58 protein-coding genes and 1 other RNA gene (2 of these 59 running past the window's edge) are annotated in these 57,671 nt (G+C 28.8%); 36 read left to right on the top strand and 23 right to left on the bottom strand.

Annotated features, from left to right (window positions below):
- Window positions 1–1,793, bottom strand: partial view of a nitrate reductase catalytic subunit NapA gene (gene napA / locus CRV03_RS05390; RefSeq protein WP_129084125.1) — the 5' portion only. 1,018 nt of this gene lie to the left of the window's left edge; the window shows 1,793 of its 2,811 coding nt (coding positions 1–1,793); it begins with the start codon at window positions 1,791–1,793; its stop codon lies beyond the left edge, outside the window.
- Window positions 1,794–2,146: 353 nt separating this feature from the next.
- Between napA and CRV03_RS05385 the strand changes: the two genes are divergently transcribed.
- Together CRV03_RS05385 and CRV03_RS05380 are read left to right on the top strand one after the other, a co-directional pair.
- Complete coding sequence (locus CRV03_RS05385) at window positions 2,147–2,809, top strand: Crp/Fnr family transcriptional regulator (RefSeq protein WP_129084124.1); 663 nt, start codon at window positions 2,147–2,149, stop codon at window positions 2,807–2,809.
- The gene (locus CRV03_RS05380) at window positions 2,810–3,787 is read left to right on the top strand and encodes a type IV pili methyl-accepting chemotaxis transducer N-terminal domain-containing protein (RefSeq protein WP_129084123.1); all 978 of its coding nucleotides are present in this window, start codon (window positions 2,810–2,812) and stop codon (window positions 3,785–3,787) included. It abuts the gene before it with no gap.
- A 7-nt stretch (window positions 3,788–3,794) separates the two neighbouring features.
- Here CRV03_RS05380 and CRV03_RS05375 read toward each other — a convergent pair whose 3' ends face one another.
- The gene (locus CRV03_RS05375; protein ID WP_129084122.1) at window positions 3,795–5,849 is read right to left on the bottom strand and encodes a PAS domain S-box protein; all 2,055 of its coding nucleotides are present in this window, start codon (window positions 5,847–5,849) and stop codon (window positions 3,795–3,797) included.
- A gap of 179 nt (window positions 5,850–6,028) precedes the next feature.
- Here CRV03_RS05375 and CRV03_RS05370 point away from each other — a divergent pair, with 179 nt between their 5' ends.
- Window positions 6,029–7,147, top strand: coding sequence for a metallophosphoesterase (locus tag CRV03_RS05370; RefSeq protein WP_129084121.1), 1,119 nt, complete (start codon window positions 6,029–6,031; stop codon window positions 7,145–7,147).
- On the opposite strand, the gene CRV03_RS05365 is transcribed toward CRV03_RS05370, so the two are convergent.
- On the bottom strand, window positions 7,144–7,779 hold the full coding sequence (locus CRV03_RS05365) for a Crp/Fnr family transcriptional regulator (protein WP_129084120.1): 636 nt from the start codon (window positions 7,777–7,779) through the stop codon (window positions 7,144–7,146). The two genes, CRV03_RS05370 and CRV03_RS05365, sit on opposite strands and share 4 nt — an antisense overlap.
- Before the next feature lie 74 nt (window positions 7,780–7,853).
- On the opposite strand from CRV03_RS05365, the gene CRV03_RS05360 reads away from it, so the two are divergent.
- The 4 genes from CRV03_RS05360 (at window position 7,854) to CRV03_RS05345 (ending at window position 11,668) form a co-directional block, all read left to right on the top strand.
- On the top strand, window positions 7,854–8,294 hold the full coding sequence (locus tag CRV03_RS05360) for a bacteriohemerythrin (protein ID WP_129084119.1): 441 nt from the start codon (window positions 7,854–7,856) through the stop codon (window positions 8,292–8,294).
- A gap of 5 nt (window positions 8,295–8,299) precedes the next feature.
- On the top strand, window positions 8,300–8,638 hold the full coding sequence (locus CRV03_RS05355) for a nitrous oxide-stimulated promoter family protein (RefSeq protein ID WP_129084118.1): 339 nt from the start codon (window positions 8,300–8,302) through the stop codon (window positions 8,636–8,638).
- A 355-nt stretch (window positions 8,639–8,993) separates the two neighbouring features.
- Entirely contained in the window at window positions 8,994–11,288 is a 2,295-nt protein-coding gene (locus CRV03_RS05350; RefSeq protein ID WP_129084117.1) for a cache domain-containing protein, read from the top strand.
- 14 nt (window positions 11,289–11,302) lie between these two features.
- Complete coding sequence (locus CRV03_RS05345; RefSeq protein ID WP_129084116.1) at window positions 11,303–11,668, top strand: response regulator; 366 nt, start codon at window positions 11,303–11,305, stop codon at window positions 11,666–11,668.
- 30 nt (window positions 11,669–11,698) lie between these two features.
- Here CRV03_RS05345 and CRV03_RS05340 read toward each other — a convergent pair whose 3' ends face one another.
- The gene (locus CRV03_RS05340; protein ID WP_129084115.1) at window positions 11,699–12,115 is read right to left on the bottom strand and encodes an Hsp20/alpha crystallin family protein; all 417 of its coding nucleotides are present in this window, start codon (window positions 12,113–12,115) and stop codon (window positions 11,699–11,701) included.
- A gap of 403 nt (window positions 12,116–12,518) precedes the next feature.
- On the bottom strand, window positions 12,519–14,339 hold the full coding sequence (gene typA / locus CRV03_RS05335) for a translational GTPase TypA (protein WP_129084114.1): 1,821 nt from the start codon (window positions 14,337–14,339) through the stop codon (window positions 12,519–12,521).
- A gap of 146 nt (window positions 14,340–14,485) precedes the next feature.
- On the opposite strand from typA, the gene CRV03_RS05330 reads away from it, so the two are divergent.
- The 8 genes from CRV03_RS05330 (at window position 14,486) to CRV03_RS05295 (ending at window position 21,383) form a co-directional block, all read left to right on the top strand.
- Window positions 14,486–15,403, top strand: a complete 918-nt coding sequence (locus CRV03_RS05330; protein ID WP_129084113.1) for a glutaminase — start codon at window positions 14,486–14,488, stop codon at window positions 15,401–15,403.
- Between the two features lie 87 nt (window positions 15,404–15,490).
- Complete coding sequence (locus CRV03_RS05325; RefSeq protein ID WP_258239013.1) at window positions 15,491–16,570, top strand: ABC transporter permease; 1,080 nt, start codon at window positions 15,491–15,493, stop codon at window positions 16,568–16,570.
- A complete protein-coding gene (locus tag CRV03_RS05320) occupies window positions 16,567–17,187 on the top strand; it encodes an ABC transporter ATP-binding protein (RefSeq protein ID WP_129084111.1) in 621 nt (206 codons plus the stop codon). Before CRV03_RS05325 ends, CRV03_RS05320 begins: the two co-directional genes overlap by 4 nt.
- Complete coding sequence (locus CRV03_RS05315; RefSeq protein ID WP_129084110.1) at window positions 17,174–18,736, top strand: hypothetical protein; 1,563 nt, start codon at window positions 17,174–17,176, stop codon at window positions 18,734–18,736. The genes CRV03_RS05320 and CRV03_RS05315 overlap by 14 nt, the downstream gene beginning before the upstream one ends.
- Complete coding sequence (locus CRV03_RS05310; protein WP_129084109.1) at window positions 18,724–19,698, top strand: hypothetical protein; 975 nt, start codon at window positions 18,724–18,726, stop codon at window positions 19,696–19,698. Before CRV03_RS05315 ends, CRV03_RS05310 begins: the two co-directional genes overlap by 13 nt.
- Entirely contained in the window at window positions 19,686–20,219 is a 534-nt protein-coding gene (locus CRV03_RS05305; RefSeq protein WP_129084108.1) for a YceI family protein, read from the top strand. The genes CRV03_RS05310 and CRV03_RS05305 overlap by 13 nt, the downstream gene beginning before the upstream one ends.
- Window positions 20,220–20,223: 4 nt before the next feature.
- A complete protein-coding gene (locus CRV03_RS05300) occupies window positions 20,224–20,673 on the top strand; it encodes a hypothetical protein (RefSeq protein ID WP_129084107.1) in 450 nt (149 codons plus the stop codon).
- Complete coding sequence (locus tag CRV03_RS05295; protein WP_129084106.1) at window positions 20,670–21,383, top strand: metallophosphoesterase; 714 nt, start codon at window positions 20,670–20,672, stop codon at window positions 21,381–21,383. Before CRV03_RS05300 ends, CRV03_RS05295 begins: the two co-directional genes overlap by 4 nt.
- Here the strand turns inward: CRV03_RS05295 and CRV03_RS05290 are convergent, their stop codons facing one another.
- On the bottom strand, window positions 21,384–22,352 hold the full coding sequence (locus tag CRV03_RS05290; protein WP_129084105.1) for a multidrug resistance efflux transporter family protein: 969 nt from the start codon (window positions 22,350–22,352) through the stop codon (window positions 21,384–21,386). It abuts the gene before it with no gap.
- 95 nt (window positions 22,353–22,447) lie between these two features.
- Here CRV03_RS05290 and CRV03_RS05285 point away from each other — a divergent pair, with 95 nt between their 5' ends.
- The 6 genes from CRV03_RS05285 (at window position 22,448) to CRV03_RS05260 (ending at window position 27,458) form a co-directional block, all read left to right on the top strand.
- Window positions 22,448–23,116, top strand: a complete 669-nt coding sequence (locus CRV03_RS05285) for a response regulator transcription factor (protein WP_129084104.1) — start codon at window positions 22,448–22,450, stop codon at window positions 23,114–23,116.
- Window positions 23,109–24,479, top strand: coding sequence for a cell wall metabolism sensor histidine kinase WalK (locus tag CRV03_RS05280; RefSeq protein ID WP_129084103.1), 1,371 nt, complete (start codon window positions 23,109–23,111; stop codon window positions 24,477–24,479). Before CRV03_RS05285 ends, CRV03_RS05280 begins: the two co-directional genes overlap by 8 nt.
- Window positions 24,480–24,482: 3 nt before the next feature.
- A complete protein-coding gene (locus tag CRV03_RS05275) occupies window positions 24,483–25,145 on the top strand; it encodes a cytochrome b/b6 domain-containing protein (protein ID WP_129084102.1) in 663 nt (220 codons plus the stop codon).
- Window positions 25,146–25,334: 189 nt separating this feature from the next.
- Window positions 25,335–26,531 (top strand): selenium metabolism membrane protein YedE/FdhT, encoded by a 1,197-nt coding sequence (gene yedE / locus CRV03_RS05270; protein WP_129084101.1) that lies wholly within the window; start codon window positions 25,335–25,337, stop codon window positions 26,529–26,531.
- Window positions 26,532–26,540: 9 nt separating this feature from the next.
- Window positions 26,541–26,780: a sulfurtransferase-like selenium metabolism protein YedF gene (gene yedF, locus CRV03_RS05265; RefSeq protein WP_114840391.1), complete on the top strand. Its 240-nt coding sequence runs from the start codon at window positions 26,541–26,543 to the stop codon at window positions 26,778–26,780.
- Window positions 26,781–26,852: 72 nt separating this feature from the next.
- Entirely contained in the window at window positions 26,853–27,458 is a 606-nt protein-coding gene (locus tag CRV03_RS05260) for a trimeric intracellular cation channel family protein (protein ID WP_129084100.1), read from the top strand.
- Here CRV03_RS05260 and CRV03_RS05255 read toward each other — a convergent pair.
- From CRV03_RS05255 to ruvC, 6 genes are read right to left on the bottom strand one after another with little or no spacing between them, the layout of a single operon-like run.
- The gene (locus tag CRV03_RS05255; RefSeq protein ID WP_129084099.1) at window positions 27,453–28,370 is read right to left on the bottom strand and encodes a diguanylate cyclase; all 918 of its coding nucleotides are present in this window, start codon (window positions 28,368–28,370) and stop codon (window positions 27,453–27,455) included. The genes CRV03_RS05260 and CRV03_RS05255 overlap by 6 nt on opposite strands.
- Before the next feature lies 1 nt (window position 28,371).
- A complete protein-coding gene (locus tag CRV03_RS05250) occupies window positions 28,372–28,992 on the bottom strand; it encodes a chemotaxis protein CheX (RefSeq protein ID WP_129084098.1) in 621 nt (206 codons plus the stop codon).
- Complete coding sequence (locus CRV03_RS05245) at window positions 28,985–29,356, bottom strand: response regulator (RefSeq protein WP_129084097.1); 372 nt, start codon at window positions 29,354–29,356, stop codon at window positions 28,985–28,987. The genes CRV03_RS05250 and CRV03_RS05245 overlap by 8 nt, the downstream gene beginning before the upstream one ends.
- A gap of 52 nt (window positions 29,357–29,408) precedes the next feature.
- Window positions 29,409–29,984 carry a phosphoribosylglycinamide formyltransferase gene (purN, locus tag CRV03_RS05240; RefSeq protein WP_129084096.1) on the bottom strand — a complete coding sequence of 192 codons (576 nt, stop codon included), beginning with the start codon at window positions 29,982–29,984 and terminating at the stop codon, window positions 29,409–29,411.
- A 33-nt stretch (window positions 29,985–30,017) separates the two neighbouring features.
- Window positions 30,018–30,896 carry a DMT family transporter gene (locus tag CRV03_RS05235; protein ID WP_129084095.1) on the bottom strand — a complete coding sequence of 293 codons (879 nt, stop codon included), beginning with the start codon at window positions 30,894–30,896 and terminating at the stop codon, window positions 30,018–30,020.
- 3 nt (window positions 30,897–30,899) lie between these two features.
- Window positions 30,900–31,367, bottom strand: a complete 468-nt coding sequence (gene ruvC / locus CRV03_RS05230; protein ID WP_129084094.1) for a crossover junction endodeoxyribonuclease RuvC — start codon at window positions 31,365–31,367, stop codon at window positions 30,900–30,902.
- Window positions 31,368–31,557: 190 nt separating this feature from the next.
- Here ruvC and dnaA point away from each other — a divergent pair, with 190 nt between their 5' ends.
- The 5 genes from dnaA to CRV03_RS05205 all read left to right on the top strand — a co-directional run bounded on the left by dnaA (window position 31,558) and on the right by CRV03_RS05205 (window position 37,496).
- Window positions 31,558–32,865: a chromosomal replication initiator protein DnaA gene (gene dnaA, locus CRV03_RS05225; RefSeq protein ID WP_129084093.1), complete on the top strand. Its 1,308-nt coding sequence runs from the start codon at window positions 31,558–31,560 to the stop codon at window positions 32,863–32,865.
- A gap of 166 nt (window positions 32,866–33,031) precedes the next feature.
- Window positions 33,032–34,102 (top strand): DNA polymerase III subunit beta, encoded by a 1,071-nt coding sequence (gene dnaN / locus CRV03_RS05220; protein WP_129084092.1) that lies wholly within the window; start codon window positions 33,032–33,034, stop codon window positions 34,100–34,102.
- Between the two features lie 20 nt (window positions 34,103–34,122).
- On the top strand, window positions 34,123–36,444 hold the full coding sequence (gene gyrB / locus CRV03_RS05215; protein WP_129084091.1) for a DNA topoisomerase (ATP-hydrolyzing) subunit B: 2,322 nt from the start codon (window positions 34,123–34,125) through the stop codon (window positions 36,442–36,444).
- 60 nt (window positions 36,445–36,504) lie between these two features.
- Window positions 36,505–37,038 (top strand): hypothetical protein, encoded by a 534-nt coding sequence (locus tag CRV03_RS05210; RefSeq protein WP_129084090.1) that lies wholly within the window; start codon window positions 36,505–36,507, stop codon window positions 37,036–37,038.
- 62 nt (window positions 37,039–37,100) lie between these two features.
- Window positions 37,101–37,496, top strand: coding sequence for a DUF3010 family protein (locus CRV03_RS05205; RefSeq protein WP_129084089.1), 396 nt, complete (start codon window positions 37,101–37,103; stop codon window positions 37,494–37,496).
- On the opposite strand, the gene zupT is transcribed toward CRV03_RS05205, so the two are convergent.
- From zupT to CRV03_RS05185, 4 genes are read right to left on the bottom strand one after another with little or no spacing between them, the layout of a single operon-like run.
- Window positions 37,493–38,332: a zinc transporter ZupT gene (gene zupT, locus CRV03_RS05200; protein ID WP_129084088.1), complete on the bottom strand. Its 840-nt coding sequence runs from the start codon at window positions 38,330–38,332 to the stop codon at window positions 37,493–37,495. The genes CRV03_RS05205 and zupT overlap by 4 nt on opposite strands.
- A gap of 2 nt (window positions 38,333–38,334) precedes the next feature.
- Window positions 38,335–39,186, bottom strand: coding sequence for an NAD(P)-dependent oxidoreductase (locus tag CRV03_RS05195; protein ID WP_129084087.1), 852 nt, complete (start codon window positions 39,184–39,186; stop codon window positions 38,335–38,337).
- A 38-nt stretch (window positions 39,187–39,224) separates the two neighbouring features.
- On the bottom strand, window positions 39,225–39,854 hold the full coding sequence (locus tag CRV03_RS05190; RefSeq protein ID WP_129084086.1) for a LysE family translocator: 630 nt from the start codon (window positions 39,852–39,854) through the stop codon (window positions 39,225–39,227).
- Between the two features lie 59 nt (window positions 39,855–39,913).
- Window positions 39,914–40,693, bottom strand: a complete 780-nt coding sequence (locus tag CRV03_RS05185; RefSeq protein WP_258239018.1) for an AraC family transcriptional regulator — start codon at window positions 40,691–40,693, stop codon at window positions 39,914–39,916.
- A 330-nt stretch (window positions 40,694–41,023) separates the two neighbouring features.
- On the opposite strand from CRV03_RS05185, the gene CRV03_RS05180 reads away from it, so the two are divergent.
- A complete protein-coding gene (locus CRV03_RS05180) occupies window positions 41,024–41,356 on the top strand; it encodes a hypothetical protein (protein WP_129084084.1) in 333 nt (110 codons plus the stop codon).
- A 134-nt stretch (window positions 41,357–41,490) separates the two neighbouring features.
- Window positions 41,491–41,820 carry a hypothetical protein gene (locus CRV03_RS05175; protein WP_129084083.1) on the top strand — a complete coding sequence of 110 codons (330 nt, stop codon included), beginning with the start codon at window positions 41,491–41,493 and terminating at the stop codon, window positions 41,818–41,820.
- Here the strand turns inward: CRV03_RS05175 and CRV03_RS05170 are convergent.
- Together CRV03_RS05170 and CRV03_RS05165 are read right to left on the bottom strand one after the other, a co-directional pair.
- On the bottom strand, window positions 41,809–42,672 hold the full coding sequence (locus CRV03_RS05170; RefSeq protein WP_129084082.1) for a DMT family transporter: 864 nt from the start codon (window positions 42,670–42,672) through the stop codon (window positions 41,809–41,811). The genes CRV03_RS05175 and CRV03_RS05170 overlap by 12 nt on opposite strands.
- Window positions 42,673–42,674: 2 nt before the next feature.
- Window positions 42,675–43,694, bottom strand: coding sequence for an NAD(P)-binding domain-containing protein (locus CRV03_RS05165; protein ID WP_129084081.1), 1,020 nt, complete (start codon window positions 43,692–43,694; stop codon window positions 42,675–42,677).
- A 151-nt stretch (window positions 43,695–43,845) separates the two neighbouring features.
- Here CRV03_RS05165 and queF point away from each other — a divergent pair, with 151 nt between their 5' ends.
- Window positions 43,846–44,223, top strand: a complete 378-nt coding sequence (gene queF, locus CRV03_RS05160; RefSeq protein ID WP_129084080.1) for a preQ(1) synthase — start codon at window positions 43,846–43,848, stop codon at window positions 44,221–44,223.
- 11 nt (window positions 44,224–44,234) lie between these two features.
- On the top strand, window positions 44,235–44,852 hold the full coding sequence (locus CRV03_RS05155) for a DNA-binding protein (RefSeq protein ID WP_129084079.1): 618 nt from the start codon (window positions 44,235–44,237) through the stop codon (window positions 44,850–44,852).
- A gap of 21 nt (window positions 44,853–44,873) precedes the next feature.
- Here CRV03_RS05155 and ffs read toward each other — a convergent pair.
- Window positions 44,874–44,970, bottom strand: an RNA gene (gene ffs / locus CRV03_RS05150) — signal recognition particle sRNA small type.
- A 155-nt stretch (window positions 44,971–45,125) separates the two neighbouring features.
- On the opposite strand from ffs, the gene CRV03_RS05145 reads away from it, so the two are divergent.
- A complete protein-coding gene (locus tag CRV03_RS05145; RefSeq protein ID WP_258239012.1) occupies window positions 45,126–46,028 on the top strand; it encodes a DMT family transporter in 903 nt (300 codons plus the stop codon).
- A complete protein-coding gene (locus CRV03_RS05140) occupies window positions 46,025–46,447 on the top strand; it encodes a YqaA family protein (protein WP_129084077.1) in 423 nt (140 codons plus the stop codon). The genes CRV03_RS05145 and CRV03_RS05140 overlap by 4 nt, the downstream gene beginning before the upstream one ends.
- Here the strand turns inward: CRV03_RS05140 and CRV03_RS05135 are convergent.
- Genes CRV03_RS05135 through CRV03_RS05120 form a run of 4 tightly spaced genes read right to left on the bottom strand, consistent with a single transcriptional unit; the run spans window position 46,440 to window position 52,448 of the window.
- Window positions 46,440–47,033: a TetR/AcrR family transcriptional regulator gene (locus CRV03_RS05135; RefSeq protein ID WP_129084076.1), complete on the bottom strand. Its 594-nt coding sequence runs from the start codon at window positions 47,031–47,033 to the stop codon at window positions 46,440–46,442. The two genes, CRV03_RS05140 and CRV03_RS05135, sit on opposite strands and share 8 nt — an antisense overlap.
- Window positions 47,030–50,140 (bottom strand): efflux RND transporter permease subunit, encoded by a 3,111-nt coding sequence (locus CRV03_RS05130; RefSeq protein WP_129084075.1) that lies wholly within the window; start codon window positions 50,138–50,140, stop codon window positions 47,030–47,032. Before CRV03_RS05130 ends, CRV03_RS05135 begins: the two co-directional genes overlap by 4 nt.
- A 2-nt stretch (window positions 50,141–50,142) precedes the next feature.
- Window positions 50,143–51,228 (bottom strand): efflux RND transporter periplasmic adaptor subunit, encoded by a 1,086-nt coding sequence (locus CRV03_RS05125; protein ID WP_129084074.1) that lies wholly within the window; start codon window positions 51,226–51,228, stop codon window positions 50,143–50,145.
- The gene (locus CRV03_RS05120; protein ID WP_129084073.1) at window positions 51,225–52,448 is read right to left on the bottom strand and encodes a TolC family protein; all 1,224 of its coding nucleotides are present in this window, start codon (window positions 52,446–52,448) and stop codon (window positions 51,225–51,227) included. The genes CRV03_RS05125 and CRV03_RS05120 overlap by 4 nt, the downstream gene beginning before the upstream one ends.
- 102 nt (window positions 52,449–52,550) lie before the next feature.
- On the opposite strand from CRV03_RS05120, the gene CRV03_RS05115 reads away from it, so the two are divergent.
- The 4 genes from CRV03_RS05115 to CRV03_RS05100 form a co-directional block, all read left to right on the top strand.
- Window positions 52,551–53,027 carry a MarR family winged helix-turn-helix transcriptional regulator gene (locus CRV03_RS05115; RefSeq protein WP_129084072.1) on the top strand — a complete coding sequence of 159 codons (477 nt, stop codon included), beginning with the start codon at window positions 52,551–52,553 and terminating at the stop codon, window positions 53,025–53,027.
- Window positions 53,028–53,133: 106 nt separating this feature from the next.
- Window positions 53,134–55,791 (top strand): transporter substrate-binding domain-containing protein, encoded by a 2,658-nt coding sequence (locus CRV03_RS05110; protein WP_129084071.1) that lies wholly within the window; start codon window positions 53,134–53,136, stop codon window positions 55,789–55,791.
- Window positions 55,792–55,864: 73 nt separating this feature from the next.
- Window positions 55,865–56,815 (top strand): substrate-binding domain-containing protein, encoded by a 951-nt coding sequence (locus CRV03_RS05105; protein ID WP_258239011.1) that lies wholly within the window; start codon window positions 55,865–55,867, stop codon window positions 56,813–56,815.
- On the top strand, window positions 56,802–57,671 hold the beginning of the coding sequence (locus tag CRV03_RS05100) for a PAS domain S-box protein (RefSeq protein ID WP_129084070.1). It continues 1,332 nt past the right edge of the window; only the first 870 of its 2,202 coding nucleotides appear in the window; its start codon is at window positions 56,802–56,804; the stop codon falls past the right edge of the window. Before CRV03_RS05105 ends, CRV03_RS05100 begins: the two co-directional genes overlap by 14 nt.

The raw sequence follows: 57,671 nt of genomic DNA, 5'->3' as shown, positions 1-57,671 counted from the left end.
TGTCTCCAGTGCTGAGTTCTTCTTTCAGCATTTCCATATGCTCCCCATTTTTCATAAATCATAGCAGACGGTAAAATAAGGTCAGAAACTTTTGCAGAGATACCAGGGTATCCATCAGAAGTTACAATGAAGTTATCCATTTGTCTTGCTGCTTTAATCCAGTGAGATGCACTTGCTGTATCTTGATAAGGATTACATACATTTACCCATGCAAATTTAACAACGCCATCTTCAATATCTCTATGGATTTTCATAATGTGTTGGTTTCCAACAGGGTTTAATGTATTAGCAGGAATTTTCCATTTGTTTTCAACAATTTTTCTATGTTTACCATTTTTTACCATCATATCAGCTGGTAATCTGTGAGTAAATGTTCCAACTTCTCTTGCAGTACCACAAGCAGATGGTTGACCTGTAAGTGAGAATGCACCAGAACCTGGTTTAGCTTGTTTATTTAATAAGAAGTGAACATTATATGCTAAAGTATTTACCCAAGTACCTCTTGTATGTTGGTTCATACCCATAGTCCAGAATGATACTACTTTTCTATTTTTTTCAATATATAAGTTTGCTAATTTTTGAAGTTTTTCTTTGAACTGCTCAATTGGCTCATCAGGATTACCTTTTGAGATTTTTGCTACATAATCTACATCATATGGCTCTAAGAATTTTTTATACTCTTCAAAAGAGATTTCCCAGTGTTTTAAACCAGCTGGTTTATTAACCATTTTGTCTCCAGCTTTATAGCCATAAGGTTGAAGTGCAGGAGCTTCTGTTTCAGATACAACTTTTTCCATCTCTTTTGAGATAGTTTCCATCTCTTTATCTGAATATTTACCCTCTTTGATAGACTTTTCATCTGATCTTCTCATACCATAACCCATATTTACTGGGCTAGCTGCAAATACAATATGCTTTTTAACAAAATCCCAGTCAATAGCTTCTGGATTATTATATACAATCTCTCTTGCTATATAATTCCAAATTGCTAAGTCTGTATTAGGAGTGAAAATGATTTCTATATCAGCTAAGTCAGAAGTTCTATGTCTATAAGTAGATAAGTTAACAACTTGAACTTTATCTGGATTTGAAAGTTTTCTATCAGTTACCCTTGACCATAAAATTGGGTGCATCTCTGCCATATTTGAACCCCAAGATACAACTGTATCAGTAAGCTCAATATCATCATAACATCCAGAAGGCTCATCAATACCAAAAGTTTGATAAAAACCAACAACCGCAGATGCCATACAGTGTCTTGCATTTGGATCAATAGCATTTGATCTAAATCCACCTTTCATCATCTTTTGAGCTGCATACCCTTCCATAATAGTATACTGACCAGAAGCAAACACGCCAACTCCCTCTGGACCACTCTGTTTTAAAGCTTTTTTGATATGAACTTCCATCTCATCAAAAGCTCTTTCCCATGATACAGGAGCAAATTTTCCATTTTTGTCAAACTCACCCTTTGCATTCATTCTAAGTAATGGTTGCTTTAATCTATCTGCACCATACATGATTTTTGCATTAAAGTAACCTTTAATACAGTTAAGTCCTCTGTTAACTGGTGCTGCAGGATCACCTTTTACGGCTACAATTTTTCCATTCTTAGTTGCAAGCATAATTCCACAACCTGTACCACAAAATCTACACGCTGCTTTATCCCATCGCCAACCTTTTTCAGCATTTGTTGCTGATGCTTGAAGCTGCGAAGGAACATTCATACCTACAGCTGCTGCTGCTGAAGCTGCTGCGGAACTCTTAAGGAAATCTCTTCTTGAAAGTGCCATACTCTCCTCCTTTGAATTTTGTTTTAATTTCTAAACATTTCAATTCTAGCACTAAGAAAAGATTAGTTCATTGACTTGTGTCAATTTATTTTACATTTTTCTTAATACAATTACTAAGTTAAATTTTTTATTTATTTTTAATATTAGCGACTTGCTAATTTTTAAATTATTTTGTAAAATATATATAACTTTAGGCTGTATTTACTGGTGTTTGGAAAATTATTTTTGTAATAAATTTGTAATCTTAGGTCTTATTTTAGGGACTTGTGGGCTATTTTTTTGATTAATATCAATTATATTATGAAAAAATTTTTATATACTAATAGGGTTGAAAATAATCAGGTGCATTAAATATGATAAATTCGAAAGAAATCTTTAAGAACATTAATCTGTTCTCTCATTTAGAAGATAATGAAATAGAGAGTTTGATAGAGATATCCTCTATCTCCAAATATGATAAGAACTCTATTTTATATTATGAGACAGAAAATATGGATAAACTTTTATTCCTAATAGAAGGACAAATAAAAGTTTATAAAATTGACAAATATGATAACGAAATCTTTTTATACTATATCTATCCAAATAGTATGATTTCCGAGTTATCTAATTTAAATGAAAATAAAATTCAATGTTTTTCAAATGCTGAGTTTGTGGATGATAGTTTAATTCTATCTATAGACTATGAAAAATTTAAAAGAATGTTCTTATATGAGAATGAATTTATTTTAAAATTTATTGAAGAGCTTATATATAAAAACCAACAATTACAATGTATTGTAAATAGAGAGTTGGTTTTTGATGCCACTTCAAAGGTTGCATTTATGTTGATTAACGATTTAAAGATGTTTAATCAATTAAAAAGAACAGAGGTTTCTCTTTTGTTACACATACAGCCAGAAACTCTATCAAGAGTACTAAAAAAGCTAAGTAGAAGTGAGATAATAACAATAGAAAAAGGGAAAATAATCATTAACAATGAAGAAGAGTTAAGAAGTATTTACTTAGGAATTTAAATGAAACAAGTTAGTGTAAGTCAAAAAATCAAAATTATTGGTGCACTATTAATTTTATCAATCTTTACAGTTATCGTTGTAACTATATTTTTAAATCAAAAAAATGTAAAAGATGCAACAATAGTTAATATTGCGGGTAAACAAAGAATGTTAACCCAAAGAATCACTAAAAATATCTACTTTTTATATCAAAATAAAGAAGATAATTTTACTGAAATAGACAATGCCGTAGAGCAGTTCAATTATGGTCTAGGTACTTTAATAAGTGGTGACAAACTTTTAGGTATTTCCCAAGCTCCAACAGAAGAGCTTAAAGCTCAAATGACAAAAGTAGTAATACTATGGACAAGCTTCGAAAAAAACGTTAGAGAGTTCAAAGAAGCCCTACTTAAAAATGATATTCAAAAATTAAATTCAACAATAAAATTTATGAATAATAACAACAATAAACTACTACAAGAAGTAGACCAAGTGGTTACTCTTTATACTAAATATATTGAAGAGAAAACTGCCTTTATTAAAAAGTTTCAGTACTTAGCATTTACCCTACTACTTTTACTTGCAATTTATTCAATAATTCAATTAAGACAGATTGAACAAAATGCAAGGGAGTTTATAGAAAAATCTAAAAAAATCTCTTCTGGGGATATTAATGAATTAACACCAATAAATATCAATACAGAAAAAGAGTTTGTAGAAGTTGCTGATAATATGAATAACTTTATTAACAAAGTATCTTCTGCAATGAACTACTCTCAAACTGCCTTAGAACAATCTAAAAAAGCTTCTCAAAAACTAGAGAGTTTAACAGAAGAGTTTGATGATTTAATTAATGAGTTTGAAAATAAATCTGATGTTATAAAAGGTTTAGATAGAAGTGAAGATATTATGATTGAATCAACGGAAGATTTAATTAAAACAACAAAAAGATTACAGTCTTTAAAAACTCAACTAGATAGTCTTATTAAAAAGCTTTAGTCTTCTTCTAAAGCTTTTTAAATTTAATAGTAAACTTAGCACCCTTATACTTTTGACCTTCATGCTCAAACTCTTCATTCATAACATCGATTTGTGCTTTATGATGATTTACTAAAATATCATGAGATAAAGAAAGACCTATTCCTGTACCAACACTTTGATGTTTTGTAGTAAAATATGGTTCAAAAATTCTTGGAAGAATTGATTTGTCAATTCCCCCTGCATTATCTTTGATTTCTACACTTAAACCATCTTTACTCTTTTTTGTAGAGATTAAAATTATTCTAGTAGTATCGCTTACTAAACGCTCCTTGATAGCATCTGTTGCATTGTTTATGATATTTAAAAAAGATTGAACTAATTCATTTTTATAACCATACACTTTTAAATCTGATTTAAAATCTGTTAGCACTTCAATATGATTATTTTTTAAACTCGCTTCATTTAAAGAAAGAGTTTTATTTAAAATATAGATTATTGTTGTCTCTTCTCTTTGTTTATCATCTTTAATATAAGCTCTAAAATCATCTATTGTTTCTGATAGATATTTTGATTGACTGATAATTGAATCCATTGCTTTATTAAAAGTTTCATCATCAAGCAAATCTAACTCTTTTTGAAGTTTAACTCCACTTGCATTTGTAGTTATTACAGTTAAAGGTTGTCTCCATTGGTGAGCGATATTACCTATCATTTCACCCATTGAGGCTAGTTTTTCTTGGGATTGTAAATTTTTTACTTGTGTAATATCTCTTGTAGTTAAGATTAATCTTTTTTTATCAGACATAAGTGCTATATTCATACTTGATAATAAAGTTTTCCCACCTTTTACAATACATCTTTTCTCAAAATTTTCTATATGTCCATTTGCAAAAACTTCTGCTAAAGCTTGCTCTGTAGCTTCAATATCTTCTTCAAAGGTTAACTCTAAACAACTCTTTTGAAGAAGTTCTTCTTTTGTATAACCTGTCATTAATAAATATGCATCATTAAAGTTTAAGAAGTTTGTATCTAAATCAACAATTGCAATTGCATCATTAGAGTTTGAGAAAATCTTTTCAAACTCATCTTTTTGTTCTTCTATTTTTTTCTCTGCTTCTTTTTGTGAGCTAATATCTGTATGAAAACCTATCATTCTTATTGGTTTATTATTTTCATCAAACACCGTTTTACCACGGTCTAAAATCCAAACCCAGTGACCATCTTTATGTCTCATTCTATGAATATTTTCATAATACTCAGTTACTCCATTTAGATGCTCGTGTAAATCTTTTTCTGCTTTAGGGAAATCATCTTTATGAACTCTTGATGCCCATGATTCAAAACAATTTTCAAGTTCATCTTCTTTAAAGCCTAACATCTCTTTCCAAGTTTTAGAAAAAATCACTTCATCTGTTTTAATATCCCAATCCCATAAACCATCTTTAGTGGTATCCATTGCTAACTCAAATCTTTCATTTGTTTCATGAAGTTCTTTATTCATATTCTGAAGTTTTATAGTTAAGAGTTTTTTCTGCTTTAAAAAATAGATTAGTATAAGCACCCAAATGATTAGTAAAACTAAACAGGCTAAAAAAATATTTGTAATATTTTGTTTTGATTCTTTTATTTGTGCAGTTTGAAGTTTTACTTGTTCTTCTAAATTTTCATTAAAGTATTCAACTGCATATTTATCTTTGTACTTATTAATTATTGAAAAAAGTAGTTCTTGGTTTTTGTAAACAATAGGAAAAGAGTAAACCTCTACTTTCTCTATTTTTTCATTTGCAACTTTATGTTTGAAGATAAAATAATTTCTATTCTCTTCTTTAGCTTTTTGCATCTCTTCTTGTACTTGCTCTTTAGAAAAAGCGTTTATATCTTTTATATTTAAAGACTCTAATTTTGAAAGGCTCACCCCATAAAACTTAGCAGCAAACTCATTTGCCTCAATAATCTCTCCATTTTTTGGATTGATTATAAGTATTACTGTATTATTATTTTTCAAAAAAGAGTCTAAACTTACATGCTTAGAAAAAAGTATGCTCATACAAAAGAATAAAGATAATAATATTTTTTTCACAGCTTTCCCTTTCGTTGAGTGTTTATAAATTATAGTTAATAAAAACTAAAATTTTGTTTCTTTTTTTGAGAAAGAAAATCAAATATCTAAATTTTTGTAACAAAAAAGTATTATTTTTATACTTTAAAACCTTTAGTTTTGTTAATTGAGTATTAAAAAAACATTTGTATAATCCTGCTATGAGATTTATTATATTTGCAACAATTTTTATAAGTGTTATGACACTTTTAACACTTCTAATTTCAAGAAGGTTTATTAGAAAACTACACTTTTCAAAAAAGACAAAACTCTACTTAAATATCTTTTTAGCTATTAATCTTTTAGGCGTAGTAGCCTATATGTTTGTACGATATAACCCAAGTGTTCCAAACTGGGCATATTTTCTTCTATCTTTACCAATTGGTATTATTTTTCTTCTTTTTATAGCAACTATTTTTTATGAGGTTTTTGCTCTTTTAATTAATAAATCAATTAAAGATGAAAGTAGAAGAGACTTCTTTAAAAGAGGTTTAGATTTTACAGCTGTAGCAGTTGCTGGTGGAGTAAATGCAAAAGCAATGTACAATGCTAAACATATAGAGCTAGAAAAGGTTGAAGTTAAAATAAAAAACCTAAAACAAGAGTATAAAATAGTTCAATTAAGTGATATTCATATTGGAGGCTTAGTAGATAAAACTTTTATTGCAAACCTTGTAAAAAGAGTCAATAGTTTAGATGCAGATATAATTGCTATAACAGGTGATTTAGTTGATACAAAAATGAAATATGCAAAACCTGCACTTGATGAACTAAAAAATTTAAAATCTAAATATGGAACATATTTTATTATTGGTAACCACGAATACTTCCATGATGTTGCAGCAATTATAAAGTATGTAAACTCTTTAGGAATAAAAACTTTAGAGAATGAAAATATTTATATTGGAGAAGAAAATAAAGGTTTTTATTTAGCTGGAGTATATGATATTTTTGGAAATAGAGTTAATGCTTATATGCCTGATTTAAAAAAGGCTTTACAAGGAACGAAGAACTTCCCTAAAGTACTATTAGCTCACCAACCAAGATATATAAAAGAGATAGATGAAAAAGTTGATTTAGTATTAAGTGGTCATACCCATGGAGGACAAATAGCACCTTTTAACTTATTAGTAAAACTTCAACAACCTTATGTAAAAGGTTTAAATAAACACAACGAAGATACACAAATTTATGTAAACAAAGGAACTGGTTTCTGGGGACCTCCAATGAGATTAGGAGCTAGTTCAGAAATAAGCGAGATAAGAATTATCCCCACTTAAAAAAGAGCTCTAAGAGCTCTTTCATCTTTAATTTCAATTTTACCTTTTTTATTTTCTAATATCTCATCTTTTTTTAGTTTTGCTAATTTTCTAGATAAAGTCTCTTGTCTTATATTTAGAAGTTCTGCTATTTTTATCTGCTTTAAACTACTTATTTCAGCTTTATTATCATAAATAAACTTTGCAATTTTTGCATCAACATCTTCAATCATATTTGTACTAATAAATAGTTCTAAGGCTTTGATTTTTTTTGTTAGAGATTTTATAAAAATAAGAAGAAACTCATTTTTTTGTAAAAAGTACTCTTCAAACTTTTTATAATCTATAAATATGATTTTTGAGTCCATTTCACATCTACAGTTTGCTGGATAAGGAATATTTTCATAGTTTGCAAGCTCTGCTATAAAAGATGCAGCTTTTATATTATGAATGGTTACCTCATTATCTTTAAAGTCATGTCTATAAATCTTTACACAACCACTTATTAATAATAAAAGATATTTTGATTCATCACCTTTATAAAATACTAATTCATCTTTAGTAAACTTCTTTTCAAAACTAATACTCTCTAGTAGTTCTAAGTCTTTTGAATCTAAACTATTAAATAAATAAAACTCTTTTAATTTGCTCATTTCTCTTGATTCCAATCAATGATTTATTTACTATTTTATGCAAATATTTTGAAAATAAATTTAAAGAGGCTTTTATGCTAATAAATAAAAATGATTTACCCCTAGTTGCAGAAGATTTTATGAATGATGTACATTATGAAGATGTTGATATTATAAATGATCTATATGAAAAACTTTTAAACTATATTGCTTCAGAAACAAAAGAGAATAAAAATATTGTTATAGATGCTTACCAAAATTGGTATGACCATACTGTTTCACACTTTAAAGGGGAAGAAGACAAAATGATTGAACTTAACTTTCCTCCTTACATGATGCACAAAGGAGAGCATGAAAAGTGCTTAGAACAAATGAGACAAGTGTTAGATTACTTTATTAAAAATGATGATAAAGAGTTTTTAAAAAGCTATTTAGAACTTGATTTAATAAACTGGCTAGTAAACCATATTCAAACAATGGATACAGTTACAGCTATGTTTTTTAAAACTGGAATGAGCCCTTGTAGCGCACACTAAATATTATGACCACTGAGAAATTTGATTCTGAAATAAGAACATTAAAAAAGTTCTTTGAATATTATTGTGAAAATAAACATGAACAAAGCAAACTATATATAAAAAGTGTTGTTTACAAAGAACACACTTTTGTATATGAGTTTAACGTTTGTGAAGAGTGTGTAAAAGATATTAGCTATAGTATAAATAGGTTAGAGGCTTGTATCCACGAAGAGAAACCAAGATGTAGAAAGTGCCCAAACCCTTGCTATGAAAAACCTATGTGGAAAAAACTTGCAAAAGTAATGAAGTATGGAGGAATACATTTTAAACTTGACTCTATTAAAAAGTCACTTTTCTCATGATCTGTCTTTACTTCTTAAATAAGAAAAACCTTCAATAACTACTAAAGATATTATCACTGCAACTGTTAAGTTGAAAAATAAATCTAATGTAAAAAAATCAAACATAATAAATACCTTAATTGATTATTTTCTTAATTTTAACATAACACTGTCTCAAAACTGTCTCAATCAAATAATTTATTTGTTTTTTTTAAATATTTAATAAATTTCTGGTTTATTTCCTTCTTTTTGTATTATTTTTTTATACAATTGTTTAAAATTAAGGTTTTTCTCAACTAAGCTTTAAAATATTTTAGTAGAATTATTAGTTATTAGTAACTTTATTATTAATTTTACTAATTGACTAGGAGCATGCATGAAAAATCTAACAATAAAAAACAAGTTACTCATAATAGTAATCTCTACTATTATAACGGTATCGATTATCTTAGCAATAGAAGCTATTTACTCGATTAATCACATAAGTAAGCAAAATATTGAAAAATATACAAAAGATGCTTACAAAAATAAAGAGCTAAATCTAAAAAATTATGTCTCTTTAGCTATGAATACCCTTCAAGATGAATATAATAATATGGAATCTGAAGGAATTAGTGAAGAAGAGGCAAAACAAAATGCCCTTAAAGCCATTGAAAAAATCAGATATGGTAAAGAAGGATACTTTTGGATTAATGACCTTGAATTAAATATGTTAATGCATCCAGTTGCAAAATCTCTAGTAGGAAGAGATGTTTCTGATGTAAAAGACCCTGAGGGTAAATACTTTTTCAAAGATATTGAAAAACTAGCTAAGTCTCAAGGTTCTGGTCTTATTACATATGTTTGGGATAAACCAGGTTTTGATGAACCGCAACCAAAATATACTTATATTGAAGTATTTAAACCTTGGGGATGGGTTATTGCAACAGGAAGTTACCTTGATGATGTAGAAAATAGTGTAGCTCAAATGCAAGCTTCTTCTGAAGAAGATACAGCTGATGCAATACTGTTTATTTTTATTGGAGTACTTATTCTTACTATTGTTATCTCTACAATTGTAGTATTTATAGCAAATAGAATGATTGTTAAGCCTCTTTCAAAATTAACAGGAACAGTTAAAGCTCTTACAAAATTTTCAAGTGCAGACCAAAAAATCAATATTGATTCAAAAGATGAGATTGGTGATTTAGCAAGATACTTTAATGAATACCTAGAGTCAATTAGAAGAGTTACAGCGCAAGATCAAAAAATTGTTGAAGAGAGTGAGAAAGCCATCGAGATGGTTAGAGCTGGTTTCTTTGCTTATAAAGTTGAAAGTGATTCAGAAAATAGATCAACTAATGATTTAAAAAACACTATTAATGTTTTAATTGATGAATTCAAAGACCACTTAGGTGAAGTAAATAAGGCCTTAAATGAGTACTCTAAAGGTAACTTTGAGTATGACTTTGATGTTAAAAATGTAAGTGGTAACTTAGGTTCTGTTGTTAGAGGAACAAAGTCAATTGGTGATAATGTATCTGAAATCTTAGCTACTATTATGACAAGTGGTGAAAAACTTGCAAATAATATTGAGATATTAACTTCTTCAGCTACTTCTTTATCAGACTCTGCAAATGCACAAGCAGCTTCACTTGAAGAGACTGCTGCTGCTGTTGAAGAGATTAATAGTAATATTCAAAATAGTACTCAAAACATGGATAAAATGAAAGAGCTTGATGATGTAGTTATGAACTCAGCTCAAAAAGGTCAACAATTAGCTCACCAAACTGCAACTTCAATGGATGAGATTAACACAGAAGTTGAATCAATTGCAGAAGCAATTACTGTTATTGACCAAATTGCATTCCAAACAAATATCCTTTCATTAAATGCAGCAGTTGAAGCAGCAACTGCAGGTGAAGCAGGAAAAGGTTTTGCAGTTGTTGCAGGTGAGGTAAGAAATCTTGCAAGTAGATCAGCAGAAGCAGCAAAAGAGATTAAAGACTTAGTTGAAAAAGCTACTTCAAAAGCGAACAATGGTAAAAATATTGCTGATACAATGATTAAAGGTTATGATGAACTTCAAGGTGCCATTGTTCAAACTAAAGAGATTATTGATAATGTGGCAAATGCTTCAAAAGAGCAAGGATTAGGAATAGCACAAATTAATGATGCGATTACTATCTTAGATAAAAACACTCAAGAAAATGCAAGTGATGCTACTAGCATTGCTTCATTAGCATCAGAAGTTAAAAACTTATCAAATAATCTAATCTCTGTTGCTAGAAATGCTAAGTTTAAAGACTCTGCTAGAAAACAAATTGCAGATACAAATTTAGTACATGAATTAAATAACTTGAAATTACAACATATTTTATTCAAAGAAAACAACTTTGCAAGAATCTCTGAAAATGCTAAAATTACAGTAGTAGATGAGACTCAATGTAATTTAGGTAAATGGATTATCAAAAGTGAACAAGAAGGTAAAGCATTTACAAAAACTGCAAACTGGCAAGCACTTAAAGATGCACACCAAAGAGTTCATGGTGGAGTTCAATGCTTCTTAGATAAAAACTTAGAACATGCACCAAATGACCAGTTAATTGAGATTGGAAATGGAGTTGAAACTGCTACAGCAGAAGTATTCCAAACACTTGATACTGTAAAAATAGAAAATGCTAATTTATAAAAAGAAGGACTAGAATGAAAAAAATTGCAATTATTGATGATGAAACTTCAATTTTAGATATTTTAGAAAGATTTTTATCAAGAAAAAACCTTTTTGAGATTGATACTTTTGAAAACCCACTTACTGCACTTGATTCTATTCAAAAGAAAAATTATGATTTAATCCTTTGTGATATCATGATGCCTCAAATGAATGGAATTGAGCTTGTAAAGAAGATTAAAAAAATTAGACCAACTCAAAAAATCATTATGATTACTGCTTTCTCAACAGAAGATAAGATGATTGAGTGTGATGGAATTGGAGTAGATGATTATTTAACTAAGCCATTTATTTCAATGAGAGACGTAGAAAATAAAGTACTTGACGCAATAAACTTATAATAAGTATATAAGAGGAAGAGACTCTTCCTCTTATTTTATTTCAATTGATTTTTTACTATTTTGTTCCTCTTTTTTAGGAATGATAACTTCTAAAACACCATTATCACTTCTTGCTTCAATATTTTCAATATCTACATTTTCTGGAAGTGTGAAACTTCTTGTAAACTTACCAAATGATGTTTCAACTTTATAATAATCTTCTTCTTTTACTTCATCTTTTGTTTTTCTTTCCCCAGAGATAGTTAACACATCTTTATTAATGTCAACTTTTATATCTTCTTTTATTACCCCTGGTAAATCCACATCTATATGATAAGCACTTTCACCTTCTCTTGTATTAACAATAGGAACAAAACCATTTACCGACTCATTATTACTTGGGTAATTATAAAAATTTCTTTCTAAATCTTTAAATTGTTTAAATGGATCAAACTTTGTAAGTAGCATTTTGACTCCTTTTTAATATATTTATTAAGATTCTTGATAATTATCTTATCAAGTTAATGAAATTATATCAAATATTTTTAGCACTTGTCAAGACTTAGTGCTAATATTCTTAGCAATTTTTATTTTTAAGTGCTAGTTTGCTACAGCTATAAATGTTGTAAATATTGTTAATACATAGATAGTTACAACTATTGCATAATCTTTTTTATTTGTATTAATATTGTTCATTTTTTCTCCCTTTCAATAGGAGAAAAAAATCCCCCTATTAATTTATTTTATTTTTATAAGCTAGTTTCCACATATCATCGGATGACATATATATTTTTCCTTTTGTTTTTTTTAGACATAAAAAAAGGGGAAGAAGCAAAAGCCTCTTCCCCTTTGAAATAAAAGTTTTAAACTTCTATTCGTCTGCGTACTTAGCTTTCTTTGCCGCTCTTTTTCTAACTGTTGGGTCTAACTCTCTTTTTCTAACTCTAACGCTTAAAGGAGTTACTTCAACAAGCTCATCATCTTCAATCCACTCTAATGCATTTTCTAATGACATCACTCTTGGTGGAACTAATTTGATAGCATCATCAGCACCCGAAGATCTAACGTTTGTTAATTGCTTACCTTTAATTGGGTTAACATCTAAGTCATTAGATTTTGCGTGCTCACCGATTACCATTCCGTTATAAACTTTATCTTGAGGTTTAATGTACATTATTCCTCTTTCTTGTAAGTTAAAGATTGAGTAACCTAATGCTTCACCATTTTCCATAGAAACTAGTGCTCCATATTTTCTAGATTCAACTGTTCCAGAATGTGGTCTAAACTCTAAGAATGAGTGGTTCATAACACCCTCACCTTTTGTATCAGTTAAGAACTCAGTTCTAATACCGATAAGTCCTCTTGCAGGAATTTCAAACTCTAATCTTGTAAATCCAGCACCCATTGGTACCATGTTTGTCATATTAGCTTTTCTTTTTCCAAGTTTTTCAATAATTGTTCCAGAGTAATCATCTGGAGTATCAATTACTAGGTGCTCAAATGGCTCCATAGTTACACCATTTTCTTCTCTTGTAATAACTTCTGGTCTACCAATTGAGAACTCAAAACCTTCTCTTCTCATATTCTCTGCTAAAATAGTAATTTGAAGCTCACCTCTTCCGTTTACTTTAAATTTACCTTCACCAATTTGCTCATAGTTCATAGCAATATTAGTGTTCATTTCAGCTGCAAGTCTTTCATCAATTTTATTTGAAGTTACAAACTTCCCTTCTGTTCCTGCTAATGGAGAATCATTTACCGCAAAAGTTACAGAAAGAGTTGGCTCTTCAATGTGCATTGGGTCAAGTGGCATTGGATTAGCTGGGTCACAAAGTGAATCACCTACATCAATTGTTTCAAATCCAGCAACAGCACAGATATCACCTGCACCAGCTTTTGCTACTTCAATTCTCTCTAAACCTTTAAATCCAATAAGTTTAGTTACTCTACCTTTTACTTTTTCACCATCTGCCTTACATAAAACAACAGTTTCACCTTGTGAGATAGTTCCATTAAAGATTCTAGCAATACCAATTTTTCCAATGAAGTTATCATAATCAAGAGTAAATACTTGAAGTTGTAAACCTTCTTCTTCACTTCCTTTTGGCTTTGGAACTTCTGTAAGAATAGTTTGAAATAATGGTTGTAAATCTTTCTTTTCATCTTCTAAAGCATGCATTGCATAACCATCTCTAGCTGCTGCATAGATTACTGGGAATTCTAGTTGCTCTTCAGTAGCACCCATTTGATCAAATAGGTCAAATACTTCATCAACAACTCTATCTGGCTCACCAGCTGGTTTATCAATTTTGTTTACAACAACGATTGGTCTATGACCTAATTGAAGTGCTTTTTTTACAACGAATTTTGTTTGAGGCATAACCCCTTCTTGTGCGTCAACTAGTAATAATACTGAGTCAACCATCTTAAGAACCCTCTCAACTTCTCCACCAAAGTCAGCGTGCCCTGGAGTGTCAATAATGTTGATTCTTACACCTTCGTAATCAATAGCAGTATTTTTAGAAAGAATCGTAATTCCTCTCTCTTTTTCAATATCATTGCTATCCATTACTCTTTCGTCAACTTCTTGGTGAGCTGCGAAAGTTCCTGATTGTTTTAGTAACTCATCAACAAGCGTCGTTTTTCCGTGGTCAACGTGTGCAATTACAGCAATATTTCTAATGTCTCTCATTTACTCTCTTTATGATAATTTTTCGCGATTATACTAAAAGTTTGCTTAAATTTTTGATAAGTTATAAAATTAGTTACAATTACACCACAAAGAGACACCTTTTATACTCTAAAATATTATACTATTTTGTAAAAACAGGAAGAATAATGAAGTATCAAACTATTCTTGAAGAGATTAAAGAAGAAATCAGACCCTATTTAAATAAAGGAACTGTTGCTAATTATATACCTGCATTAGCAAATGTTCAAGAAGATGACTTTGCAATGAGTATTATTGAAATAGATGGAAGTGAACACCATATAGGTTCATATAAAAAACCTTTTTCAATACAAAGTATCTCTAAAGTTTTCACTTTTACTTTGGCTTTAGATATTTATGGAAAGGATTTATATAAAAGAGTTGGTCATGAACCATCAGGTAATCCATTTAATTCACTGATTCAACTTGAGTATGAAAAAGGAATTCCAAGAAACCCTTTTATAAATGCAGGTGCAATTGTTACAACAGACTCTTTAGTTTCAAAATATAAAGAAAATACATTTTCAACTCTTTTAGAGTTTATTAAAAAAGTTTCAAATGATGAGAATATAGCTTTTAATAAAGAGATTTTTAAATCAGAACTTGAAAGTGGTTATAGAAACTTTGCTTTGATTAATATGATGAAAAGTTTTAATAATATTGAAAATCATACACAAGAAGTAATAGAGACTTATTTTAAACAATGCTCAATAATGATGAGTACAAAACAACTTGCAAAATCAATGTTATACCTTGCAAACCATGGAGTTATTCCAAATACAAACTCTGAAATTATCACCCAAGCACAAGCAAAAAGAATAAATGCAGTAATGCTAACTTGTGGGCATTATGATGCTTCAGGAGATTTTGCTTTTCATGTGGGACTTCCTGGGAAAAGTGGTGTTGGAGGAGGAATTGTTGCTGTGGTTCCACAAAAAATGGCTATATGTGTTTATGCCCCAAGACTAAACAAACATGGAAACTCACTAGTAGGAACAAAAGCACTAGAACTATTTACTACAAAAACAAACCTTTCTATCTTTTAAATAAAATATGAATTTTTTTTCATATTAAATTCATAAGCCTTTCATTAACTAACTGTAAATTTATAGTATTAAATGAAAGGATTATATTTGTTACTTGCAATTAAAGCCATAAAAGCAAATAGGCTAAAAACATCACTTATCATATTAAGTTTGGTTTTCTCTATTACTTCAATCTTTCTAATCACTTCTATCTCAAATGGAGTGATTTCTATGTATTCTTCAATGCTAAAAAGTGATGGAGACATAATCATTACTCAAAAAAACATTTCAGATACTTTTTTCTCAAATGTAGATATCAAACTTATTGAAAAAATAAAAACTTTAGATGAAGTTACAAAAGCTTCAGCTCTTATAGTAGGAGCTTCTATGGTAGAAGAGCTTCCTATTGTTGCAGTTTATGGAGTTACAGAAAATAGATTTGAAAACTACAATTTAATTCAAGGCTCTTACCCAAAAGAAAATGAAGTTCTTCTAGGAAAATCAATATATGAAAACCTAGATAAAAAAGATGAAATAAAACTTTCAAACAAAGTTTTTAAAGTGGCAGGTGTTTTTGAAAGCTCTATTGGTTTTGAAAATGGAGGTGCTATTTTAAATATAAATGATGCTAGTAAAATCTTTAATAAAAGTGCTTCAATGATTATGGTTAACTGTAAAATAGATGCAGACATTGAAAAACTTGCACTAAAAATAAACCTTTTTAATAAAGAGATTGAAGCAAAGTCAACAAGCAATTTTGTTGATAATTACAACCAATTCAAGATAATCAAAACTTCATCAAATGTGATTTCATTTATCTCTTTTTGTATGGGGCTTTTAACTATTGCTTCAATTTTAAGTATCACTATAAATCAAAGAAAAAGCGAATTTGGGATTAAAAGAGCCATTGGAATTTCTATGAAGAAAATCATTTTTCAAATAGTTAATGAAGCTCTGATTCTAGGAGTTTTAGGTTTTTTTATGGCTTTAATACTTTCAAACCTTGCACTATTTCTTATAAAAAACAACTCATTTTTACAAGGCTATGTAAATGGTGAGATCTCACTAGAGATAACTATTTTTATCTTCTTTACAACTCTTATAATCTCTATTTTAGGTTCTATTTTTCCTGCTTTAAATGCTTCAAAAACAGACCCAATTGTTTTAATCCAAGGAGATAAAATATGATTACTCTAAAAAATGTATGTAAAAAATATGATAGAGACTTTGCTTTAAAAAATGTAAATCTAAATATCAAAAAAGGCTCTTTTGTAGCTATTACAGGGGAGAGTGGAAGTGGTAAAACCACTTTACTTTCTATTTTATCAACTCTATTAAAACCAAACTCTGGAGAGATTGTTTTTGAAGATACAGAATATAAAGAGATTAAAAATATTGATAGATTTAGACAAGAGAATATTGGGTTTGTTTTTCAGTTTCACTATTTAATAAACTATTTAAATGTAAAAGAAAATATTCTTCTTGCAAATGAAAAAGCAAGTGATAAAAGCATAGATAAACTTCTTACTACCTTAGAAATACAAAAACTAAAAAACTATTATCCAAATGAAATTTCAGGTGGACAAAGACAAAGAGTTGCTATTGCAAGAGCTTTAATAAACCGTCCAAAAGTGATTTTTGCCGATGAACCAACTGGAAACTTAGATTCAAAAAACTCTTTAAATGTTTTTAATCTTTTTAAATCACTTGCAAATAATGGAGTAACAATAGTTGTAGCAACCCACGATAAAGAGTTAGCAAAACTTGCTGATATAACATTGGAGGTAAAAGATGGGCAACTTTAATATTTTTATTGAAAAACAGTTTAGAGTCTCTTTACTATTTTTCTTTCTAGGACTATTTTTTGGTATTTTATACTCTGTAAACTTACTTGGTGTTTTTATTGATTCAACAACATTAAACCCAGTAAATATAAGAAGCTTACATATTTCACTAATGCTTTATGGTTTTATTCCACTTATGCTTTCATACTTACCTTTTTTACTTATAAATAAAGAAGTGGGTTCTTGTAAAGATGGGCTTTTTTACTTAAACCTATATACTATCTTTTGGTATATCTTTCTAATATTTATGATTTCTTCACTGCTTTTTGGAAATACAAGAGGTCTAGCTTTTTATGATTTTCCCTATGAATTAAACTTTATTTTAAGTCTTGCTGGAATTTTTTATATCATTGCTTTATATAAATTTATCAAGCAGTACGGAGTAAAACCTTTATGGGTTAAAGTCTCTTTATATATTGTTTTAGCTGCTCCTCTTGCACTTTTAGTTCTTATGAATCCTACAATTGGACAAGTAGAAAAAACAGTTACTGGGCCCCATGGTGACAATACACTTGGAATGAGCTTTGCATTAATTCCAATTTACTTTTTAATCATCAAACTTCTAAGTCAAAATGAGTTTAAAGCTAGATGGAATATCCTTTGGATAACTCCCCTGTTTTTTTATATCCTTTCTGTTTTACATAGAAGTTTTATAGGGGAATTAACTTATAACCAAGAGTGGTTTTTCCAGTATCTTACACTACTTTATGTGCCACTTTTATATAGATGGTATAAAGATGCCCAAATTGAAAGGTTTGCAAAACTTGCACTTCTTATTTCTATAGCTTCATTTCTTTTTGTGGATATTGAAGGAAATATTCTGTTTATTCCAGAGATTAGATGGTTATTTCACAGAAATGATTTAATCGTAGCCCATGCTCATGTTGCTATGGGAATCTCTGTTTTCTTTATGGTTATCTCAATGTTTGTTTCTCATATCAAAGAGCTTCAAACACTAAAGTTTTATAGTTTTTATCTTTTTGGTCTTATAGGAATTTTCACTGTTTTATCTCTTAGTGGTTTTGTTCAAGCAGGAGTCTTAAAAGCTTCTATTCATAACTTCTGGATTGCAAGAACTATCTTTGGAAGTTTCGCTTTCCTTTCAGTTTTAGCCTTTGTAAATATAAAGTTCAAACTTACAAACTTACAAAAGTATAACCTTTTTGGTTTTCTAAATGATGGTTTAGGAGGATTGTTTTTAATCCTTCTTGCTAGTTTTATCTATCCAAGTCTAAATTTTAGTTTTGAAGGAAAATATGAATATATCGTTTTTGCTTTTGTAAGTATGACAGGACTTATTCACTTCTTAGCTTTAAAGTATAAAGAGTATGAATCAATTCTCACAAAACTAACTGTTTTTATCCGTGTTTTTATTAGTTCACTATTCTTTTCACTTTATACAGCAGGAACATTAGAAATTGTTGCACTATTTATATCAGCCTTTGATATTTCTATGGTGGTTTTTTATCTACTTTATTTTTATAAAAAGGAGCAGTTATGCAAAAATTAGCCCTAGTATTTTTTATTGCTTTTGAGTTATGTTATTACTTACTTATAGCACAAACAGGTATTGTTGAGCATTTAGCCTCAAATATCTTCGTAATAGCACCACTTCCTATTGGAGGTGTTATTGGTTCAATATTAAGTTTTTATATTAAAACATCAAATAAAAATAAGATATTTTCATTTTTACTTCTACAATTAGCAGTTAGTTTTTTCTATCCAAATTTAAATGCCCTACTTCTATTTATCCTTGGAATAAGTGTTGGAGCTTTAGCACCATTATTAATAAATGAACTAAAAAAAGCTTCAAATATACAATTAGGTTTTGCCCTAGCTATTTCATATGCTTTAGGAACATTCCTTTTTACATATGATGCTTCAAAGAGAGCTTCAATTGCAATTGCTTTTACTATAATTGCTCTGCTTTCATCACTATTTTTAAATCAAAAAGAGCACAAAGATTTAACAAGTAATAACTATTCATACTCACTATTTGTGATGGTTTTATGGATTTTCCTTGACTCAACTCTGTTTGAAACACTTTCTAGAGATTTAAGTACTTCTATTTGGAGAGATGGTTTTACTTTAGAGATAATTGTTTTTCACCTAATTGGAGTAGTGAGTGCTTTTTATATAAAAATGGAAAAAACACAAAAAGAGCTTCTTATCTTAACTCTTTTTGCCCTTTCATATCTATTTTATTTCTTACATGAAGGTTTTATTTTATCACTTGTTTATCCTTTTGTAATCTCTTTTTACAATGTAGTAATACTTCAAACTATCGTGAAAAAAGATTTAAAAACACTAGGTATTTATATGGTATTTATTGGATGGGCTGCATCAGGAGCTGGATTATTTGTAGCTTTAGAAAATCTAACATATTTTGTTCCAGTTATATTCTTGGTTTGCTTAATCAAAATTTTAATAACACAACAAACACAAAAAAAGGAGTTACCATGGCTAAATTAGTATTTACATTAATATTTGCAGCACTATTAAGTTCTGCAAATGCCCAAAATCTACAGTTTGTAGATGGAAAGATAAAAGCGCATACAGAGGTTTTTGGGGATAGAAACATCAATCCCTTCACAAAAGATATTTCATCACATTTATCAATTGATAATAGTATTGATTCATTAAAAGGAACTATCTCTTTAACAACTTTTTCACTTCATAGCGATAATGAAAAAAGAGATTTACATATGTATGAAAGTTTACACTCAAAAGCTTTTCCTCAAATCTCTTTTAGATTAGGTTCTATAGAAAAACTTGATAATAGTTTTTTAATTAAAGGTTTTCTTACTTTAAATGGTTTAGAAAAAAAGGTTAGTTCCTTTGCACAAATAGAAGATAAAAACAATCACTTAGTTTTAGATGGAAGTTTTTCTATTAAATTAACATCATTTAATCTTGAACCCCCAAGAATGCTTTTCTTAACAGTTAGAGATCAAATAGATATCTCTTATCATTTAGATTATATAAAAGGATAGGTTTATGAAAAAAATTATTCTACTTCTTTCTTTAGTACTTTGTGCTTTTTCACAAGAACTACTTGTAAATGAAAAAATATCTAATTTCTCTTTGGCTAATCAATTTGATGAGAAAAAGACAATTGATGAAAAGGTACAAACAATAATTGTCTCTTTTGAAAAAGGAACAGGAAAAGAGGTAAATGAGTTCTTAGAGGAAAAAAATCCAGATTTCCTTGAAAATCACAATGCTGTTTTTATAGCAAATATTTCAGGAATGCCTATGTTTATTACAAAGATGTTTGCTCTTCCTAAAATGAAGAACTATAAACATGAGATTCTTCTTATCTATGATGAAAAAGATGATAGGTTTAAAGCAAAAGAAGGAATGTCAACTTTATATGAACTTGAAGATGGTGTAATAAAAAGTATAAAGTTTATTTCAAAAGATGATTTAGAAAAAGTTTTCCTATGAAACTACCTAGATTAGAGATAAAAAACCTTAAAGTTGAAAGTGAGAATTTGTATGGTTTGCAAATTCTTCACTTAAGTGATTTACATATAAATAAAAAAACAAAAGTAGAAGATATAAATAATCTTGTATCTTTTTGTAGTAAATTAAAATATGATTTTTTAGCTCTTACAGGAGATATTATAGATTGTAAAGTAGATAAAATAATACCTCAGCTTAAAGCTTTAAACCTTTTAAAAAAGGTATTTTATATAAGTGGTAACCATGATTTGTTTTATGGAATAAAAGGCTTAAAAGAGCTTCTGACAAATTTCACTTTTTTAGATAATAAAACCACTTTTATAAAGTACCAAAATAGAGATATTGCCCTTGCTGGGATAAGTGATAGATTCTCAAAATTTTTTAAAATAAAAAGAGAAGAAAAAAAAGTCTTTGAGTTTTTAAAAAACAATAAAGACTCAATCTTACTTGCTCACCAACCAAAAGATTACTCTTTAGCAATAACTTCAAATACAAAACTTTTTTTATGTGGACATACTCATGGAGGGCAAGTTTTCCCCTTTCACTATTTTGTAAGACTTTTTCAACCTTTTTTAGCAGGAATTTTTTATAAAAAAGATACTTGTATCTATGTAAATAGAGGCTTAGGAACTTGGGGTATTGATTTTAGATATAAAGCAGATAGTGAAATAACTCTTTTAAAACTGATATAGCTATTTTCCAAATTTAACCAAAAGAACTAAACCAAATACTGTCAAAAATATTCCAAAAAGACTAGTTATACTTGGAGCTAAGGCTGATAAAAAGATCATTTCTGCAATTAATGCAAAAAATACTTCACCTGATTGAGAGGCATCTACAATCACAAGTTTGGATGAACTATTAGCAATACTTCTTGCATATAAAAATAAAGAAGTTGCAATAACCCCTGATAATAAAGAGACTATTGCCACACTCATAAACTGACCACTTGAAGGATAAGTAGGCTCTGTTATAAAAAATAGAACTATCCAAAAAGGAAAAGAACCTAAAGTTAATAAAAATACCTTTGCAAAAGCATTGTCTAATATAGTATTTGAAGAGCTTAGCTCTTTTCTTCTTTTTTTCTCTTCCCAAATTAATTGATTTCCTAAAGGGTAAGAAAAAGCTGCAATAAAAACAGGAATAAACCCTAAAAAAAGTAAATCTAAACTATCCATACTAAAATGTCCTAGATTTACAATTGTCACTCCAAGAAAAACTATTATTGTAAATACCCAAGTTAGGTTTGATACTTTTTTTCCAAAGAAGAAAAGAACTATTAGTGAGGCTATAATTGTCAATTGCCAAGTTGTGGCAACTACCCAACCAGGTGAGAAATCAGAAGCATAACAAATCATTGAATAAAAAAAGCCAAAGCCTATAGTTCCACTTATAGTATAAAACCAAAAACTATTTAGATAATCTTTTAATATCTTCTTTAAATATGCAAAATCTTTAAAAAATACAAAGCCTATTGCTAAAAATAAAACTGTATAAAAGAATCTAAGACTTGCAGTCCAATACCAGTGACCACCTTCTAAAGATATTGCTCTATTGATAACAAAAGTTGCACTAAAAAACAGCGCTGCTAGTAGACCAATAAGTAGAAGATAAAAAGAGCTTTGTTCATATTTTTGTACTGTTTGTTTAAATCTATTCAAGTGAAATCCTATTTGAAGATTATATCTCTTTCTTTTTATCCTAATATAAAATAATCGTTCATTTTATATTCATATTTTTGTACTATAATTTATTTATGAAAATTTTAATTATAGAAGATGATGAAAAAATCGTAAACTTTTTAAAAAAAGGTCTTGAAGAAGAGTCTTATAGTGTAGATTACTCTTTGAATGGAGATGAGGGTATTTACTTAGCTAGTGTAAATGACTATGACTTAATACTTCTTGATATCATGCTTCCTATTAAAGATGGCATTGAAGTATGTAAAAATCTTAGGGCTGATGGTATTAATACTCCTATTATAATGCTTACTGCAAAAGACTCAATAGAAGATAAAATCAAAGGCTTAGATATAGGTGCAAATGACTATTTAGCTAAACCTTTTTCATTTAGTGAGTTACTTGCTAGAATAAGAGTTCAACTAAGAGCTACTAATCAAAATCAAACAACTCTTAAACTAGCTGATTTAGAGTTAGACTTACTTACTAAAACAGCAAAAAGAGGTGAAGACATTATAAACCTTACTGCAAAAGAGTTTGCACTTTTAGAGTATTTAATAAAAAACCAAAACAAAGTTTTATCAGAGAGTGTAATTAGTTCTTCATTAAGTAATATGGATGATATGAATATGAGTAATGTGGTAAATGTATATATCTATAGACTAAGAAATAAAATTGATAAACCATATGAAAAGAAACTTATCAAAACAATTAGAGGCTTAGGGTTTAAAATAAGTAATGACTAATCTATCTATTAAAAGAAAACTTCTTATTTATAATATCTTTATTCAAGTATTAATCCTAATGCTTTTCTCTTTTTCTATTTATAAAACTTTAGAGGTTTCATCAAAGGATAAGTTAGAAGCTACTTTAAAAGTGATTTTACTTGATATTGCTGATGATATTATTGAGCATAAAAAAGAGCTTGATACAAGAGAGTTTGATGAAGAAAAAGAGTACAAGTTTGAACCTTTATATATAAGGCTTTTAAAAGAAGAGAATAAATACAAAGAGATAAAAAATACAAACTTTCCAAGTGAGATAAAAACAAAAGACAACTATCTAAAAACTCTTACTTTAAACTATATAGATTTTGAATATCAAGAGCACTATATAATTAGTAGACTAAAAATCCAAATGGATGAAAACTATTATGTATTAGAAGTTGCTACAAACTTCTCAACCATAAACTCAACTTTGGAAAACCTAATATATATTTTACTGTTTATTGTTCCAGTGATTTTGGTTTTATCTATCATTGGTGGATACTTCTTAATATATAAATCTTTTTTACCTATTGAAAAACTACTTCAAAACCTAAAGAATATAAATGCAAGTGATTTATCAAAAAGATTAGAATCAAAAAACAAAAATGATGAAATAGATTTACTTTCACAAGAGATAAACAATCTTTTACAAAGACTTGAAATCTCTTTTGATAAGGTTTCACAATTTAGTTCTAATGCTTCCCATGAACTTAAAACACCCCTTACAATTATTAGAGGTGAAATAGAAATAGCCCTTAGAAAAGATAGAAACCAAGATGAATATAAAGATACTTTATCAAACTGTTTAGATGAGCTTATTACTATACAGCAAACAATAGATGATTTACTATTTTTAGCTAAAAATGAGCATGAAGTATTAGAACAAAATGAAGAAGAGATATACTTAGATGAGGTCTCACTTGAAGCTTATAAAGAGATGCAAACCTTTGCAAAACTAAAAAATATCAAACTTGAATGTCAAATAAAAGAACCTCTACAAATCAAAGGTCACCACAAATTACTAAAAATAGCTATAAAAAATATTTTAAAAAATGCTATTACTTTTAGTCATGAAAACTCAATAGTTACTATTTCTAACTATCAAGATGAAGATAATCAAGTTATTTGTATAGAAGATAAAGGAATTGGTATTTCAAAAGAAGACCAAGAAAAAATATTCGATAAATTTTATAGAACAGATAAAAGTAGAAATAAAGAGTCTGGGGGAACTGGACTTGGAATGTCTATTGTAGAAAAGATTGTGAAAATTCACAAAGGAGTAATAAAACTTCAAAGTGAAGAGAATCTTGGAACAAAAGTCTATTTTATATTTAAAGGTTAAAAAATGAAATCATATATTTGGACACTTCCCACTAGGGTTTTTCACTGGCTATTTGCCTCTTTTATGCTAATTGTTTTTTTAACAGATGATGATAAACTTTTAAAATACCATGCAGCAATAGGTTATGCTATTTTAGTTCTTCTAATTTTTAGACTTTTTTGGGGATATTTTGGACCTAAATACTCAAAGTTTAAAGATTTTTCTGCAAACAAAAAAAGTATCAAAGATTTTATAAAAAATATATTCAATGAAAATCAAAAATACATAGGACATAACCCTTTAGCTTCACTTGTTATGCTTGGAATGTTTGTATTTTCACTATTAGCTGTATTTACAGGTATTATTGTTTATGGAGCTGAAGAGCATAAAGGTATTTTATCTTTTCTAAACAGCTCATTTTTCAAAAGCTTTGATGATATTCATGAGTTTTTCGCAAACTTTATTATCTTTTTAGTAGTACTTCATCTAATAGGCATTTTTATAGATAAAGTTTTACATGCAAAACATGAAACAGTAAACTCAATTTTTAGTGGCTACAAAAAATTTGATACAAAAGAAGATATTAGTTTAAGTATTTTCCAGAAGCTAGTAGCCTTGCTATTTTTTATAAGTTTAATTATATTTACTCTTTATAATCTCTTTTTTAATAGTATCTTCATAAATTAAAATGGTAAATTATTTTTTACCATTTTAATTTGAACTAAAGTTACATTTGCTAATATTACATTTCAGGTTTGTGGTACAAACTGACATCTTGATGCAACTCCTTCAAGTACTGTCTTACTTTTATATGGTTAGAAACTTTTACTTTAAACCATACATTTCAAAATTATTTTTTCATTGTTAGGAGAATACATGAACTTTTGGCAAGGTTTCAAAAGAGATTTTTTAGTTAAATTTTGGGCTCCAATTCCTGCTGTAATCGCGCTTGGAATTTTATCAGCTTATTATTTTGGACTTACAGGAACTTACTGGGCTGTAACTGGTGAGTTTACTAGATGGGGTGGACATGCATTAGAAGCCTTTGGTGTAGATTTATCTACTTGGGGATATTACAAAATCATGAATATGGATGGTAATATTTTTACAAGAATAGATGGTGTGATGATTATTGGTATGTTTGCAGGTTGTATAGCAGCAGCATTTTGGGGAAATAATGTAAAACTTAGAATGCCAGCAAGTAATATTAGAATCTTTCAAGCACTAATTGGTGGTATTATTGCAGGATTTGGTGCAAGACTTGGTATGGGTTGTAACCTTGCAAGTTTCTTTACAGGTATTCCTCAATTTACATTCCATGCTTGGATGTTTACTATTGCTATGATTGTAGGTGTTTATTTAGGTGCAAAATTTTCTTTATTGCCTTTTTTCCAATCTAAAATCAGACTTCAAAAAGTGTCTTGTACTAAACCTTTAGAAAAAGATGAGTCTAAAGTAAAAAGTCTATTTACTCTTGGTTCTTTTGTTTTTATTGCAATTATTATTTGGGCTTTATATCTAATCTTTGCACAAGGAAGTACAAAACTTGGTATGGCTATGTTATTTGGTAGTGCCTTTGGTCTAGCAATTGCAAAAGCTCAGATTTGTTTTACTTCTGCGTTTAGAGATATCTTTACTACAGGAAGAAGTGAATTAGCTAAAGCAATTATTATTGGTATGGCAGTTGCAACACTTGGAGTATTTTCATATATTATGATTGGTCAACCTCCTAAAATCATGTGGACAGGACCAAATGCTATTATTGGTGGTATTCTTTTTGGTTTTGGTATCGTTTTAGCTGGTGGTTGTGAATGTGGTTGGATGTATAGAGCAGTTGAAGGTCAAGTTCATTTCTGGGTAGTTGGTATTGGAAATGTTATTGGTGCAACTTTACTTGCATTTGTTTGGGATGACTTATCTTTAGAGTTAGCTACAAGCTGGCCAAAAATCAACTTACTTGAAGTATTTGGAAATTATGGTGGTCTATTCTTAAACTATGGATTACTAATTTTACTTTTCGCACTTATTTTAGTGTTAGAAAAAAGATATTTAAATAAATCAAAAAACAGATAAGGATAAAAAATGAATAGTGAAGAAATTATTCCTGATTACAGACTTGATATGCAAGGGGAACCTTGCCCATATCCTGCTGTAAATGCTTTAGAAACTATGAAAGAACTAAAAGAAGGTGAAATCCTTGAGATAATCAGTGATTGTCCACAAAGTATTAATAATATCCCTGCTGATGCAAGAAATCATGGGTACAAAGTATTAAATGTAGATAGTAGTGGTCCTACTATTCGATACATTATTCAAAAATAAATAGTCAAATTATTGATTTAAACTACTTTAAAAGAGCACATTGAGTATAATACCTCTTAAAAAAGAAGAAGTATGACTCCTTTAGAAATTGCTGACATAATTGGTATTATCTCATTTGCTCTGAGTGGTTTTTTAATTGCTGTACACTATAAGCTTGATATTTTAGGTGTATTTATCTCTGCATTTTTAACTGCCCTTGGTGGAGGAATGATAAGAGATGTAATTGCCAATAAAACACCTTATGTTTTAAGTGATAATCTTCCTATTATCTTAGTTAGTTCAACTCTACTTTTATCATTTATATTTAAACTTCACAAAACAACTGACCTTGAGGGTAAAACTTGGTTTATCATCTCTGATGCTATTGGATTAGTATCTTTTGCTATTACAGGAGCACTTATAGGTATAAAAGCAGACTTTAACTTCTTAGGTGTATTGATGCTTGCATTTTTAACAGCTGTTGGTGGTGGTACGATTAGGGATATTTTAATAAATAAAGTTCCATCTATTTTAGTTTCAGAGTTTTATGGAACTGTTGCAATTATAGTTGGTCTTATAACTTATTTCTTACATTTAGGTGGTATTTCATCAATTATTACTCTAACTATCACATTTATCTTTGGAGTAACACTAAGGCTTCTTGCATATTACAAGAAATGGAGTTTACCTAAACTATAAAGAGTTTACAACCTCATTTCTTCCATGTTTTTTTGCAATATAAAGTAAGTCATCGGCTCTTTTAAGTGTTGTTTCAATTGTTTCATTATTTTCTTGATTTACAGTTGCAACACCAAAACTAGCAGTAATATCAACTTCATTATCCTCTACATTGATGATTGTATCTTCAATTTTTACTCTCATCTTTTCTGCAATTGTTGTAGCCTCATCTAATTGAGCATTTATAAGTAAAATAATAAACTCTTCCCCACCAAATCTAGCTACAATATCGCTTTTTCTAATACTACTTTTAAATACATTTGCAACTTCAATTAAAACCTCATCACCAATATTATGCCCATAGGTATCATTGATTTTTTTAAATCTATCAATATCAATTGCTATAATACTAATATCTTGTTTATTTCTTTTTGCTAACTCTAAAGCTTTTTCAGAGTATTCATTGAAATATCTTCTATTGTAAACTTTTGTTAGATAGTCTTTATTTGTTAAGTCAATCAACTCTTTATTAGCTCTTTCAAGTTTTAAGTTGATTTCACGTAAAGCTGTTTTATCATAGATATATAAACAAACTATTTTTCTATCTAAATCATAAGGAACTATAGTTACATCTTGTTGCATAAACTCATAATTAGCATTAATAGAGTTAATTCTTATTTCTATTAAGTGCTTATGTGGATCAACATTAAAGTATGAAGGATTTTTAGTTACAAGGGCTGCTTTTACTTTTCTTTTTAGCTTTTTTTCATCTATATATGGAAACTCTTTACAAATATTTTTATTTTCAATTTCATCTTTTAAAATATTTGTTCTTATCTCTAACCATCTATTCCAAGCTAATATATTTAGATTCTCATCAAGGATTATAATTCCATTGTCGATTGTATTAAATACAGTATCATTAAATTTCATCTTAAAACTCTTCTAATACTTTGTTTAAAGCTTCTTTTAAAAAGATAGTAGCTTCATCTTTTGAAAGAATTAATAACTCTCCACTAATATTTTGTTCTTTAAAAATTATATCCGTTGAGATGATAATGATATGGTCATACTCATTTATATAACTTCTATAAAATGATTCAGAATTTTTCACTATCTCTATTTGAGGAGGTGAAAATGATATACTTGTTTCGATTAGTCCTGCTAATTTACTTAATGTAGTAGATGTTATAATATTTGAAATCTCTAAAATCACATCTTTTAACTCATCATCATCTTTAACTTCTTCTTCATCTAAGTCAAACTCTAATGCTAAGTTTTCAGTTGATTTTCTATCAATAACAAACATTGTTTCACCACAAAAAGAACCACTAATAAGCTGGTTTGTAATGAAATACTCTTTTTGAATATTTAATTTCTCTTTTAAATAGTCTTTAAACTCTTTAGTTGTTACTGTTTTGATATTTGGAATAGATAAAGTTGCTTCTTTATTTATAATATCAGCAATAGCTGCTGTTGCTGAACCATATGAAATATTCATCAGTTCTTGTAAACAATCTTTCTCTTCTTCATTAAATTGGGCGAAATTAGACATTTATTAATCCTAGCTTTTTTAACATTGATTCTAAATTATCTTGGTTAATTGGTTTTTTGATAAAACCTTTAGCTCCATTTTGTTTAGACTTTTCCATTGAACTCTCTTGGATATCTGCACTTACAATAATGATTTTTGCATTAGCATCATGTTTAATAATTGATTGAGTTGCTTCAAATCCATCCATAATTGGCATTGTCAAATCCATCAAACACAAACTTGGTTGATGTTCTTTATAAAGCTCTACTGCTTCTTGTCCATTTTCTGCTTGAATTACTTCATCATCTTCATTAATCAAGCTTTTTAATGACTTTATTGTCATTCTTCTTGCCATCTTAGAGTCATCTACAACCAAATATTTCATGTCTTCTCCAAAAAATAAAAAGATAAGTTACTATACCATTATTATAATAATTTCACTTTATAACAGTTTTAAGCGATTCAATTATTGTAATTGTTTCAAGTTTTTTAATCTTTTCTTCCAAACTTTCTACTGTTTCATTATCTTCTAAAGTAATCTCATTTTGTAAAATGAACTTACCTTCATCATAGTTTTCATTTACAAAATGAACAGTACAACCAGACTTTTTTTCACCATTTTCTATTACAGCTTTATGAACATTTGTTCCATACATACCTTTACCACCAAACTTTGGTAAAAGTGCAGGATGTGAATTTATAATTCTATTTTCAAATGTTTTTACTAAATTTTCTTCAATTTTTTTCATATATCCTGATAAAAATATAAAATCAACTTTGAACTCACTCATCATGTCAGTTATTTTTTTATCTAAATTTTCGTCAGGAAATTTTTTAGCATTTACAATGAAATTTGGTATATTTTTTGATTGGGCTTTTTGTAAAACTTGTGCTGTTGAATTATTTGATATTACAAGAACCACTTGAGCATCTAATTCATTGTTTTCGCAAGCTTTTTGGATAGCATCAAAACCACTACCATTATGAGAGGATAAAATTCCTATTCTTTTCATTAATTTTCCTATAATTTTCTATTATAATTATAACTAAGCTTTTCTTTTATTAATTAAAAAGACTCCAAGGAATATTAGAGCCGTTGCAAAGAAATCTGAGGTTTTAATCTCTTCACCCACAATGAAAAATCCTATTACTAAAGCTACAACAGGGGGAAGGTAAGTTATTGACGAAGCTAATAAAGCTCCAAATTTTTTAATTGCATAATAATACATAATATAAGCAAAGCCTGTTCCAAAAATTCCCAATCCTAGAACCATCCCAAGTGAACTATGAGTATCTTGCCAAATATCATTTATTCCTTCATAATCAACAATTATTAGCATTATAAGTAGTGCAAAACTTAATTGATAAGTTGTAAGTGCAGCAGGATTTAAATTTAAAGGCATAATAAACTTTTTTGCATAAATAAATGAAGCTCCAACACTTAATGCTCCAACTATTATTGCAAGGCTTCCTTCTATGTTTGTACTCTTTAAATCTTCACTAAAAACCCCACTAATAATCACTACACCTAAAAAGCCTAAAACAAGTCCAAATATTGCTATTTTTGTTATTTTTTCTTCTTTTAAAAATAGTGCTGCTAATAAAAATGAGAAAACGGGAATTAGCCCACTTAAAGCCCCTGCAATTCCAGAAAGAAGAAGAGAAGAACCTTTTACAAAACCATAATAATAAATCACAGCAGCCAATAAAGACATCATAAAAAAATGAATAGAATATTTTAAATCTTCAAGCTTCAAAGCTTTTTTATAAATTGCGTAGATTAAGACAGGAAGAAGTCCAAAAACAACCCTGTAAAAAGTTACCTGCATAGGGTCTAAATAGACTGCTGCCATTTTCATATAAATAAAATTACTACCCCAGATTACTCCAAGGGCTAAAACAATCAAAATTGAACTATTTTTCATGTTTTATTTTAATCTTTGAGAGTGAGTTAATGCAATTGCAATTGCATCTGTAATATCAAGTGGTTTAATCTCTTTTTTTATTCCTAATAATCTTTTCACCATAAAGGCAACTTGTTCTTTTTGGGCTTTTCCATTTCCTGTAACAGCCTGTTTTACTTGTAGTGGAGTATATTCAGCAAAATGTCCAAACTCCTGTAAAACCTTTAATGAGATAGCTCCTCTAAATTGAGCTAATTTTATAACTGTTTTTGGGTTGAAAGCATAAAACATATCTTCAATTGCAACTTCGTTTAAATCGTACTTTCTAAAGATCATTTCAAGACCTTCACACATCTCTACGATTTGCTCTTGAAGTATTTTTGTTTTTATTTTTATAAGACCTGCTTCAATAAGCTTAATTTCTCTTCCATTTTTTTCAATAATTGCATATCCACAATTTCTTGTTCCCGGATCTATTCCTAATATTTTCAAGTTTTTCACATTTCCTATGATTTTAAGTATTCACATGGTGAATTGCCTTTATATTGGTAAATTATATATAAATATTCACTTAAAAGAAACTAATTTTTCACTTATTATTCAATTTTCATTCACCTGTGAAAAACTTTTAATCTAATTTTAGTTATAATCTAACAATTTATATATAAAGAGCGTTTTTTTAATGACAAGCAAAGAGTTTTTATCGATAATTGAACAAGAAGCTAATCCTACTGATTTTAAAAAGTACTTAAAACAGCTTACTTACAAAAAAATATCTTCAGACGACAAAATTGCCGTATTTGAAGTATCTAATAAATATATTGCTTCATGGATTAAAAGCAAATATAGTTCACTTATTCAACACTGTTTCGAAAAATACGATGGTACAAAGCCAGATATTGAAATAAAAATTGCAGGTGAAAAAAAGAGTAAAAAAGAAATTATCTCTGAAAAAGCTAAAAATGAAACTGCAGAAAGTACTATCTTAAATCCATCATACACATTCGATTCTTTCGTTGTTGGAAGCTCAAACCAAATGGCATATAATGCCTCTTTAGCTGTTTCTGAAAAACCAGGAATCCAATATAACCCATTATTTATCTATGGTGGAACAGGTCTTGGTAAAACTCACCTTTTACAGGCTATTGGTAATGATGCCATTGAAAAAGGTAAAACAGTAATTTACGTAACAATTGAACAGTTTATGAATGATTTTACATTCTCAATTAAAAATAAAAATATGGAGCATTTTAGAGGTAAATACCGAAAATGCGATGTTTTATTAATTGATGATATTCAATTCTTATCTGGAAAAGAGCAAACTCAAGAAGAATTTTTCCATACATTCAACGAATTACACAATGCAAAAAAACAGATTGTTATGACTTCTGATAGACTACCTTCACAAATTGCAGGTTTAGTTGACAGATTAAAATCAAGATTTGAATGGGGATTAACAGCAGACATCCAAATTCCAGGACTTGAAACAAAAATTGCAATTATAGAAAAGAAAAGCGAACTTAATGGAATTGCCTTAAGTAGGGAAATCATCAACTATATTGCAACAAACCTTGACAACTCAATTAGAGAAATTGAAGGTGTTCTTATTAGAATCAATGCAAGTGCTTCTTTACTTAACCAAGAGATTAATTTAGAACTTGCACAAAGTCTATTAAAAGAGCAAATACAAGAGAAAAAGGATAATATCAAGTTACCAGATATTATTTCACTTGTTGCAAATGAGTTAAATATAAAACCAAGTGATATCAAATCTAAGAAAAGAACAGCAACTGTTGCAAATGCAAGAAGAGTTGTAATCTACCTAGCTAGGGAGCTTACACACAATTCTATGCCAGATATTGCTAAGTTTTTAGGAATGAAAGACCACAGTTCTATTTCAAAAAATATTCAAAAAACAAATGAATTAATTGAAACAGATGAAAACTTTAAATTAATCATTCAAAATTTAAAAAATAAGATAATAAATTAAGGAGTAGTAAAAAAAGTTTTAGAGCAAAGTGTGAAAAGGTGTGAACTATTATCAAAATGTTTTCACTATATGAAAGTCCGTGTTTTTAGAGTCCGGTTTAATGTTTTCATCTTTTCACACTGTCTACTACTTCCACTACTTAATATAAATAAATAGGAGCTAATAAATGAAGTTCATAATTACAAAAAGTGTATTTGAGAATGTTATCTCATCAATGCAGCCATTTTTAGAAAAAAAAGATGCTAGTTCAATTACTTCACACATCTATTTAGAAGTAAATGACTCTAAACTAATATTAAAAGCTACTGACTATGAAATTGGACTAGAGTCTCAAATTGATTCAATAAGTGAAGCAATATATGGAAAAGCTACAGTTAATGGATCTAACTTACTAGGAATTATCAAAAGATTAAAAGATGCAGATATTATTATTGAAACTACAGATAATAATCTAATCATCAAACAAAACAAATCTACATTTAAACTTCCTATGTATGATGCTGATGAATATCCAAATCTAATATTAAATGAAAATCTAAAAGATTTAAATATTTCAACTATTAATTTTATTAATTCTATTAGAAAAATTACTCCATCTATAGATAACAATAATCCTAAGTTTGAATTAAATGGAGCATTAATTGATATTAAAAATTCTAAAATCAATTTTGTATCTACTGACACTAGAAGATTAGCTATTTCATTTTTAGAAAACATTTCGAATGCTGAAGGTCAAATTATAATTCCTAAAAAAGCAATTATTGAAATTCAAAAACTATTTTTAGATGATGCAAAAATTTCATTTGATGAAAACAATTTAGTAGTAACTTCTAACAACATGAAGTTCTTTACTAAACTAATAAATGGAAAGTTCCCAGACTATGAAAGAATTATTCCTCAAAGTTTAAAACACAATTTATCTATTCCTAAAAATATTTTAGTAGAATCAATTAAATTAGTTACATCATTATTTTCAAATATCAAAGTTACATTTAAACCAAACTCTATAATATTTGAATCTTTAGATGAAGATACAGAATCTAAAACTCAAATTGATATTGAGTTAAATATCGACCAAGAGTTTTATCTTGCAGTAAATGCAAAATATCTACTTGACTATTTAAGTCAAACAAACAACGAAAATGTAAAGATTGGATTTAACGAATCAAATTTACCATTCTATTTAGAAGATGAAAAATTCTATACAATCGTAATGCCAATCGTTTTAGAAAAATAATTTAAAGAAGGAAACCTATAATGAGTCAACCAGAATATGGCGCTAGTAATATTAAAGTTCTAAAAGGTTTAGAAGCTGTTAGAAAAAGACCAGGTATGTATATTGGTGATACAAACATCAATGGACTTCACCATATGGTTTATGAAGTAGTTGATAACTCTATTGATGAAGCAATGGCTGGCTTCTGTAGAAACATCAAAATTACTATGACTAAAGATCATTGGATTAGAGTAGAAGATGATGGTAGAGGTATTCCTACTGCTATGCACCCTACTGAAAAAATGAGTGCTGCAACTGTTGTTTTAACAGTACTTCATGCTGGTGGTAAATTTGATAAAGATACTTATAAAGTTTCTGGTGGTTTACACGGGGTTGGTGTATCTGTTGTAAATGCTCTATCAAAAGATCTTAAAATGACTATTTATAGAGAAGGAAAAATTCATTACCAAGAGTTTTCTTGTGGTATACCAAAAGCTCCTTTAGAAATAATTGGTGATAGTCCAAGAAAAACTGGTACTACAATTGAATTTTTAGCAGATGATTCTATATTTGAAGTAAATGCTTATGATTTTGCAACACTTGCAAAAAGATTTAGAGAAGTTGCTTATTTAAATCCATTTATTTCAATTACTTTAGAAGATGAAATTCATAAAGTAAAAGAAGTTTACCACTTTGAAGGTGGGTTAAAACAATTTGCTGAAGATTTAAATAAAGAGACTCCTGTTTCAGAAGCAGTTGCTTTTAGTGATAGAGTAGATGATGTTGAAGTAGATATTGCAGTAATGTATAACACAACTTTTACAGAAAAGACTCTTTCTTTTGTAAACAACATCCGTACAATCGATGGTGGTACACATGAAGCTGGTTTTAAAGCTGGTCTTACTAGAAGTATCGTTAAATATGTAAACAATAATGCAAATGCAAGAGAAAAAGATACAAAAATTACAGGTGATGATGTAAGAGAAGGTCTTATTGCAATTGTTTCTGTAAAAGTTCCAGAACCACAATTTGAAGGTCAAACAAAAGGAAAACTTGGTTCTTCTTATGTAAAACCAATTTGTCAAAAATTAACTTCAGAAGTATTAGATAAATATTTTGAAGAAAATCCTACTCAAGCAAAAGCTATTATGGAAAAAGCTTTAATGGCTGCAAGAGGTAGAGAAGCAGCTAAAAAAGCTAGAGATTTAACTAGAAAAAAAGATGCTATGACAGTTGGAACACTTCCAGGGAAGTTAGCTGAATGTCAAAGTAAAGACCCAGAAATTAGAGAATTATACCTGGTGGAAGGGGATTCTGCCGGTGGTTCTGCTAAGCAAGGTAGAGATAGAGTTTATCAAGCAATTTTACCACTTAAAGGTAAGATTTTAAATGTTGAAAAATCAAGACTTGATAAGATTTTAAAATCTGATGAAATTAGAAACATGATTACAGCCCTTGGTTGTGGTATTGGTGAAGATTTTGATGAAGAGAAAATTAGATATCACAAAGTTATTATTATGACGGATGCCGATGTTGATGGTTCTCACATTCAAACTCTATTATTAACATTCTTCTTTAGATTCTTAAGACCAATCGTTGATAAAGGATATTTATATATCGCTCAACCACCTTTATACAGATACAAAAAAGGTAAACATGAGAGATATTTAAAAGATGACACAGCATTATCAAATTTCTTAATTGAAAATGGTGTAGATAACTTTGAGTTTAATGCTTTAGGTAAAAATGATTTAGTTGATTTATTTAAAACAGTATCTAGATATAGAGGTATGCTAAATCAATTAGAAAAAAGATACTCTTTAATCTCTGTACTTAAGCACTTAATTGAAAATTCTGATTTAGTGAAATTAGATTATAACGCACTTTATGAAGTAGTTAAAGAGTTCTTAGAAAATAAAGGTTATAACATCCTTTCTAAGAATATTGCTGAAGATAGAATTCAATTATTTGTTCAAACAACTGAAGGTTTAGAAGAGCTTGTAATTGATGATGAACTATTTGCATCTCCATACTTCTCAGAAGCTACTTATATCTACAATAGATTAGTTGAAAGAGATATCTCTATGTTTGATGGAAGAGATTTAGTAGAAATTCTTGAAGAGATTGAAGGATTAGCTAAAAAAGGTGCATATATCCAAAGATATAAAGGTCTTGGTGAGATGAACCCTGAGCAATTATGGGAAACTACTATGACTCCTGAAGATAGAAGACTATTAAGAGTAACAGTAGAAGATGCAGAAGTTGCTTCTGATACATTCACACTATTTATGGGTGATGAAGTAGAACCTAGAAGAAACTATATCGAAGAACACGCAAAAGACGTAGAACACTTAGACGTATAAAAAGAGGGCTTTCGCCCTTTTTTATCTCCCCTATTTTTATATTTTTTATTTGGAGTTTTAATGAGAAAAAAGAGCTTTTTATCTTACGAAGCTAAACTTATCATTGCTATTGTAGCTATTTTATTACTTGTATTTTTACCTATTCCTTTACTGGATAATGTTTTAGGATTTAAAAATAGTTTAGTTTTATTTTATGAAGAAAATTTAGCTCACTATCCAATTTGGCTTCAAGTTGTGCCTTTTGTTTTACCTATTATTTTAATAGTTGCAATAAAACTTATTAGAAAAAATAGATCAAAATATGTGGAAGATAATTTCTATAATATCAAGTGGACTTGGACTTGGCACAAAAATGATATTGCTAATTTAGAGTGTTTTTGCCCTACTTGTGGGGAAAGTTTGTATTATGATGATACAACATCAAAGTTTACTTTAGAAGTTAGTAAGATAGATTTTATTTGTGATAAGTGCCAGAAAGTAATGGGTTCAATAGCAAATGAAAACAACAAACTAAACTCTTCTCAACTTGTAAAAAAAGAGATACAAAGATTAATTTATAGAAAACTAGCAGAAGATAAAAACCTTACAAATTGAAATAAAATCAAAACTTATTAAAAAAAAACTCTATACTTACACAAATTTAAAAAAGGTATTAAATGAAAATTTGTGGTATAGAGCTAAAAGCTAATAATATTATCCTATCAGTTATTGAAAATAAACAGTTCCAAGATATAAAAACAAAAAAACTAACACTTGAAGATGACGAAAAGCAAGAAGATATAAGAAAGTTTTGTAATGAGTTTTTACTATTTTTAGAGCAAGAGAATATAGAAAAAATAGTTATTAAAAAAAGAGCAAAAAAAGGTAACTTTGCAGGTGGTGCGGTTACTTTTAAATTAGAAGGTTTAATCCAACTAAATCCTCTTTGTGAAGTTGAACTTATATCTGCTCAATCAATTTCATCTTTTGAAAAGAAAAATGAAATAGAATATCCAAGCTCTTTAAAAAAATATCAAGAACAAGCATATTTATGTGCTTTATATGCAAGTTAAACTAGTTTAAAAATAAGTAAACTACTTGCCATAATAAACATTCCAAAAACTAAACCAGCAATAGTAGTGTGAGCATTTCCATATACTCTAGCTGCTGGTAATAATTCATCAAATGATATATATATCATTATTCCTGCTACTACTGCAAAAGTAATCCCAAGTGTTGCATCGCCCATAAGAGGTAATAATAAAAAATATCCTAAAACAGCACCAACAGGTTCAGCAAGTCCTGAAAGAGTTGCATACCAAAAAGCTTTTTTTCTCTCTCCCGTTGCATGATAAATAGGTAAACTAACAGCCATACCCTCTGGAATATTATGTATTGCAATAGCTAAAGCAATAGTTACTCCTAAAGTTAAACTATCAAGTGCAGAGATAAATGTAGCAAAACCTTCTGGAAAGTTGTGAATACCTATAGCTAAAGCCGTAAAAAGCCCTGTTCTTTTTAAAGCATTTGTATTTAGCATCTTATGGTCAGTTTTTAACTCTTTTAATTCTTGGTTAGATTTTGGTTCATGGGGGTTTACATCTTCAGGGATTAGTTTATCAATTATTGCACTTAAGGCAATTCCTAAAAAGAAGAAAACTAAAGTTAGTAATTCAGCATATGTAGCGTTTGAAAGAACTTGAGTAAATGAATCTTGAGCTTTCTTTAGGATTTCCATAAAAGATACATATATCATAACACCAGCAGAAAATCCCATACCAAGAGAAAGAATAGTATAGTTTTTCTCTTTTGAGAAAAATGCAAGGACTGCTCCTATACTAGTAGACAGTCCTGCAAATAGTGTTAATGAAAATGCAATTAAGTAATCCGTAAACTCAAGATTTTCCATTTTTAGTCTTTAAAAAGTTGTACTATTGAACAAAAATCCTCTTCCCCTCTTCCATCTTTTTTCATTTTTCCAAATAGTTCTTTTGGAACAGCTGCTGTATATAAAGGTTGATTCATACTATAAGCTAAATCTTGTAAAGTATGTAAATCTTTATAAATTGCATTATTTGAAAAATGAGGAGAGTAATCCTCTTCTAATAGTTTTTGTGTTTTTGCTTTAAGTACTAGTGATTGTCCACCACCTACTCCTAATATTTCAAGTAACTTATCTCTTGATATATCACAAGCGTCTCCTAAAGCACTACATTCTGCAATTGTAGCCATAAATGACCCTAGACATAGATTATTGATTAGTTTCATCTTAGAAGCCTTCCCTGGCTCTTTTAAATAGAATATTTCTTTACCAATTTTCTCTAAAAGTGCTTTACAAGATTCATATGTCTCTTTTTTACCTGAAGTAACAATTGTTACTAGTCCTTGTAATGCAGGAGCAACACTACCAAAAATAGGTGATTCTAAATACTCACCACCTTTTTCATCAATTACTTTATGGAAATTTAGAACTTGTTCAAAATGATTTGTTGTTAAATCAATGATTGTTTTACCTTCTAAGTCAGCCTCTAAAAGTCCATTTTCCATATTGAAAATATTTTCTACTGCATCTGATTCAAAAAGACATAAAATTACAATATCGCATTTTTCTATTAAGTCTTTTGGTGACTTTGCAATTTTATATCCTAAATCTTCTACTTTTGAACGTGTTCTGTTGTAAACTACCAGCTCTTCATTCATGTCTGTTAATCTTTTAGCAACAGCAGTTCCAAGGTTTCCTAATCCTATAAATCCTAAGGCCATAAAAACTCCTCTTTTTTAGATGATTATAATAAAAAAAATTAAAAACTATCTATAATTATGAAGCTAGCTATAAATAAAAGAATCAGCCCACATATTTTTTCTACTTTATTTGAGTATTTTTCAAGAAAGGATTTACTTTTTTTGCTAGTAACCAAGTAGACTATAAAAATATCCCAAAGTAGTACAGCTACAAACATCCAAAGAGCATAAAAAGTTTGAACAAACAGTGGTGTAATACTATTTATAGAAATAGAAAACATTGTAAAATAAAAAATTGAGTTTTTTGGGTTTAAAATAGCTGATAAAAAGCCCATAGAAAAGTATTTGATTAGATTTTTTTGTTTTTTACTTTTTATCTCTTCTTTTGAAAAAAGTTCTCTTTTTTTTGTTCTTAAAAGCATAAAAGCTATATAAATTAAATACAAAGAACCAAGTAGTTTTATCACTAAAAAAATATTTTCATTCTCTTTGATTAAAGAGATTCCTAAAAGTGCTAAAAGTATATATACTAAGTTGGCAATTGCAATTCCAAATGAAGTTACAATCCCTGAGAGCTTTCCATATTTTGAAGAGTTTGAAAGAATGATAAAAAAATCAACACCAGGACTTAATAGAGCAACAAAATGTGCAAGGGCCAAAGTTATAAAGCCACTTAAATATATTTCCATTTACTTCCTTTTTTGCAATTATAAAAAGAAGTTAGAAATAAATCTTGTATAAAATTGAGTTAAATAAAGTTTTTTCTATATTCGTGTGGTGTAGTTGCAACTATATTAAAAAAGTTTCTATGAAAGTGGCTTTGGTCAACAAACCCACACTCCAATGCAGTATCTACAATAGTAACACCCTTTTTTAATAGCTCTTTAGAGTAATTGATTTTGATATTTAAAAGATATTTGTGGGGAGTCATATTCATATTTGCTTTAAAAAGTCTAATTATATAAAAAGGGTTTAGACTAAATTTTTTTCCTAACTCTTCTAAGGATATATTCTCTTTGAAATTCTTTTTTAAATAGTCACATATTAGGTCAAAGTTTTTATCTTCTATTTTTTCTTTGTTATAAGAGATATCATTTTCAAACAGTTTTGTAAAAACTTCTATTAACTCGTTTTCTTTTTCTTGAACTGTTATCTTTGAAAAAAGTAGTTCGCACAAATTTTTAAACTCTTTATAAAAAGAAGTGCTATTTAATAAAGACTTGGGATAGTTTTGAAAAGAAGTTATTTGTTCAGAGATAGTTTTTTGTATCTCATAACACCATTTTTTATCTAAATAGAGCATATAGTACTCATGATTTTGTTTTGATAAGGCATTACAAGAGTGGATTTCATTTGGATTTACAATAGCAATAAGACCTTTTTCAAAATCATATTTCTTTTCTTTATTTGTATAAATACTTTTTCCTTTGATATTTATACCTATTGAAAAGCTTTCATGTATATGTTCTTTGTAATGATTGCCACTATTTGAGTGACGTAATTCTAAAAATGGTAGTTTATCATCAATAAAAATTTTTGTGAATTTTTTTTCTTCTTTTATCTTTTTGCCTTTTATTTAGTAAGCTAGTTATATCAAAATAATATTTAGAAAAAAAGTAAGTATTTTTATAAAAAATAAAATTGATTATTTTTTATACTTTTTACTCCTTGTAATCATTTTGTAATCGTAATATATTATATTAATTTTCCAAAAAATCACTAAAAAATATATAAAAATAGCATAAACGTAGCATTTTATGGGCTATTTGGCTATTTTTTATAACACTAGTTTTTATTTTTAATTTTTTCTTAAAATTACATTAATATAATCTTTAATATTACTTAAAAAGGATAAAGCATGAGTTTATTACGAAGACCTTTAGAAGAACAACTAGAGTTGGCAAATAGTACCTCTTGTGAAGACTTATTATGGGAACTACATAGATCTCCATATATGAATGTTAGAAGAGCAGTTGCTAGAAATAGTCATATAAATTCTAAAATTGCAGATAGACTTATAGCTGATCCTGTTTTAAATGTTAGCTATATGGCAAAACTTAGTTCAAAAGCAAGCACTGATAGAGAGTTTAAAACAACACTAACTAAATGTGTTTTATGTGAGAAAAGCGAACTAAATCTTAATTGTACTGAGTGTGACAATTTTTGCAATAAAATGTATGAAAGTAACTAAAAGAGTGCTTTTTTACTTACATTGATTACAATTTAGATATATATTTAAAAAAAAACTTAAAAAGTGACCTATCTTTAAAATAGCTTTAAAAATAAGAGTACTATAATTATTTATATTTTTTAAAAGGCTAAAAGATGGGAGCACTTCAAAAACCAGTAGAAGAACAGATTGAACTTGCAATAAATTGTGATGATTTTAATACTTTATGGGAACTACATAGATCTCCATATATGAATGTTAGAAGAGCAGTTGCTAGAAATAGTCATATTGATTCTAAAATTGCAGATAATTTAATAGCTGACCCAGTTTTAAATGTTAGCTATATGGCAAAACTTAGTTCAAAAGCAAGTACAAATAGAGAGTTTAAAGCAGCACTTACTGATTGTGTAGTTTGCGAAAAATGTGAGCTTGGTATTGACTGTTTAGAGTGTGAACGAGAAAAAAACAAAATGCTAAACTACTGATTTTTTAATTGTTAAATATATACCTATAAGTATTAAAGCTGTTGATACTAAAAGTGTTATAGTTATTGGTTCATTTAGTAATATAATACTTAAAAATATAGCTACAATAGGAACTATTAGCTGTATTACTCCAGCAGTTAAAATAGAGATATTATCTAAAACCTTATACCAGATTACATATCCTATTGCAGAAGTAATTGCACCAGATAGGAAACTTAAAATAAGACCATCTATATTTATCTCTATATTTATTGGAAAAACTAACAGATAAATAAGTAAAAAAGGAATGGTTTTTAGGAAGTTTTCATTTGTATCCTTTAAAGCATTTTCTGATTTTTTTCCTAAAATTGTATAAACTCCCCAACTAATACCTGCAAGGCTTATTAGAATAAATCCTTCCATAGAAATAGTAAAATTATCCCTTGGATAAAAAAGATATAGAAGTCCTAATAAAGCAGTTAGTATTCCAAAAGTTTGTTTGAAACAGATTTTTTCTTTATTCATAACTGCATAAAAGGTTATTGTTAGTTGAACAAAAGCAAAAAGAATTAGAGTCCCAAGTCCTGCATCAAGGTTTATATAGGCATATGAAAAGGTAATTGCATATAAAAAAAGAAAAAAGGCACTAGTCCAGTTTTTATTTAGAGTTATATCAATAGCTCTTTCTTTTAGGGACACTATAAAAAATAGAGTCAATGCTGCAAAAACAAGTCTTAAAAAGGTAAAAGAGTAAGCATCAGCATAGTGATTTACAATTGCAAGCTTACACAAAATAGAGTTTGAAGCTAAAAAGACTAGTGCTATGATATTAAGTAATATGATACTTGGGGTTTTTGTTAAATCTTTACTCATAATTAATACTTAAATGTTGGATTGTTTTTAAAAAATAGTTCAGTTGAACCGTTTTGCTCACCTCTTTTTATAAGTAAGGATCTTGTGATTCTAAACCCATGATTTAGTGCAGTAGCAATAGAACCACCTGTATTAAAGGCAACATCTCCTGCTACATACATACAAGGAAGATTGGTTTCATTATATTCATCATAAATAGGTTTGCCTTCTTCATCCATCTCTATGCCTACTTTTTTCAAGAAATCAACAGGAGCAGTACCACCAATAGCATAAATGACTCTATCATAAATAGTATGGTAACCATCATTGAAGTTTACCTTTACGCTACCATCATCATTTTCAATTGATTCAATATCTGTATTTAGCCTAAGTCTTAGCTTTTCTTGACCATTGTATTTAAATAAAGTCTCTTCATTTTCTGGATTTAGTCTTGTAAACTTCTCTTTTCTATAAACTAATGTAACTGTGTTACCTTCTTCAGATAAACTACAAGCATACTCTACAGCAGAGTTTCCACCACCTACTACAAGTAGTTTTTCATTTTTGCTACATTTATCTAGATTGAAATTTACATACTCTTTTAGGGAAAAAGGAATTTTGTATTCTGGTTTATTGGGTTTACCCATCTTACCAATAGTTACTACAACACATTTTGCTATAAAAACTTTTGTTGAAGTTTGTATAGTAAAAGTGTTAGTATTTTCATCTTTAGTTATATTTTCTACTTCTGTATTAAAAGCAGTATCAATTTTATCTTCATCAAGTAGTTGATCAAAAAAGTCTAAAGTAGTCTCTTTCGTTCCATCCATAAAAGGAATACTTCCTTCTATATCAACAACTTGACCCTTCCAGTTTCTATCAACTCTTTTGTTTTTCTTGTAAAATCTTCTTATGGTGCTTGAATGATTATCTGCTTTATCTAAAAGTAAAATATTTTCTATACCATGAACAGCAGCTTCTACTGCTGTACCTATTCCACCTGGACCACCACCTACAATAGCTACTTCATATATTTTTTCCATAAGTAAACCTTTGATGTGAAATAAATAATATATATCTTAACATAACTTATACTATTAGTGTACAATTTTGACATCTTTTATATAAAAAAATTTGTAAGTATAGTTTGGATAAAATATCTTTTAATATAAAAAAATTTAAAAGGTATATTTAATGAAATATGGTGAAAAAGAGATTGTAGAATTTGACATTAACAATGAAGAGCATTATTGGCCAAATAAAAACAAAAAAAACTATATCATTGATATTGAACTTCCAGAGTTCATGGCAAAATGTCCAAGAAGTGGATATCCTGATTTTGCAACAATCAAACTTCAATATACTCCAAATGAAAAAGTTATTGAGTTAAAAGCATTAAAACTTTATATCAACTCTTTCATGCTTAGAGAAGTGTCTCATGAAAACTCTGCAAATGAGATTTTTGATACTCTATATGAAAAGTTACAGCCAAGATGGATGAAAGTTATTGCAGACTTTAAACCAAGAGGTAATGTTCACACTGTTATTGAAATTGATAGTGACAAAATGTAAGGAAAAATTCTTTGGAGAGATTAGTTACAACAGCTCAAGCTGCACAAATACTTGGACTATCACTTCAAGGAGTTCATTATAGAATTAAGAAAAATCAACTTAAATCTATAAAAAAGTCTGGTAAAACATATGTTTATATTCCTGAGCATATTCAAGACCAGACTAGTTATGAAGAACCAAAAGTAGAATTGAAACAAGAGACTTTTAATGGCTATGAAGAAGTTATTAAAGTAAAAGATGAGCAAATTGACCTTCTAAAAAAGTCAGTTAAATGGATGAAAAAACAGTACTCATCTGAAATATATAGACTAGAAAAAAATCAAAAAAGAATTATCACAGTATTTAATAGAGAAATTGAGCTTTTACAAAGTGCATTTAATGAGATGCGTTCTATCTACAAGCAACCTCAGATTGAAACGGTTCAGCAAACACAAAATAATGAGGAAGAAAAAGAGAGATTTATCTCTTTATTAGAGTTTACTCTATATTTAAAAAAGCACAATAAAAGCGAAAAAGATATAAAACTTATAATTTTAAAAGCTATACAACAAAAAGATTCAAGATTTATTTATAATCGAAAAGATAAAAAACTGTTGATTTTAAATGAAGATTTTTCTGATTTGATTTAAAAAAGAAGTGCTAAAAAGCACTCTTCTCCAGATACCCAAACACACCATAGATAAAGGTGCCTTGCTGTGTTCCCACCCTGGGGCATTGTCTTTAAAAACGATTGTAAAGGTCTAAAGAAGAGCATCAAAAGTACCTAGATACTCTTTGTGCTCATCTTTGAAGAATGCAATTATATCTTTACAAAACTTAAAACTTCTGTAAATATTTAAGTTACTAGGAAAGTTTCTAGGAGTATAATTCCGCTTTTAAAAATTATGTGAAAGAGAATTGAGTTGACAAAAGATTTTAATTTAGTTGGATTAGTATCCATCATCTTCGCCATGTTTATTTGGGGAAGTTCATTTATTGCACTAAAAGCAGCAATGGTAGATTTAGGTGAATATACTGTTATTTTTATAAGAATGGCTGCTGCATCATTGTGTTTTATATTTTTTATAAAAAGGTTTTTAAAATACGATTTTACAAAACGTGATATTCAATTAATCCTATTACTTGGATTTTTTGAGCCATGTTTATATTTTGTATTTGAAGCAAAGGCTTTATTATATACCTCTGCTTCACAAGCAGGAATGATTACATCGCTTATGCCTTTAATGACAGCTATGGCAGCAGGTTACTTCTTAAAAGAGATTATCTCTAGGCAGTTGTTATTTGGTTCGGTTGTAGCTATGATAGGTGTTGTTTGGTTAAGTGTTCAAGCAACTACAACTGAGTCTGCACCAAATCCTATGCTTGGAAACTTTTTAGAGTTTTGTGCAATGGCTTGTGCTACAGGTTATACTTTGGTTGCAAGGTATTTAAGTGAGAAGTTCTCTGCACTGTTTATAACAGCAATTCAAGCATTTATTGGTTTTGTATTTTTCTTACCATTTTTTATTTTTGAGCTAAGTACAAAAGAGATGACTTTCTCTGTTGAAGCTGTTTCTTGGTCTATTTATTTAGGTATAGTGGTTACCTTATTAGGATATGGACTTTTTAACTTTGCTTTAACTAAAATAGAAGCGTCAAGAGCTGCAATGTTTGTAAATTTAATACCAATTTTTACGCTTATTTTGGCTTTTTTAATTTTAGGAGAGAAGTTAACAACTACAGAGTTAGTAGCAAGTGCTACAATTTTATTTGGAGTTATAATTTCACAAATCACAGTAAAAAGATTTAAAAGAAGAAAAATTTGATTTATCTAACACTATTTATTTCAGCCTTTATTTCAGCAACTTTATTTCCTTTAGGAAGTGAGGCTTTGTTGGTTTATAATATCAATGAAGGCTATAATTTAGTGTATCTTCTAGCTTTTGCAACTGTAGGAAATGTTCTTGGGTCTTTACTTAACTATTTTATAGGATTAAAAGGCGAAGAGTATTTAGAAAAGAAATCATATTTAAAAGAAGAGAAAATAAAGAGGTATAAAGAGTTTTTTGATAAATATGGAGCTTACTCTTTACTTCTTTCTTGGGCACCTATTATTGGTGACCCTTTGACTTTAATAGCAGGTGTTTTTAAATATGATTTAAAAAAGTTTTTATTCTTAGTTTTTATTGCTAAGTTCTTTAGATATCTATTTTTAGCAATAGCAACTTTGTATTTTGTTAGTTAGTTTTTTCTATTGTTAGAAAAAAATTCTTTAGAAAGCTTCTAATTTCCTCTATAGAGGTTGTTTCTTTCTCATTTAATAGTGAGATATGGAAAAAGCCTATAAATGAGTTTAATAAGCCTCTAGTTAAGTTTCTAGCCTCTTTTATAAAGAGTTCTTGTTTAATGCCCTCTTCTACAAGAGAATTTATAACTTCAAGGTGTTCTTCATATATCTTTTTTAAAAAGTTTTTAAAAGTCTCCTCTTCTTCATAGTGGCTAAGTCCTGCAAAAATATTTAAAATAGTTCTATAGTTTTTAAACTCTTTTGTATAAACCATTGTAAAAAAACACTCAAACTTATCTTTTAAATTCTCTTTTTGTTTTACTTCTTTTTCGGTTTTCTCTTTCCATTGCTCATAAAGACCTTCTGTTAACTCTAAAATAATATCTTCTTTATTTTTGAAGTATTCATATAAAGTTCCTTTAGCAATATTTGATTGTTTTGCTAAAGAAGTTACAGTAAGGTTTTGATAGTTTGTATTTAAAAAGGCATCAAGGCACGACAGTGCCATGCACCGTCGTTTTTCTTGTTTTTCTTCTTTTGTCATTTATGACTCTTCACTCTTTTTTTAGATAGCTTTGAAATAAGAATAAAGAACAGAGGAATAAATACAATTGCAATAAATGTTGCAGCTAACATTCCCCCAATAACTCCTGTACCAATAGAGTGTTTACTAGCAGCCCCTGCTCCATTACTAATAGCTAATGGTAAAACACCTACTGTAAAGGCTAAAGAAGTCATAATAATTGGTCTTAATCTTACTTTTGCAGCTTCTAAAGCAGCATCAATTAAGTTGAAACCTTCTTTTTGTTTTTGAATAGCAAACTCTACAATTAAGATGGCATTTTTAGCTGCAAGACCTGCAAGAACTAAAAGTCCAATCTGGAAGTAGATATTGTTATCAAGTGCTCTTAAATTTGTTGCTAAAATTGCCCCAAATACTGCAAATGGAACAGCTAAAACAACTGAAATAGGTAGTAACCATCTTTCATATAAAGCACATAAAATTAAGAATAAGAAAACAAGTCCAAATACAAATGCCATAGCAGAACTTCCACCTACTTGTTTCTCTTGATAAGCTGAACCTGTCCAACTAATAGTATATCCTGATGGTAATACTTCATTTGCCACTTCTTCAATAGCTTTTAATGCATCCCCAGAACTATATCCAGCTGCTGGTTGTCCTGATACTTTTGCTGCTTGGAAAAGGTTAAATCTTTCAACAATATCAGCACCAACTACTTTTTTATAAGAGATAAATGAGTTAATAGGAAGTAGTTCTCCATTATTTGCTCTTACAAAAATCTCTTTAAAGTCTTCAATATTATTTCTATACTCAGAATCAGCTTGTAAATTTACTCTATATGTTCTTCCATAAAGTGAGAAGTCATTTACATAAAAGCTTCCATATGTAGAAGTAATAGTGCTATAAATATCGTTTAGGTTTACACCTTTTGCTTTTGCTTTTTCCACATCTACATCAACTTTATATTGAGGAATTGTTGCAGATAAAGATGTTCTAACACCAATTAACTCGGGTCTAGTTTTTGCTTTTTCAAGTATTTGATTAACTACTTTTCCTAAATCTTCAACACTACCACCAGTTCTATCTTGAACATACATATCAAATCCACCAGTAATACTCATCCCCATAATTGGAGGTGGAACAACGGCAAATGAGAAACCTTCACTTGTACCCATAAGTTGTTTAGAGAATTTTCCTAGAAGTGCTTGGGCACCCTGCTCTTCATTTGGTCTTTCACTCCAGTCTTTTAGTTTAATAATTGTTGCAACTGTATGTGTTCTTTGAGCTGATGTTGTAAAGTCATACCCTGCAAGAGTAATGATATTTGCAACATTCTCATCTTGTGAAACAATTGCATTTGTCTCCTCTGATAACTCTAAAGATTTTGATAAAGAGTAACCAGGAGGGTTAAATCCAAATACAAAAATAGTACCTTGGTCTTCTTGCGGAACAAGTCCAGTTTTCATAGATTTAAACATATCATATGAAACAAAAATAAGACCAGCATAAAGTAAAATAGATATTAAAGAGAATCTAATAGTCTTTTTAACTAAGTATGAATACCCTTCAGTTGCTTTATCAAACATGTTGTTAAACCATTTAAAGAAACCTTTTGGTTCATGTTTTCTATTTTTTAATATCTTTACACATAATGTTGGAGTTAATGTTAAAGCAACAAAACCAGAAATCATTACTGAAATAACAATAGTAATGGCAAACTGTCTATACATCTCTCCACTTAAACCACCCATAAAGGCAACAGGTATAAAGATAGCACCAAGAACTAAAATAATAGCAATTAAGGCTCCTGTAACTTCTTGCATGGCAATAAAGGCAGCTTCTTTAGGGGTTTTACCCTCTTCCATATGCCGTTCAATATTTTCAATTACAATAATGGCATCATCAACAACAATACCAATAGCTAATACAAGTCCAAATAGTGTTAGTAAGTTGATACTAAAACCTAAAACATACATACCAGCAAAAGCACCTACAATTGAAATAGGAACTGCAATAAATGGAATTACTGTAGCTCTCCAGTTTTGTAAGAATAAATACATAATTAAAATAACTAGAATTAAAGCTTCAATAAAAGTTTTTACAACCTCTTCAATAGAAGCAGAAATAAAGTCTGTACTATCGTATGGAATACTATAAGTCATATCTTGTGGGAAGTTCTTTTGAGCTTCTTCTAAAGATCTTTTAATAGCATCTGCTGTTTCAAGTGCATTTGCACCACTTTGTAAGAAAATACCAATAGGAATAGATGCTGCATTGTTTAATCTTGTTTCAACACTATAATCAGCTGCTCCAAGTTCAATAGAAGCTACATCTTTTAGTTTTAAACTACTTCCATCTTCATTTGCTCTAATAACAATATCACCGAATTGATTTGCATTTTCAAATCTTTTTGGAGTTTGAATTGTATATGTATACATCTGTTTATTCGCAATTGGTTCTGCTGCAATTTTACCTGCTGCATATTGGTTATTTTGTTCTTTAATTGCAGCAATTACATCAGTTGTAGCAAGTGAGTATTTAGATAACTTACTTGGGTCCATCCAGATTCTAATAGAGTAATCTTTTGCACCAAAGATGATAGCATCCCCTACTCCATTTACCCTTTTTAATGATTCAACCATATTTAAAAGAGCATAGTTTGATAAGTATACTGAGTCATAAGTATCATTTGGAGATTGAAGCATAATAAACATAAGAATACTTGGACTTCTTTCCCCTACAACAACACCTTGTCTTTGTACTTGTTCTGGCATTTTTGCTAAAGCTGCTTGAACTCTATTGTTTACATCAATCTTTGCAGAGTCTGGGTCAGTTCCAACTTCAAAAAATACATTAATATTTAATCTTCCACTATCTTCTGCAACTGAGTTCATATAAAGCATGTTTTTTGCACCATTGATTTTCTCTTCTAAAGGTGCAGCAACAGTTTTTGCAATAGTATCAGCACTTGCTCCTGGATATGAAGTACTTACAATAATTTGAGGTGGTAAAACTCTTGGGTATTGTTCAATTGGTAGGTTGAACATAGAGATTAATCCAGTAAGGAATATTACAATAGATAACACACCTGCAAATACTGGTTTTTTTATAAAAAATGAAGAAATCATAACTATTTCTCTTTATTTACAATTTGAACTTTTGTATTAGGTCTTAGTTTTGCAAGGTTACTAATTACAATTTGTTCATTTACTTTTAAACCATCTTTTATAACTATTCCTTTTTCAACTAAACTTCCAGTTTTTACAGGTCTAACTTTTGCAATGTTATTTTCATCAAGTACATAAACCATACTTGTTTTTGCAGTTTTTAATACAGCATTTTCAGGAATAATAAAAACCTCACCTAAAGAAAGATTTGTTAGTTCAACTTTTGTAAAGTTACCTACAACAAGCTCATTATTAGGGTTTTTAAACTTAGCTCTTAAAAGTAAAGTATCAGTATTTGAATCAATAGTTGGAGCTATGAAATCTATCTCGCCACTATTATAAGTTTTACCATTAGCAAGTAAGTTAACTTTTACTTTATCAGCTCTAATTTGACCAAGGAAACTATCCATATCATCTTTTGGTAAAGAGAACTCAGCATGAATAGGATTTGTGTTAGTGATAGTTATTAAGTGTGAATTTGCAGCACTTGAACCTACTAAATCCCCAATACTATGTTTTTTAAGACCTACAATTCCATCAATTGGAGCTTTTACATTTGTATAGTTTAAATTAATTTGTGCTTCTTTTAATGCAGCCTTTGAGCTTTCATATTGAAATGTATAGTCATCAAAAGTTTGATTACTAATAGATTTTGATTTAAATAAAGCCTTAGCTCTTTCATAATCTTTTTTTGCTTTTGTAAAGTTTGCTTTTTTCATATTTAGGTTTGCTAAATAGATATCTGGCTCAATTTTATAAAGTAGTGTTCCTTTTTTTACAAAATCACCTTCATTGAAGTACTTCTTTTCTAATGCCCCAGAAACTCTAGCCATAATATCTACTTGCTCATAAGCTTTTAAAATTGTTGGATAAGTTTTATTTGTTGTATTATTCTCTTTATTTACTTTAAAAACTTGAACAGGTAAGGCAGGTTTCTGAGGTGAAGTTTGTTGTTTTGTGTCCTTTGCTTCCCCTTGAAAACATCCTGTAAAACCTACAACAGCAATAGTTGTAAGTAGTAATATTTTTTTACTCGTTGATTTTATCATCTAATATAATCCTTTAAATTTTCTCCACTGTGGTAGATAATATTTGCTTTTTTTATTTCTAAGTCATATTTTGCAAACTCTAATAGACTCATTGCATCGTATTTTTCACTTAAAGCTTCAAGATATGCAACATTTTCAATTAAACCATTTTCATATTTTGATTTAATTACTTCATAAGCACTTGTTGCAGCTTTTAAACTTGCATTTGCTGATTTTACTTTTAGTTTTGCAATATTAAATGCTCTTTGAGCTAATTGTAAATCAGTGTTTGCTCTATTTCTTTCATACTCATATCTTGATTTTAGACTTAAGTATTTTTTGTATTGTGCTTCATATCTATTTTTTGTTTCTCCAAAAGAGAAAAGGTTCCACTTCATATTTACAGAAAATATGTTTTGGTCTTCAATAGATTCATAGGCAGAATTGTCGTAGTTGTAGTCATAGTCTGTATATGTGTTGTCTAAAGTGATAGTAGGAAGGTAACCACTTTTTTCAACTTTTGCATTATCAAACTGTGCTTTTACATCATATTCTAAAGCTTTGATATCTGCTCTTTGAGAGTCTTGTGTCACTTGATAATCTTTTATCATAGAACCTTCTGAGATAGATATCTTTTTCCCAGTTATATACTCAAGGTTAGATAAAATAGTTTGTAAATCAAGTTCAATTGAGTGTAGGTTTACATTTTCACTCTCTACTCTTGAAATGATTTTTTCTACTTCATCTTTCGTTGTACTTCCAACAGCTAAAAACTTAGATAGTCTCTCTTCTTGTGCTTTTAATTGGTCTATTTGCTTTAATTTTGCTTCTTTTTGAGCTAATAAAGCAAGATAGTTAAAGTAATAAGATGAAACATCTAAAGCAATTTGGTTTTTTGATGAATTTAAGCTCTCTTGAGAACTTTTGATGTTACTTCTATATTTGCTAAAAGTATTCGATCTTTTATTTCCATCATATAAAACAAAATTTATGCTTGCTGAACTTCTTATTCCATCATTTGGAACACTTGGTGTTTCTTCATTTGTATTTGAATAAGTGGCACTTACATCTAGTTTTGGGTAGTAAGAACTCTTTACACTTTCGTACTCTTTTTTTATTGAGTCTGTATCATATTCATAAGAGTTGATAAGTTGGTTTTTTAATGATAACTCAACTAACTCATCTAGGTTTTGACCTAATAAAATAAGAGGTAAAAACATTGCTAATATTGATTTTTTCAAATAGCCTCCTTTTATCTTTCCAGAAAGATATCATATAAAAACTTAAAACTATCTTTCTAGAAAGATAAAAGATTTTAATTAACTTTGTGTTAAAATTCTTTCATGGATAAACAATATATAGAAAAATTTTTTGAAAATATGAAGCAAAAAGAGGGTTATGATGTGTTTAATATCTCATTACCTATTACTTTAATTTACAAACACAACTTTAATAAGAATGAGCAAATGTTTAAACAAAAGTATAATTTGATTCATTCAGATGTGGATGTTTTGGCTTCTTTATACTTTAATGGTAAAGAGTTATCACCAACAGAGTTATACTCAGCTATTATCTTTTCTTCAGGAGGAATGACAAAGGTTCTTAAAAAGTTAGAGTCTTTAGGTTATATCTCTAGACAAGCAAACCCAAACGACAAAAGAAGTATGCTTGTTAAATTAGAAGAGAAAGGTGAAAAGGTTTTACTTGATTGTTTAGATGATTTAATAGAGTTAAAAAAAGAGACCTATGAAGCATTAACTGAACAAGATAAAGAGGATTTAAAAAGAATTTTACAGAAAGTTACTCTAAGTCTTTCATAAAATGTATACAAAGTATACTACTAACTTATAATATAAGCAGATTTCTTAAGGAGGCTTTTAAAGAAGTTATAATAAATTTTAATACTAAATTTACTTAGGAATTAAAATGTGCTTTAAAAGAGTTTTTCTATTTTTTTTACTTTTCCTTTCAACTCTTTACGCACAAGCTTTTAATAAAGCAGAAAAACAGTGGATTTCCGAAAATCCAGTTGTCTCAATCTCTATGCTTAATAACTTTGAACCCTTTTCCTATGAGTTAAGAAATAAACATAAGGGTTTTTCTTTAGATGTTTTAAAAATAGTAGAAGAGATAAGTGGTTTAAAATTTAAAGTAGAGACCACTAGATGGTCCGATGCTCTATCTAAGTTCAAAGAAAATAAAGTAGATGTAATAGCTGATATCTCTTTTACAGAAGAAAGAACAAAATACGCAGCATATACAAGTGCTTATTATGAGATACCAACTTTTATTTTTGGACTAAAATCAAATAAAGAATATAAAAATAATGATAGTTTAATAGGTAAAACTATTGCAGTCACAAGAAGTACCTTCTATGTAAAGCAGCTAAAAGAGCTTGGTATGAAGGTTTTAGAATTAGATACAAGTTTTGAAAAAGCTCAAGCTGTAGTTACAGGAAAAGCTGACTATTTCTTAGCTTCATATACAACAGGACAAAAAGCAATAAGTGATAATACTTTTTATACATTACAAGTACTTGGAGAATTTACTGCTATTAAAAAAGAAGACCTGAGATTTGCAACCCATAAAGAGAACTCTATCTTAAGAGATATTCTAGAAAAGTCTTTAAAAAGAATAGAACCAGAGGAGTTTTCTTATTTAGCAAAAAAATGGATAAACAATAACAGATTTGATAGCCAAATAGATTTTACAGAAGAAGAAGTAGCTTTTATAAGAGCTAATCCAATAGTAAAATATAGCGAAGTAAACTGGAAGCCTTTATCAATTATCGAAGATAATAAGATGAAAGGTATTATGGGAGAGTATTTAGATCTTGTTGCGCAAAGAACAGGTTTAAAGTTTGAGTTTGTCCCTTCAAAATCTTGGCCCTATGTTTTAGAACAGTTCAAAGAAGGAAAAATAGATTTAGTTCCTGGAGTTGGTTCAAGTCCCCAAGAAAAACAGCTAGGTCTAATCTCAAATAGATACGCAAAATACCCTTTTGTAATAGTAACCGACGATAGATATACTTATTTAGAGAGTTTAATGGATTTAAAAGATGCCGTAGTTGCAGTTCCTAAATCCTATACAAGTTATAATTTTATAGTAAAAAACTATCCTGAGATGAATCTTCTAATAACAGAAGATATTCCAGAAGCTTTAATTGCTGTAGAAAATGGAAAAGCAGACGCTTTTGTAGGGCATATTGCAACTTCTTTATATTATATTTCTGAACTTCACCTAAAGAATTTAAAGGTTGCAGGAACTACAATCTTTGATATAGAACATCACTATTTAATACAAAAAGATATGCCTGTATTACTTTCAATAATCAATAAAGCCTTTAATTCTATCTCTTTACAAGAGAGAAAAGATATAAATGCAAATTGGATTCAAACAACTGTTGTTGAAAAAAAGATTGATTATAAGTTAGTATTTTTAGTTTTCTTTTCTTTTATAATTATTCTAGCTGTTTTTGTTTATAGGCAAAACATATTAAAAAAATATAATGAAAGACTAAAAGATTCATATGCAGATATAGAAAGTATTATGAATTCAACTATGGAAGCTATTTTAATCACTGAAAATAGAAAGTGTATTGAAGTAAATGATTCTGCTGTTAAGCTATTTGGTTACTCATCAAAAGAAGAGATGATTGGGCAGGATTTATTAAATTTTATTGCAAAAGATTATAGAAAACTTGTAAAAAGTAAAATTACTGCAACTGTAAAAGAGCCATATGAGTTAGAGATTTTAACTGCGAAAGGAAAAAATATCCAAACACTAGGGAAGGGTGCTAACTTAAAGCTTAGTGGTAAAAATGTAAGAATCTCTTCAATCATTGATATTACAGATATAAAGAGTAAAGAAAGACTTTTAATAGAGCAGTCAAAAATGGCAGCTTTAGGTGAGATGATAGGACATATTGCCCATCAATGGAGGCAGCCTTTAAGTGTGATTACTGTTGTTGCTACTAGTTGGGAAGTTTATGATGAATTAGGAACCTTAGATAAGAAAAAAGTTTTAGAAGAGGGGAAACTTATCTTATCAAATGCTAAATATTTATCTCAAACAATTGATGATTTTAGGCAGTTTATAAAAGGTGAAAACTCATCATCTAGATTTAATGTAAAAGATTTAATTGGCAATCTAACAAGGCTTGTAAATCCTTCTATTCAAAATGAACAAATAACTTTAGTTTTAAATAATAGTATAGATAGAGAATTATTAGGTGGACAAAATAATCTTCTTCAAGCTTTAATAAATATTATTAATAATTCTATTGATGCGTTAAAACAACAAAAAAATGAAAAATTTATATTCTTAGATGTAAAAGAAAATGAAGATAAAAAAGTTCAAATAATTATAAAAGATAATGCAGGTGGAATTGATAAAAATATAATAGACAAAATATTTGAACCTTATTTTACAACTAAGCACCAGTCACAAGGTACAGGGCTTGGACTTTATATGACTTATAGTATTATAGAAAAAGCAAATGCTTCAATAAAAGTTGAAAATTGTGATTATATTTATAACAAAAAAAAGTATAAAGGTGTTACGTTTACTATTACATTTCAGTGACAAAAAACTCATTTTTAGTTAACTTACAATCATAATTTGATAGAATTAATCACTTTAAATCAAGGATTGACTCTTGAATATTAGAATACTATTACTAATAACACTTCTCACAAGTTTTCTTTTTGCTAACAATCAAAAAAAAATTATTTATTTAACACCAGATATGTCTATCCCTTTTTGGCAAATAATAGCTAAGGGTGTAAAACAGAGCAGTACTAACTTATCTTATGATTATGAAGTGTTTAGTGCAGATAATAGTTCAAAAAAAGAGTTACAAAATACAATCAAAGCAATCAAAGCAAAACCTGCAGGAATTGTAATCTCTCCCACAAACTCTTCAAACTGCGTAACAGTTTTAAAACTTATCAAAAAAGCAAATATTCCTGTAGTTATTGCAGATATTGGTACTGATGCTGGTGAATATTTATCTTATATCTCTTCAGATAACTTTGAAGGGGCATATAAACTTGGTAAACATTTAACTAAATTTATGAAACAAAAAGATATCACTGAAAGTAGTGTTGGAATAATAGCAATCCCTCAAAAAAGAGCAAATGGAAAACTAAGAACAGCAGGTTTTATGAAGGCTTTAAAAGAAGATGGAATTAAAAGTGCTGATATGAGACAGCAAGTAGATTTTTCTTTAAAAGAGACGTATCTTCATGCAAAAGATTTACTTTTGGCATATCCTGATATGAAAGTTATCTGGTTACAAGGTTCTGATAAATATAGAGGTGCTTTAAAGGCTATAAAAGAGTCAAAAAGAGAAGTGCATTTAATCACTTTTGATGCAGAACCAGAGTTTTTAGAACTAATCCCTAAAAATACTATTGTAGTATCAGGTATGCAACAACCTTTTTTAATTGGTGAAAAAGCTGTTATTACTTTAGATAAGTATTTATCTAAAGAAGATGTTCAAAAGCATATTGAACTTAGTGTTTTAGCAGTGACAAAAGAGAATATTGACAGAAAAATGCATCTAATAAAAAGAAATGTTTTGGGAATAATTGATGAAGCAAAATAGAATTTCTATCTATGTAATACTATTTTTTATAATCATTTCTACAGTTGTATTTGTAGTTGGTTTATACTCAACTTATAAGTATACAACGACAAAGCAAGAGATGATAGAAGATGTTAAATATAACTCTTCAATTACCCTTGCAAAACTAAACAACAACGTAAAAGACTTTATTCTTTCTTATTCTACTTATGAATATAACAATCTAATTTTTAACGAAATGAATAATCCAAATGTAATCGCTATTATCGTAAATGATTATAAAATGGCAGAAATTATTGGAGAAAAAAGTTTTTATTCAGGAAAAATTAGAGATACAAATAGTCTGATTGTTGACTATATAAGTGAAAGTCAAACCCATAGAGAACTACTTTCAACTAGTTCATATAGCAGCGAGCTTAATATATTGGATGATAATGGAAATATCATTGGTAAAATGTATATGTATAGCTCTGATAAAGAGATTAATAGAAGGCTTGATGAAATTATTAGTGATAATATTAATAATATGGTTTTCTTATCTATTTTTATGACTATCTTTTTATTTATTGCTATAAGATACTTCCTTTTAAACAATATCTTTAATATTATAAAAAATATTGAAAACAGAGATAAAGACGGTATTCCTGTAAAGTTTTTATCAACTGATGCTCCTAAAGAGATTTCAAATCTTAGTTCTACAATAAATGGAATGATAGAAGCAGTAAGAGCTTCAAATACCCAACTAAGTGAACTAAAAGAGAGACTTCAACTTGCCTGGGATGGGGTAAATGACGGTATTTGGGATTGGCATATTAAAAATGATGAAGCTTACTTTTCAAAGAACTGGAAAAAGATACTTGATTATGAAGAGAATGAA

Origin of the sequence: Arcobacter sp. F155, assembly GCF_004116455.1 — a bacterium.
In the GTDB taxonomy this organism is placed as follows: Bacteria; Campylobacterota; Campylobacteria; order Campylobacterales; family Arcobacteraceae; genus Halarcobacter.
Note: the sequence above shows the minus strand (reverse complement) of the source record. Positions and strands in the feature narration are given on the sequence as shown.

Bases quoted from the DNA above. Each gene is read 5' to 3' on its own strand.
- CRV03_RS05345 (WP_129084116.1), top strand. From the start codon at position 11,303: ATGAAAAAAATTGCAATTATTGATGATGAAACTTCAATTTTAGATATT.
- CRV03_RS05195 (WP_129084087.1), bottom strand. From the start codon at position 39,186: ATGGCCTTAGGATTTATAGGATTAGGAAACCTTGGAACTGCTGTTGCT.
- CRV03_RS05280 (WP_129084103.1), top strand. From the start codon at position 23,109: ATGACTAATCTATCTATTAAAAGAAAACTTCTTATTTATAATATCTTT.
- yedF (WP_114840391.1), top strand. From the start codon at position 26,541: ATGAATAGTGAAGAAATTATTCCTGATTACAGACTTGATATGCAAGGG.
- purN (WP_129084096.1), bottom strand. From the start codon at position 29,984: ATGAAAAGAATAGGAATTTTATCCTCTCATAATGGTAGTGGTTTTGAT.
- CRV03_RS05250 (WP_129084098.1), bottom strand. From the start codon at position 28,992: ATGTCTAATTTCGCCCAATTTAATGAAGAAGAGAAAGATTGTTTACAA.
- CRV03_RS05235 (WP_129084095.1), bottom strand. From the start codon at position 30,896: ATGAAAAATAGTTCAATTTTGATTGTTTTAGCCCTTGGAGTAATCTGG.
- CRV03_RS05110 (WP_129084071.1), top strand. From the start codon at position 53,134: ATGTGCTTTAAAAGAGTTTTTCTATTTTTTTTACTTTTCCTTTCAACT.
- CRV03_RS05130 (WP_129084075.1), bottom strand. From the start codon at position 50,140: ATGATTTCTTCATTTTTTATAAAAAAACCAGTATTTGCAGGTGTGTTA.
- CRV03_RS05330 (WP_129084113.1), top strand. From the start codon at position 14,486: ATGAAGTATCAAACTATTCTTGAAGAGATTAAAGAAGAAATCAGACCC.
- CRV03_RS05125 (WP_129084074.1), bottom strand. From the start codon at position 51,228: ATGATAAAATCAACGAGTAAAAAAATATTACTACTTACAACTATTGCT.
- CRV03_RS05310 (WP_129084109.1), top strand. From the start codon at position 18,724: ATGCAAAAATTAGCCCTAGTATTTTTTATTGCTTTTGAGTTATGTTAT.
- CRV03_RS05370 (WP_129084121.1), top strand. From the start codon at position 6,029: ATGAGATTTATTATATTTGCAACAATTTTTATAAGTGTTATGACACTT.
- CRV03_RS05300 (WP_129084107.1), top strand. From the start codon at position 20,224: ATGAAAAAAATTATTCTACTTCTTTCTTTAGTACTTTGTGCTTTTTCA.
- CRV03_RS05135 (WP_129084076.1), bottom strand. From the start codon at position 47,033: ATGACAAAAGAAGAAAAACAAGAAAAACGACGGTGCATGGCACTGTCG.
- zupT (WP_129084088.1), bottom strand. From the start codon at position 38,332: ATGGAAAATCTTGAGTTTACGGATTACTTAATTGCATTTTCATTAACA.
- CRV03_RS05355 (WP_129084118.1), top strand. From the start codon at position 8,300: ATGACCACTGAGAAATTTGATTCTGAAATAAGAACATTAAAAAAGTTC.
- CRV03_RS05170 (WP_129084082.1), bottom strand. From the start codon at position 42,672: ATGAGTAAAGATTTAACAAAAACCCCAAGTATCATATTACTTAATATC.
- CRV03_RS05385 (WP_129084124.1), top strand. From the start codon at position 2,147: ATGATAAATTCGAAAGAAATCTTTAAGAACATTAATCTGTTCTCTCAT.
- CRV03_RS05305 (WP_129084108.1), top strand. From the start codon at position 19,686: ATGGCTAAATTAGTATTTACATTAATATTTGCAGCACTATTAAGTTCT.
- queF (WP_129084080.1), top strand. From the start codon at position 43,846: ATGAAATATGGTGAAAAAGAGATTGTAGAATTTGACATTAACAATGAA.
- CRV03_RS05260 (WP_129084100.1), top strand. From the start codon at position 26,853: ATGACTCCTTTAGAAATTGCTGACATAATTGGTATTATCTCATTTGCT.
- CRV03_RS05115 (WP_129084072.1), top strand. From the start codon at position 52,551: ATGGATAAACAATATATAGAAAAATTTTTTGAAAATATGAAGCAAAAA.
- CRV03_RS05205 (WP_129084089.1), top strand. From the start codon at position 37,101: ATGAAAATTTGTGGTATAGAGCTAAAAGCTAATAATATTATCCTATCA.
- CRV03_RS05365 (WP_129084120.1), bottom strand. From the start codon at position 7,779: ATGAGCAAATTAAAAGAGTTTTATTTATTTAATAGTTTAGATTCAAAA.
- CRV03_RS05210 (WP_129084090.1), top strand. From the start codon at position 36,505: ATGAGAAAAAAGAGCTTTTTATCTTACGAAGCTAAACTTATCATTGCT.
- CRV03_RS05275 (WP_129084102.1), top strand. From the start codon at position 24,483: ATGAAATCATATATTTGGACACTTCCCACTAGGGTTTTTCACTGGCTA.
- dnaA (WP_129084093.1), top strand. From the start codon at position 31,558: ATGACAAGCAAAGAGTTTTTATCGATAATTGAACAAGAAGCTAATCCT.
- CRV03_RS05295 (WP_129084106.1), top strand. From the start codon at position 20,670: ATGAAACTACCTAGATTAGAGATAAAAAACCTTAAAGTTGAAAGTGAG.
- CRV03_RS05285 (WP_129084104.1), top strand. From the start codon at position 22,448: ATGAAAATTTTAATTATAGAAGATGATGAAAAAATCGTAAACTTTTTA.
- CRV03_RS05360 (WP_129084119.1), top strand. From the start codon at position 7,854: ATGCTAATAAATAAAAATGATTTACCCCTAGTTGCAGAAGATTTTATG.
- CRV03_RS05380 (WP_129084123.1), top strand. From the start codon at position 2,810: ATGAAACAAGTTAGTGTAAGTCAAAAAATCAAAATTATTGGTGCACTA.
- CRV03_RS05315 (WP_129084110.1), top strand. From the start codon at position 17,174: ATGGGCAACTTTAATATTTTTATTGAAAAACAGTTTAGAGTCTCTTTA.
- CRV03_RS05320 (WP_129084111.1), top strand. From the start codon at position 16,567: ATGATTACTCTAAAAAATGTATGTAAAAAATATGATAGAGACTTTGCT.
- CRV03_RS05255 (WP_129084099.1), bottom strand. From the start codon at position 28,370: ATGAAATTTAATGATACTGTATTTAATACAATCGACAATGGAATTATA.
- CRV03_RS05350 (WP_129084117.1), top strand. From the start codon at position 8,994: ATGAAAAATCTAACAATAAAAAACAAGTTACTCATAATAGTAATCTCT.
- CRV03_RS05180 (WP_129084084.1), top strand. From the start codon at position 41,024: ATGAGTTTATTACGAAGACCTTTAGAAGAACAACTAGAGTTGGCAAAT.
- gyrB (WP_129084091.1), top strand. From the start codon at position 34,123: ATGAGTCAACCAGAATATGGCGCTAGTAATATTAAAGTTCTAAAAGGT.
- CRV03_RS05340 (WP_129084115.1), bottom strand. From the start codon at position 12,115: ATGCTACTTACAAAGTTTGATCCATTTAAACAATTTAAAGATTTAGAA.
- CRV03_RS05165 (WP_129084081.1), bottom strand. From the start codon at position 43,694: ATGGAAAAAATATATGAAGTAGCTATTGTAGGTGGTGGTCCAGGTGGA.
- CRV03_RS05190 (WP_129084086.1), bottom strand. From the start codon at position 39,854: ATGGAAATATATTTAAGTGGCTTTATAACTTTGGCCCTTGCACATTTT.
- CRV03_RS05245 (WP_129084097.1), bottom strand. From the start codon at position 29,356: ATGAAATATTTGGTTGTAGATGACTCTAAGATGGCAAGAAGAATGACA.
- dnaN (WP_129084092.1), top strand. From the start codon at position 33,032: ATGAAGTTCATAATTACAAAAAGTGTATTTGAGAATGTTATCTCATCA.
- CRV03_RS05175 (WP_129084083.1), top strand. From the start codon at position 41,491: ATGGGAGCACTTCAAAAACCAGTAGAAGAACAGATTGAACTTGCAATA.
- yedE (WP_129084101.1), top strand. From the start codon at position 25,335: ATGAACTTTTGGCAAGGTTTCAAAAGAGATTTTTTAGTTAAATTTTGG.
- typA (WP_129084114.1), bottom strand. From the start codon at position 14,339: ATGAGAGACATTAGAAATATTGCTGTAATTGCACACGTTGACCACGGA.